General features: G+C 73.2%; 49 protein-coding genes and 5 tRNA genes (1 of these 54 cut by a window edge). 37 read left to right on the forward strand and 17 right to left on the reverse strand.

Going from position 1 to position 53,718, the window contains the following annotated elements; all coding sequences use genetic code 11:
* The 5 genes from pheS to AB0E05_RS05065 form a co-directional block, all read left to right on the forward strand.
* Positions 1-1,082 carry the 3' portion of a phenylalanine--tRNA ligase subunit alpha gene (gene pheS, locus AB0E05_RS05045; RefSeq protein ID WP_361958905.1) on the forward strand. It extends 46 nt beyond the left edge of the window, so only the last 1,082 of its 1,128 coding nucleotides appear in the window; its start codon lies off the left edge, out of view; it ends in the stop codon at positions 1,080-1,082.
* Positions 1,082-3,610, forward strand: coding sequence for a phenylalanine--tRNA ligase subunit beta (gene pheT, locus AB0E05_RS05050; protein WP_361958908.1), 2,529 nt, complete (start codon positions 1,082-1,084; stop codon positions 3,608-3,610). The genes pheS and pheT overlap by 1 nt, the downstream gene beginning before the upstream one ends.
* 440 nt (positions 3,611-4,050) lie before the next feature.
* On the forward strand, positions 4,051-5,052 hold the full coding sequence (locus tag AB0E05_RS05055) for a PP2C family protein-serine/threonine phosphatase (RefSeq protein ID WP_361958911.1): 1,002 nt from the start codon (positions 4,051-4,053) through the stop codon (positions 5,050-5,052).
* Between the two features lie 431 nt (positions 5,053-5,483).
* On the forward strand, positions 5,484-6,836 hold the full coding sequence (locus tag AB0E05_RS05060; RefSeq protein WP_361958914.1) for a transcriptional regulator: 1,353 nt from the start codon (positions 5,484-5,486) through the stop codon (positions 6,834-6,836).
* A 170-nt stretch (positions 6,837-7,006) separates the two neighbouring features.
* Positions 7,007-7,537, forward strand: a complete 531-nt coding sequence (locus AB0E05_RS05065) for an NUDIX hydrolase (RefSeq protein ID WP_361958917.1) — start codon at positions 7,007-7,009, stop codon at positions 7,535-7,537.
* An 83-nt stretch (positions 7,538-7,620) separates the two neighbouring features.
* On the opposite strand, the gene AB0E05_RS05070 is transcribed toward AB0E05_RS05065, so the two are convergent.
* Positions 7,621-8,481: a 3-hydroxybutyryl-CoA dehydrogenase gene (locus AB0E05_RS05070; protein WP_361958920.1), complete on the reverse strand. Its 861-nt coding sequence runs from the start codon at positions 8,479-8,481 to the stop codon at positions 7,621-7,623.
* Between the two features lie 179 nt (positions 8,482-8,660).
* Between AB0E05_RS05070 and AB0E05_RS05075 the strand changes: the two genes are divergently transcribed.
* Positions 8,661-9,917, forward strand: a complete 1,257-nt coding sequence (locus tag AB0E05_RS05075; protein ID WP_361958923.1) for a family 10 glycosylhydrolase — start codon at positions 8,661-8,663, stop codon at positions 9,915-9,917.
* Between the two features lie 24 nt (positions 9,918-9,941).
* On the opposite strand, the gene AB0E05_RS05080 is transcribed toward AB0E05_RS05075, so the two are convergent.
* Together AB0E05_RS05080 and AB0E05_RS05085 are read right to left on the reverse strand one after the other, a co-directional pair.
* Positions 9,942-10,139 carry a DUF1918 domain-containing protein gene (locus AB0E05_RS05080; protein WP_361958926.1) on the reverse strand — a complete coding sequence of 66 codons (198 nt, stop codon included), beginning with the start codon at positions 10,137-10,139 and terminating at the stop codon, positions 9,942-9,944.
* 94 nt (positions 10,140-10,233) lie between these two features.
* On the reverse strand, positions 10,234-11,175 hold the full coding sequence (locus AB0E05_RS05085; protein WP_361958929.1) for a DMT family transporter: 942 nt from the start codon (positions 11,173-11,175) through the stop codon (positions 10,234-10,236).
* Between AB0E05_RS05085 and AB0E05_RS05090 the strand changes: the two genes are divergently transcribed.
* Positions 11,174-12,610, forward strand: coding sequence for a PLP-dependent aminotransferase family protein (locus AB0E05_RS05090; protein WP_361958932.1), 1,437 nt, complete (start codon positions 11,174-11,176; stop codon positions 12,608-12,610). The genes AB0E05_RS05085 and AB0E05_RS05090 overlap by 2 nt on opposite strands.
* A 17-nt stretch (positions 12,611-12,627) precedes the next feature.
* Here the strand turns inward: AB0E05_RS05090 and AB0E05_RS05095 are convergent, their stop codons facing one another.
* Complete coding sequence (locus AB0E05_RS05095; RefSeq protein WP_361958935.1) at positions 12,628-13,188, reverse strand: CGNR zinc finger domain-containing protein; 561 nt, start codon at positions 13,186-13,188, stop codon at positions 12,628-12,630.
* A gap of 66 nt (positions 13,189-13,254) precedes the next feature.
* Here AB0E05_RS05095 and AB0E05_RS05100 point away from each other — a divergent pair, with 66 nt between their 5' ends.
* Both AB0E05_RS05100 and AB0E05_RS05105 read left to right on the forward strand, forming a co-directional pair.
* Positions 13,255-14,541, forward strand: a complete 1,287-nt coding sequence (locus tag AB0E05_RS05100) for an MFS transporter (RefSeq protein WP_361958938.1) — start codon at positions 13,255-13,257, stop codon at positions 14,539-14,541.
* Positions 14,531-15,796: a N,N-dimethylformamidase beta subunit family domain-containing protein gene (locus AB0E05_RS05105; RefSeq protein ID WP_361958941.1), complete on the forward strand. Its 1,266-nt coding sequence runs from the start codon at positions 14,531-14,533 to the stop codon at positions 15,794-15,796. Before AB0E05_RS05100 ends, AB0E05_RS05105 begins: the two co-directional genes overlap by 11 nt.
* 38 nt (positions 15,797-15,834) lie before the next feature.
* On the opposite strand, the gene AB0E05_RS05110 is transcribed toward AB0E05_RS05105, so the two are convergent.
* Positions 15,835-16,437, reverse strand: a complete 603-nt coding sequence (locus AB0E05_RS05110) for a beta-glucanase (RefSeq protein ID WP_361959111.1) — start codon at positions 16,435-16,437, stop codon at positions 15,835-15,837.
* Between the two features lie 442 nt (positions 16,438-16,879).
* On the reverse strand, positions 16,880-17,203 hold the full coding sequence (locus tag AB0E05_RS05115; RefSeq protein ID WP_361958944.1) for a hypothetical protein: 324 nt from the start codon (positions 17,201-17,203) through the stop codon (positions 16,880-16,882).
* A gap of 199 nt (positions 17,204-17,402) precedes the next feature.
* Here AB0E05_RS05115 and argC point away from each other — a divergent pair, with 199 nt between their 5' ends.
* From argC to AB0E05_RS05140, 5 genes are all read left to right on the forward strand, one after another.
* A complete protein-coding gene (argC, locus tag AB0E05_RS05120; RefSeq protein ID WP_361958947.1) occupies positions 17,403-18,443 on the forward strand; it encodes an N-acetyl-gamma-glutamyl-phosphate reductase in 1,041 nt (346 codons plus the stop codon).
* A 91-nt stretch (positions 18,444-18,534) separates the two neighbouring features.
* A complete protein-coding gene (gene argJ / locus AB0E05_RS05125; protein WP_361958950.1) occupies positions 18,535-19,689 on the forward strand; it encodes a bifunctional glutamate N-acetyltransferase/amino-acid acetyltransferase ArgJ in 1,155 nt (384 codons plus the stop codon).
* The gene (gene argB, locus AB0E05_RS05130; RefSeq protein ID WP_361958953.1) at positions 19,686-20,642 is read left to right on the forward strand and encodes an acetylglutamate kinase; all 957 of its coding nucleotides are present in this window, start codon (positions 19,686-19,688) and stop codon (positions 20,640-20,642) included. The genes argJ and argB overlap by 4 nt, the downstream gene beginning before the upstream one ends.
* A complete protein-coding gene (locus tag AB0E05_RS05135) occupies positions 20,639-21,826 on the forward strand; it encodes an acetylornithine transaminase (RefSeq protein WP_361958956.1) in 1,188 nt (395 codons plus the stop codon). The genes argB and AB0E05_RS05135 overlap by 4 nt, the downstream gene beginning before the upstream one ends.
* A 7-nt stretch (positions 21,827-21,833) precedes the next feature.
* On the forward strand, positions 21,834-22,427 hold the full coding sequence (locus AB0E05_RS05140; RefSeq protein ID WP_361958959.1) for an arginine repressor: 594 nt from the start codon (positions 21,834-21,836) through the stop codon (positions 22,425-22,427).
* Positions 22,428-22,464: 37 nt separating this feature from the next.
* On the opposite strand, the gene AB0E05_RS05145 is transcribed toward AB0E05_RS05140, so the two are convergent.
* The gene (locus AB0E05_RS05145; RefSeq protein ID WP_361958962.1) at positions 22,465-23,181 is read right to left on the reverse strand and encodes a L,D-transpeptidase family protein; all 717 of its coding nucleotides are present in this window, start codon (positions 23,179-23,181) and stop codon (positions 22,465-22,467) included.
* A gap of 194 nt (positions 23,182-23,375) precedes the next feature.
* On the opposite strand from AB0E05_RS05145, the gene AB0E05_RS05150 reads away from it, so the two are divergent.
* The 4 genes from AB0E05_RS05150 (at position 23,376) to AB0E05_RS05165 (ending at position 28,358) form a co-directional block, all read left to right on the forward strand.
* Positions 23,376-24,572, forward strand: a complete 1,197-nt coding sequence (locus AB0E05_RS05150; RefSeq protein WP_361958965.1) for an argininosuccinate synthase — start codon at positions 23,376-23,378, stop codon at positions 24,570-24,572.
* Positions 24,573-24,720: 148 nt separating this feature from the next.
* Positions 24,721-26,151 (forward strand): argininosuccinate lyase, encoded by a 1,431-nt coding sequence (gene argH / locus AB0E05_RS05155; RefSeq protein ID WP_361958968.1) that lies wholly within the window; start codon positions 24,721-24,723, stop codon positions 26,149-26,151.
* Between the two features lie 117 nt (positions 26,152-26,268).
* Entirely contained in the window at positions 26,269-26,820 is a 552-nt protein-coding gene (locus AB0E05_RS05160; RefSeq protein WP_361958971.1) for a helix-turn-helix domain-containing protein, read from the forward strand.
* Complete coding sequence (locus AB0E05_RS05165) at positions 26,817-28,358, forward strand: MFS transporter (protein ID WP_361958974.1); 1,542 nt, start codon at positions 26,817-26,819, stop codon at positions 28,356-28,358. Before AB0E05_RS05160 ends, AB0E05_RS05165 begins: the two co-directional genes overlap by 4 nt.
* Positions 28,359-28,438: 80 nt before the next feature.
* Here the strand turns inward: AB0E05_RS05165 and AB0E05_RS05170 are convergent, their stop codons facing one another.
* Positions 28,439-29,206 (reverse strand): lysophospholipid acyltransferase family protein, encoded by a 768-nt coding sequence (locus tag AB0E05_RS05170; protein WP_361959114.1) that lies wholly within the window; start codon positions 29,204-29,206, stop codon positions 28,439-28,441.
* 179 nt (positions 29,207-29,385) lie between these two features.
* Here AB0E05_RS05170 and AB0E05_RS05175 point away from each other — a divergent pair, with 179 nt between their 5' ends.
* The 3 genes from AB0E05_RS05175 to AB0E05_RS05185 all read left to right on the forward strand — a co-directional run bounded on the left by AB0E05_RS05175 (position 29,386) and on the right by AB0E05_RS05185 (position 31,800).
* The gene (locus tag AB0E05_RS05175; protein ID WP_361958977.1) at positions 29,386-30,564 is read left to right on the forward strand and encodes a glycerophosphodiester phosphodiesterase; all 1,179 of its coding nucleotides are present in this window, start codon (positions 29,386-29,388) and stop codon (positions 30,562-30,564) included.
* A 140-nt stretch (positions 30,565-30,704) separates the two neighbouring features.
* Positions 30,705-31,271, forward strand: coding sequence for a sigma-70 family RNA polymerase sigma factor (locus AB0E05_RS05180; protein WP_361958979.1), 567 nt, complete (start codon positions 30,705-30,707; stop codon positions 31,269-31,271).
* A 25-nt stretch (positions 31,272-31,296) separates the two neighbouring features.
* Positions 31,297-31,800 (forward strand): GNAT family N-acetyltransferase, encoded by a 504-nt coding sequence (locus AB0E05_RS05185; RefSeq protein ID WP_361958982.1) that lies wholly within the window; start codon positions 31,297-31,299, stop codon positions 31,798-31,800.
* A gap of 73 nt (positions 31,801-31,873) precedes the next feature.
* Here AB0E05_RS05185 and AB0E05_RS05190 read toward each other — a convergent pair whose 3' ends face one another.
* A complete protein-coding gene (locus AB0E05_RS05190) occupies positions 31,874-32,224 on the reverse strand; it encodes a hypothetical protein (RefSeq protein WP_361959117.1) in 351 nt (116 codons plus the stop codon).
* Between the two features lie 112 nt (positions 32,225-32,336).
* The gene (locus AB0E05_RS05195; protein WP_361958985.1) at positions 32,337-32,696 is read right to left on the reverse strand and encodes a hypothetical protein; all 360 of its coding nucleotides are present in this window, start codon (positions 32,694-32,696) and stop codon (positions 32,337-32,339) included.
* Positions 32,697-33,325: 629 nt separating this feature from the next.
* On the opposite strand from AB0E05_RS05195, the gene AB0E05_RS05200 reads away from it, so the two are divergent.
* The 8 genes from AB0E05_RS05200 to AB0E05_RS05235 all read left to right on the forward strand — a co-directional run bounded on the left by AB0E05_RS05200 (position 33,326) and on the right by AB0E05_RS05235 (position 44,847).
* On the forward strand, positions 33,326-34,393 hold the full coding sequence (locus AB0E05_RS05200; protein WP_361958988.1) for an ATP-binding cassette domain-containing protein: 1,068 nt from the start codon (positions 33,326-33,328) through the stop codon (positions 34,391-34,393).
* Complete coding sequence (locus tag AB0E05_RS05205) at positions 34,390-35,142, forward strand: methionine ABC transporter permease (RefSeq protein ID WP_361958991.1); 753 nt, start codon at positions 34,390-34,392, stop codon at positions 35,140-35,142. Before AB0E05_RS05200 ends, AB0E05_RS05205 begins: the two co-directional genes overlap by 4 nt.
* Before the next feature lie 90 nt (positions 35,143-35,232).
* On the forward strand, positions 35,233-36,069 hold the full coding sequence (locus AB0E05_RS05210; RefSeq protein WP_361958994.1) for a MetQ/NlpA family ABC transporter substrate-binding protein: 837 nt from the start codon (positions 35,233-35,235) through the stop codon (positions 36,067-36,069).
* Positions 36,070-36,397: 328 nt separating this feature from the next.
* Positions 36,398-37,033: a GNAT family N-acetyltransferase gene (locus AB0E05_RS05215; protein ID WP_361958997.1), complete on the forward strand. Its 636-nt coding sequence runs from the start codon at positions 36,398-36,400 to the stop codon at positions 37,031-37,033.
* Between the two features lie 202 nt (positions 37,034-37,235).
* Positions 37,236-38,477, forward strand: coding sequence for a precorrin-6y C5,15-methyltransferase (decarboxylating) subunit CbiE (gene cbiE, locus AB0E05_RS05220; protein WP_361959000.1), 1,242 nt, complete (start codon positions 37,236-37,238; stop codon positions 38,475-38,477).
* A 343-nt stretch (positions 38,478-38,820) separates the two neighbouring features.
* The gene (gene cobT, locus AB0E05_RS05225; protein WP_361959003.1) at positions 38,821-42,525 is read left to right on the forward strand and encodes a nicotinate-nucleotide--dimethylbenzimidazole phosphoribosyltransferase; all 3,705 of its coding nucleotides are present in this window, start codon (positions 38,821-38,823) and stop codon (positions 42,523-42,525) included.
* A gap of 179 nt (positions 42,526-42,704) precedes the next feature.
* Positions 42,705-43,964 (forward strand): uroporphyrinogen-III C-methyltransferase, encoded by a 1,260-nt coding sequence (gene cobA / locus AB0E05_RS05230; protein WP_361959006.1) that lies wholly within the window; start codon positions 42,705-42,707, stop codon positions 43,962-43,964.
* 64 nt (positions 43,965-44,028) lie between these two features.
* The gene (locus tag AB0E05_RS05235; RefSeq protein ID WP_361959009.1) at positions 44,029-44,847 is read left to right on the forward strand and encodes an RNA methyltransferase; all 819 of its coding nucleotides are present in this window, start codon (positions 44,029-44,031) and stop codon (positions 44,845-44,847) included.
* A gap of 16 nt (positions 44,848-44,863) precedes the next feature.
* Here AB0E05_RS05235 and AB0E05_RS05240 read toward each other — a convergent pair whose 3' ends face one another.
* Positions 44,864-46,174 (reverse strand): protein kinase, encoded by a 1,311-nt coding sequence (locus AB0E05_RS05240; RefSeq protein WP_361959012.1) that lies wholly within the window; start codon positions 46,172-46,174, stop codon positions 44,864-44,866.
* Positions 46,175-46,420: 246 nt separating this feature from the next.
* On the opposite strand from AB0E05_RS05240, the gene AB0E05_RS05245 reads away from it, so the two are divergent.
* From AB0E05_RS05245 to AB0E05_RS05260, 4 genes are all read left to right on the forward strand, one after another.
* Complete coding sequence (locus AB0E05_RS05245; protein WP_361959015.1) at positions 46,421-46,747, forward strand: hypothetical protein; 327 nt, start codon at positions 46,421-46,423, stop codon at positions 46,745-46,747.
* Positions 46,748-47,007: 260 nt separating this feature from the next.
* On the forward strand, positions 47,008-47,211 hold the full coding sequence (locus tag AB0E05_RS05250) for a hypothetical protein (RefSeq protein ID WP_361959018.1): 204 nt from the start codon (positions 47,008-47,010) through the stop codon (positions 47,209-47,211).
* A gap of 253 nt (positions 47,212-47,464) precedes the next feature.
* Positions 47,465-48,430 carry an aminoglycoside phosphotransferase family protein gene (locus AB0E05_RS05255; protein WP_361959021.1) on the forward strand — a complete coding sequence of 322 codons (966 nt, stop codon included), beginning with the start codon at positions 47,465-47,467 and terminating at the stop codon, positions 48,428-48,430.
* A gap of 77 nt (positions 48,431-48,507) precedes the next feature.
* Entirely contained in the window at positions 48,508-48,819 is a 312-nt protein-coding gene (locus tag AB0E05_RS05260) for a zf-TFIIB domain-containing protein (protein ID WP_361959024.1), read from the forward strand.
* Between the two features lie 61 nt (positions 48,820-48,880).
* On the opposite strand, the gene AB0E05_RS05265 is transcribed toward AB0E05_RS05260, so the two are convergent.
* The 5 genes from AB0E05_RS05265 to AB0E05_RS05285 form a co-directional block, all read right to left on the reverse strand.
* Positions 48,881-48,952: transfer RNA gene (locus tag AB0E05_RS05265), tRNA-Val, on the reverse strand.
* Positions 48,953-48,994: 42 nt separating this feature from the next.
* A tRNA-Val gene (locus AB0E05_RS05270) sits at positions 48,995-49,066 on the reverse strand.
* Positions 49,067-49,087: 21 nt separating this feature from the next.
* Positions 49,088-49,159 (reverse strand) — tRNA-Val (locus tag AB0E05_RS05275).
* 1 nt (position 49,160) lies between these two features.
* Positions 49,161-49,234, reverse strand: a tRNA-Cys gene (locus AB0E05_RS05280).
* Between the two features lie 33 nt (positions 49,235-49,267).
* Positions 49,268-49,340, reverse strand: a tRNA-Gly gene (locus AB0E05_RS05285).
* A 155-nt stretch (positions 49,341-49,495) separates the two neighbouring features.
* Between AB0E05_RS05285 and AB0E05_RS05290 the strand changes: the two genes are divergently transcribed.
* Genes AB0E05_RS05290 through AB0E05_RS05300 form a run of 3 tightly spaced genes read left to right on the forward strand, consistent with a single transcriptional unit; the run spans position 49,496 to position 52,354 of the window.
* Entirely contained in the window at positions 49,496-50,605 is a 1,110-nt protein-coding gene (locus tag AB0E05_RS05290; protein WP_361959027.1) for a chorismate-binding protein, read from the forward strand.
* Positions 50,602-51,432: an aminodeoxychorismate lyase gene (locus AB0E05_RS05295; RefSeq protein WP_361959030.1), complete on the forward strand. Its 831-nt coding sequence runs from the start codon at positions 50,602-50,604 to the stop codon at positions 51,430-51,432. Before AB0E05_RS05290 ends, AB0E05_RS05295 begins: the two co-directional genes overlap by 4 nt.
* Before the next feature lie 55 nt (positions 51,433-51,487).
* Positions 51,488-52,354, forward strand: a complete 867-nt coding sequence (locus tag AB0E05_RS05300) for a GNAT family N-acetyltransferase (RefSeq protein ID WP_361959033.1) — start codon at positions 51,488-51,490, stop codon at positions 52,352-52,354.
* Positions 52,355-52,402: 48 nt separating this feature from the next.
* Here the strand turns inward: AB0E05_RS05300 and AB0E05_RS05305 are convergent, their stop codons facing one another.
* Positions 52,403-52,936 (reverse strand): DsbA family protein, encoded by a 534-nt coding sequence (locus AB0E05_RS05305; RefSeq protein WP_361959036.1) that lies wholly within the window; start codon positions 52,934-52,936, stop codon positions 52,403-52,405.
* Between the two features lie 199 nt (positions 52,937-53,135).
* On the opposite strand from AB0E05_RS05305, the gene AB0E05_RS05310 reads away from it, so the two are divergent.
* Positions 53,136-53,591: a hypothetical protein gene (locus tag AB0E05_RS05310; RefSeq protein WP_361959039.1), complete on the forward strand. Its 456-nt coding sequence runs from the start codon at positions 53,136-53,138 to the stop codon at positions 53,589-53,591.
* The last annotated feature ends 127 nt before the right edge of the window (positions 53,592-53,718 follow it).

The following is a 53,718-nucleotide window of genomic DNA, read 5'->3' on the forward strand; positions in this document are numbered from 1 at the left end:
TGAAACCGGAAGAGATCGAGCGCATGCGCGACGAGGCGCTCGCCGCCTTCGCCGCCGCACCGGACCTCGACGCGCTCGCCCACGCGAAGGTCGCGCACACCGGGGGCACCTCGCCCCTCGCCCTCGCCAACCGTGAGATCGGCGCCCTGCCGCCGCAGGCGAAGGCCGAGGCAGGCAAGCGCGTCGGCCAGGCCCGCGGCGCGGTGAACAAGGCGCTCGCCGCCCGCCAGGGCGAACTGGAGGCCGAGCGCGACGCCCGGGTGCTGGTCGAGGAGGCGGTGGACGTCACCCTGCCGTACGACCGCGTACCGGCCGGCGCCCGCCACCCCATCACCACGCTCTCGGAGCGCATCGAGGACGTCTTCGTCGCCATGGGCTACGAGGTCGCCGAAGGACCCGAGGCGGAAGCCGAGTGGTTCAACTTCGACGCGCTGAACATCGGCCCCGACCACCCCGCGCGCGGCGAGCACGACACGTTCTTCGTCCGCGGCGAGGGCCGGGCGGCGGACGGCTCCGGCGTCGTGCTGCGCACCCACACCTCACCGGTGCAGATCCGCTCGCTGCTCCAGCGCGAGCTGCCGGTCTACGTGATCTGCCCCGGCCGCGTGTACCGCACCGACGAGCTGGACGCCACCCACACCCCCGTCTTCCACCAGGTCGAGCTGCTGGCCATCGACGAGGGCCTGACCATGGCCGACCTCAAGGGCACCCTGGACCACATGGTCCAGGCGCTCTTCGGCGGCGAGGGCATGAAGACCCGGCTGCGGCCGAACTTCTTCCCCTTCACCGAGCCGTCCGCCGAGATGGACATGGTCTGCTACGTCTGCCGCGGCCAGTCGGTCGGCAACCCCGACCGCCCCTGCCGCACCTGCTCCAGCGAGGGCTGGATCGAACTCGGCGGCTGCGGCATGGTCAACCCCAAGGTCCTGGTGGCCTGCGGGGTCGACCCCGAGAAGTACAGCGGATTCGCCTTCGGGTTCGGCATCGAGCGGATGCTGATGTTCCGCCACAACGTCGAAGACATGCGAGACATGGTCGAGGGTGACGTCCGGTTCACCCGGCCCTTCGGGATGGAGATCTGATGCGGGTCCCGCTTTCCTGGCTGCGGGAGTACGTCGACCTGCCGGCGACCGCGACCGGCCGTGACGTACAGGCCAAGCTCATCGCGGCCGGTCTGGAGGTCGAGAGCGTCGAGCAGCTCGGCGCCGGCCTCACCGGCCCCCTGGTCGTCGGCCGGGTCCTGTCGATCGAAGAGCTGACCGAGTTCAAGAAGCCGATCCGGTTCTGCCTGGTCGACGTCGCGGACGCCAACGGCACGGGCGAGCCGCAGGAGATCATCTGCGGCGCCCGCAACTTCGCCGTCGGCGACAAGGTCGTCGTCGTGCTGCCCGGTGCCGAGCTGCCCGGCGGCTTCAAGATCTCCGAGCGCAAGACGTACGGTCGGGTCTCCCGCGGCATGATCTGCTCGTCCGGCGAACTCGGCATGGGCGACGACGCCTCCGGCGGCATCATCGTGCTGCCGCCCGAGTACGAGGTCGGCACGGACGCCGTCCAGCTGCTGGAGCTGCGCGACGAGGTCCTGGACATCGCCGTCACCCCGGACCGCGGCTACGCCCTGTCCCTGCGCGGCGTCGCCCGCGAGGCCGCCACCGCGTACGGGCTGCCGCTGCGCGACCCGGCGCTGCTCGACGTCCCCGGCCCGAACGCCGACGGCTACCCGGTCGAGGTCGCCGACCCCGTCGGCTGCGACCGCTTCACCGCCCGCACCGTCGTCGGGCTGAACCCCGAGGCGCGCTCCCCGATCTGGCTCCAGCGCCGGCTCCAGAAGGCCGGCATGCGCCCCATCTCGCTCGCCGTCGACATCACGAACTACGTGATGCTGGAGCTGGGCCAGCCGCTGCACGCCTACGACCGCTCCCTGATCGAGGGACCGATCGGGGTGCGCCGCGCCCAGCCGGGGGAGAAGATCACCACCCTCGACGGCGTCCAGCGCGTCCTCGACCCCGAGGACCTGGTCATCACCGACGACCGCGGGCCCATCGGCCTCGCCGGCGTCATGGGCGGTGCCCACACCGAGATCGCCGACACCGTCGTCGACCCCGAGTCCGGCCAGGTCCGCGGCACGTCCGAGGTCGTCGTCGAAGCGGCGCACTTCGACCCCGTCGCCATCGCCAGGACCGCCCGGCGCCACAAGCTCTCGTCCGAGGCGTCCCGGCGCTTCGAGCGCGGCGTCGACCCGCTCGCCGGCGCCGCCGCGGCCCAGCGCACGGTCGACCTGCTGGTGCTGCTCGCCGGCGGCACCGCCGAGCCCGGCGTCACCCAGGTCATCACGCCCAGCGCCCCCCGCACGGTCACCATGCGCGCCGACCACCCGGACAAGGTCGCCGGCGTCGCCTACGGCCGGGAGACCGTCGTCCGCCGCCTCCAGGAGGTCGGCTGCGACGTCTACGGGCAGGACGAACTCGTCGTCACCGTCCCGTCGTGGCGCCCGGACCTCGCCGCGCCGAACGACCTCGCCGAAGAGGTCGTCCGGCTGGAGGGGTACGAGAACCTCCCGTCCCGGCTGCCCCGGCCCACCTCGGGCCGCGGGCTCACCGAGCGCCAGCGGCTGCACCGCCGCGTCGGGCGCGCGCTCGCGGGCGAAGGCTACGTCGAGGCGCTGAACTACCCGTTCGTCGGCGCCTCCGCGCTGGACCGCCTCGACCTGCCCGCGGACGATCCGAACCGCCGTCTGGTCACCCTCGTCAACCCGCTGTCCGACGAGGAGCCCGCGCTGCGCACCACGCTGCTGCCCGGACTCCTCGGCGCCCTGCGGCGCAACGACGGCCGCGGCAGCCACGACCTCGCGCTCTTCGAGACCGGGCTGGTCTTCCACCCGATCGCCGAGCCCCGTCGGGCCGCCGCGCTCGGCGTCGACCACCGCCCCTGTGACGAGGAGCTGGCCGGTCTCGACGCGGCCCTGCCCGACCAGCCCCGGCACGTCGCCGTGGTGCTGGCCGGCGCCCGCGAGCAGGCCGGCTGGTGGGGCAAGGGACGCCCGGCGGACTGGGCCGACGCGGTGCAGGCGGCCCGGACCGTCGCCCGCGAGGCCGGCGCCGAACTCGCCGTCGAGCAGGCCCAGTACGGCCCGTGGCACCCCGGACGCTGCGCCGAGCTGTTCGTCGTGATCGACGGGGTCAAGACCTCCGTGGGGCACGCCGGCGAGCTGCACCCGCGCGTCACCAAGGCGTTCGGGCTGCCCGCCCGCAGCAGCGCGATGGAGCTGGACCTGGACCTGGTGGCCCGGGCGGGCGAAGGCGCGCCGGTCGCGCCGCGCATCTCCACCTTCCCCGTCGCCACCCAGGACGTCGCCCTCGTGGTCGACGCCCACGTCCCCGCGGCCTTCGTGGAGCACGCGCTGCGGCTGGGCGCCGGTGAACTGCTGGAGTCCATCCGACTGTTCGACGTCTTCACCGGCGAGCAACTCGGCGAGGGCAAGAAGTCGCTGGCGTACGCCCTGCGCTTCCGCGCCCCCGACCGCACCCTCACCGTCGAGGAGGCGACCGCGGCGCGCGACGCCGCCGTCGCCAGCGCGGCCCAGCACGCGGGAGCGGCCCTGCGCGGCGCCTGACGCCGACGCCTGACGTGAGAAGGCCCCCGACCGCCCCTGCGCGGTCGGGGGCCGCGTCGCACCGCCCACCCCGGGTGCACCCCTCGGCCACGGAGCCGCACCGACGGCCCGGTACACCTCCGTGCTCCCCTGTGACGACTGTCACAACACACCGGCATACTCACTCATTTGAGTGAGAACGGTGGAGGCTGTTCCCTTCGCACCCGCACGCTCGACAGAATCGTCCCGGCCGTAGGGGCGGCCCGGAGCGCCTGACAGGTGCTGACGAGGGGACCATCCGCATGATCCGTAGCAGGTCTGTACGTCCCTTTCCGCTCGTGCGCCGGGACCAGCAGCCCCGCCCTGATCGGGGGCGCGCACCGGCGGACGAGCCGCGCGCCCGCCCGCCAGCGCACCGACGTTCCCGGCTGCGAAGGCTGTTACTGGCGCTCGGACTGCCCGTGGCCTGCGGCGCCGCGGCCATCGCCGGCCGCGTCGTCCTCCCGCACGACCATCCCGAGAGCCTGGGCGAACGGATCGTCGCGGGCCTCCTCTTCCTCGCCCTGGGCACCGGACTGGTTCTCGCCGTGCGCCGACGGCTCAGCCGCGAACTGCGCCGGGTGCGGGCCGTCGCCTATGCCACCCAGCGGGTGCTGCTCCGCCCGCCGCCCGCCCGCCTCGAAGGGCTCTCCATCGCGGCCAGCCAACTCTCCGCGAGCCGGGGCGCGTCCGTCGGCGGCGACCTGTACGAGGTCGTCGCCTCGCCGTACGGGGTGCGCGCCGTCATCGGGGACGTGCGCGGCCACGGACTGCCGGCCATAGGGGCGGTCGCCGCGGTCCTCGGCAGCTTCCGGGAGGCCGCCTACGACGAGCCCGAACTCGCCGGCGTGTTGCGGCGCTTGGACCGCGCCGTCCAGCGGCACCTGCGCGAGCGCGCCCGCGACGAGCACCCCGCCACCGGCGCGGACGACCCGGGCAGCCCGTCCGCCGAGGAGTTCGTCACCGTCCTGCTGCTCCAGATCGCCCCCGACGGCGGGATGATGGCGCTGAACTGCGGACACCCCTGGCCCTACCGGCTCGGCCCCGGCGCCCGGCCGCTCGCCGCCGTCGACCCCCTGCCCCCGCTGGGCCTCTTCCCGCTGCCCGCCGAACTCACCCCGTACCGCTGCCGTCGACTGCTGCCCGGCGAGGCGCTGGTGCTGCACACGGACGGCGCCGCGGACGCCCGGGACGCGGCGGGCCGGTTCTTCGGACTGGAGGCCGTGCTGCGGCAGACCGCGCCGGGCCCGCCGGCCGCGCCCGCGACGGTGATCTCCACGGTGCAGTCCGCCCTGCTGCGGCACACCGGCGGGCGGCTCACGGACGACGTGGCCCTGCTGGTGCTGCGCAACGACCGCCCCCGGCCGCCGGCCCGGTGCGGCCGGCCGCACCGCAGTCCCCGTCGGGAGCCCTCCCGCCAGTAGCGCGGCCCTGCGCGCTTGCCTGTGGCTCTGGCCGGAGCCGCGGTGGCCCCACCGGGCCGCAGGCGGGACAACAGGGCGCGCAGCACGGCGGGACCGCAGGCCGAAGGCCCGTCCTCGTGCGTGTGAGGACGGGCCCGGCCTGCCGCGCGCTGCGGAGGCAGGGACCTCCGAGGGCTGCCCGCGCGGCCGGCGCCGTCCGCCCTGCCGCGGAGTGTCGGGCAGATCAGCAGGGCGGACGGCGCAAGCGAGGACCGCCGTACTGTGCGAGGGGGAGCCGGCGGTCCGGCCGCCTCCTTGAGAGGCATTTCAGTCAAGCGGCAGGGAGCGCGCCGCGACAGCGCGCACGGGCCCGCACCGCTCGCGTTCCGTTCACACCCCGTGTGAACCGCCCGTCCACTACGCTGGGCGGACCACGTTCCCGGAGGGCCCGCATGCAGCCCAACACCCTGCCCAACACGCTGCTCGACGCCCTGCTCGACGAGGCGGGCATCTCCCACGCGGGCCTCGCCGTGCGGGTCAACCAGGCCGGCCGGGCGAGGGGTCTGTCCCTGCGGTACGAGCACACGGCCGTCGCCCGCTGGCTCAAGGGCCAGCGCCCGCGCGGCCAGGTCCCCGACCTGATCTGCGAGGTGCTCGCGCAGCGGCTGCAACGCGCCCTGACCCTCGGCGACATCGGCTTCGACGTGAACGGCTCGCACGGCACCGTGCCCGGCACGCCGCTCTCCGGCTTCGTCGACCGGGCCACCGCCCTGTGGCGCTCCGACGAGCAGCAGCGTCAACACGTCATCGACGCCCCCGCCGTCACCGGCACCCCCGCCGTGATGCCGGTGTGGGAGTGGGAGAACCCCCCGGAGGACGCCGACGTCTCGCGCTCCGGCCGGACCCGGGTCTCGATGGCCGACATCACCATGCTGCGGGCGGCCCGCGCGCACTACGAGTTGATGTACCGCAGGACCGGGGGAGTGGCCACCCGCGCCCGCATCGTCGGCTTCCTCAACGCCGAGACGGCGCCGCTGCTGCGCGGCTCGTACGACGACGCACTGGGGCGGCAGTTGCACCGCGCGACCGGCGGGCTGGTGGCCGTCGCCGGGATCTGCGCGTACGACTCCGACGCCCACGGGCTCGCCCAGCGCTACTTCCACCAGGCGCTGCGGCTCGCCAAGGCCAGCGGTGACCGGGGGCTCGGCGCGTACGTGATCGCCCTGCTGGTGAACCAGTCGCTGTTCCGGTCGGAGCACCGCCAGGCCGTGGCGTTCGCGGAGGCCGCGCTGCGGGCGGCGGACGGCCGGCTCACCCCGGCGCTCGCCGCCGACCTGTACGCGATGCAGGCCAAGGCGTACGCCCACCTCGGCGACAACGCCGCGGCGCTGCGCTGCATCCGGCTGGCCGAGCGGGAGGCGGAGCGCATCCACTTCGGCGACGAGCCCGACGAGACCGGCTACGTCCAGCCCGGGCTGGTCAACGTGCAGGTCGCCGAGGCCCTGCTGAGCCTGGGGGACCTGTCGGCGGCCCGGGTGAACGCCTCCGCCGCGGCCGACACGCCCGCCCACGACCGCGGGCGGATCCACCGCCTCGCGATGCTCTGTCAGATCGAGTTGTGCCACGGCGAGGCGGACCGGGCGGCGGCGACGGCCGTGGAGATGGCCGAGCGGGCGCTCGGCATGGAGTCGCGGCGGTTGCGGGACCGGCTGCGGGCGGTGCGCGAGCACCTCCTCGCGAGCGGCAGCGCCCGCGCGCAGGAGGCCGCCGGCCTGATCGACGAAGCGCTGCGCGTACCGCTGTGAGAGCCCCGGATCCCGGCTCCCCGACGGCCGTGGCCCACCCTTGGGTTCGCCGGCGAAAAGCGCTGTTCGTCTGGCATTGTCGGTTGGCCGGTCCGTAACTGCCGGCAATTCCTTGGGGAAAGCGTGACTGCTGCGATGTTGCCACCTACTGGCCGAAAGGTGGCAGAAAAGTGCAGTGGACGAACCTCAACGAGCACACTGTGTATGAAAACCCGTGGTTCCGAGTGAACCTCGCCGATGTGGTCCTCCCCGACGGCCGGCACCTGGACCACTTCCTCATCCGGCTGCGGGCCGTCGCGGTCGCGACCGCGGTCAACGAGGAGAACGAGGTGCTGATGCTCTGGCGCCACCGCTTCATCACCGACAGCTGGGGCTGGGAGCTGGCCGCGGGCGTCGTCGAGGACGGCGAGGACGTCGAGACGGCGGCGGCCCGCGAGATGGAGGAGGAGACCGGCTGGCGGCCGGGCCCCCTCCGCCACCTGCTGACCGTCGAACCGGCCAACGGCCTCATCGACGCCCGGCACCACCTGTACTGGGCGGAGGGCGCGACCTACATCGGCCACCCGGAGGACGACTTCGAGTCCTCGCGCCGGGAGTGGGTCCCGCTGAAGGTCATCCCGGACCTCATCGCCCAAGGACAGATCCCGGCCGCCAACATGGCGGCCGGACTGCTGATGCTGCACCACATGCGGCTGGGGTAGGTCCCCACGGGTGAGGCCCGAACCGAAGCGGCGCGCGTCCGGCACCTGCTGGGCGCGCGCTCACGGACGGGCGTACGGTCTTGTCAGGCGTACGGGTAGAAGCCCGCACCCGACTTCCGGCCGAGGCGCCCCGCGTCCACCATGCGCTGGAGCAGCGGCGGAGCGGCGTACAGCGGCTCCTTGAACTCCGCGTACATCGAGTCCGCCACCGAGGCGACCGTGTCGAGGCCGATCAGGTCCGAGAGCTTCAGCGGGCCCATCGGGTGGGCGCAGCCCAGCTCCATGCCGTTGTCGATGTCCTCGCGGCTGGCGATGCCCGACTCGAACATCCGGATCGCGGAGAGCAGATACGGAATCAGCAGCGCGTTCACCACGAAGCCCGAGCGGTCCTGGGCGCGGATCGCGTGCTTGCCGAGCAGCTGCTGCACGACGGCCTCGGCGCGCTTGATCGTCTCCTCGGACGTCGTCAGGGCCGGGATCAGCTCCACGAGCTTCTGCACCGGGGCCGGGTTGAAGAAGTGGATGCCGATGACCTGGTCCGGGCGCGAGGTGGCGACGGCCAGCTTGACCAGCGGGATGGAGGAGGTGTTGGAGGCGAGGATGGCGTCCGGCCGGGTCACCACCTGGTCGAGGACCTGGAAGATCTCCGTTTTGACCTGCTCGTTCTCCACCACGGCCTCGATCACGAGGTCGCGGTCCGCGAACTCCCCGAGATCGGTGGTGAAGCTCAGTCGGTCGAGCGTCGCGTCCCGCTCCTCCTCGCTGATCTTGCCGCGCTCGGCGGCCTTCGACAGGGAGTTCTGCAGTCGGGTGCGGCCGAGCTCCAGCGCCTCACCCGTCGTCTCGGCGACCTTCACCTCCAGGCCGCTGCGGGCGCACACCTCCGCGATGCCTGCGCCCATCTGGCCACAGCCCACCACTCCGACGCGTGCAATGTCGGCCATTGAGTCCGTCACCTCGTGCCTTTCGCTGTTTCCGTGCGGGATTCCCCGTAAGGTTCCGGCGCCCGCCTCGACCCCACGACGTTACTCCGGAACCAGGTGTGGGCGGCGGGCAGGGGCGGGCAGGCTTCGGATGCGGAGCGCAACGGGGCGCGACGGAGCGAGAGGGAAACGGGCAGCACATGGGGCGCATCAGCAGAAGAGGATTCATCGCGACGGCCGGCGCGCTGGCCGGACTGGCGACGGCCGGGGACGCGGTCGCCGCCCCCGAGGGCGCCCGCGGGAGCGGCGGCGCGGGAGGGCGTGCCGCAGCGCGCGCCTTCCGCGGGACGTGGTTGGCGACCGTCGCCAACCGCGACTGGCCGTCCAAGTCGGGGCTGAGCGCCGAGAAGCAGCGCGCGGAGCTGATCGCACACCTCGACACCGCCGTCGCCCGCCGGCTGAACGCGGTCGTGTTCCAGGTCAGGCCGACCGCGGACGCGCTGTGGCCCTCCCCGTACGAACCGTGGTCGCAGTACCTGACCGGGGTGCAGGGCAAGGACCCCGGCTGGGACCCGCTGGGCACGGCCGTCACGGAGGCCCACCGCCGCGGTCTGGAGCTGCACGCGTGGTTCAACCCCTACCGGGTCGCCACCCACACCGACCCCTCCCGGCTCGCCACGACCCATCCGGCCCGGCTGAACCCGAGCTGGGTGCTGCCGTACGGCGGGAAGCTGTACTACGACCCGGGCGTTCCGGCGGTCCGCTCCTTCGTGCAGGACGCCATGGTGGACGCGGTGCGCCGGTACGCCGTCGACGGCGTCCACTTCGACGACTACTTCTACCCGTACCCCGTGGCCGGGCAGAGCTTCGGCGACGACCCCACCTTCGCCCGGCACGGCGCCGGCTTCGCCGACAAGGCGGCCTGGCGGCGGAACAACATCGACCTGCTGGTGCGGGAGATGTCCGACCGGATCAAGGAGGTGCGGGACGGGGTGTCCTTCGGGATCAGCCCGTTCGCGGTCTGGCGCAACGCGAGCACCGACTCCCGCGGCTCCGACTCCCGCGCGGGCATCGAGACCTACGACGACCTGCACGCCGACACCCGGCGCTGGGTCAAGGAGGGCTGGATCGACTACGTCGTCCCGCAGGTGTACTGGAACATCGGCTACGCCGCCGCGGACTACGCGAAGCTGATCCCCTGGTGGAACTCCCTCGTCAGCGGCACGGACGTGCACCTCTACGTCGGCGAGGCGCTCTACAAGGCCGGTGACCCGGCACAGGGCGCGCCCTGGCAGGACCCGGCGGAACTCTCCCGCCACCTGACCTTCGCGAAGAAGTACCCGCAGGTCCGCGGCCACTGCTTCTTCTCGGCGAAGGAAGTGGGCGCCGACCGCATCGGGGCGATGGCGCGCGTGGTGGCCGACCACTATCCGACGAGGGTGCTGCCGCCGACGTGACGCCGGGGGCCCGGGCCGCCTGCGTCAGGCGGGTTGTTCGTGCGGCCGGACCACGGTGTCGGGGCCCGGTGACACCAGGCACTCGTGGCCGTCGTCGTCGAAGCGGACGCGGTACGGCGGCGCGCCGTCCTCGCCCAGCACGTCGACGACCTCGGCGGTCCGGTCGTGGTGGCCCACGGTCCTGCCGTGCACCACAAGCTTGTCGCCCACGTTCGCGTGCATCGGGAGTGACCTCCTCGAAGGCGGGTGGTCCGTGTGCTTCCGAGTTTACGGCGGAGGGTCCGGCGCGCACCTTCGCGGGCGCCGTGCGGGGTGCTCAGGCGCGGGTCCGCTGGGTGACCGCGATGCACACCAGCACCGCGACGGCGGCGAGCGGCGCGGCCGGCGCCAGCGTCTCGCCCAGCAGCGCCACCGACCACACGAGCGTGAGCAGCGGCTGCGCCAGTTGGAGCTGACTGGCGCGGGGGATGCCGATCGCGGCCATGCCGCGGTACCAGACGTACAGCCCGAAGAAGGTGGAGACCAGGGCCACCCACACCAGCCCCGTCACCCCCTGCGCGCTCCAGCGCACCGGCTCCTGCGCCAGCGCCAGCACGGAGCCGACCGCGGCGAGCGGCAGGCACAGCACCAGCGCCCAGCCGATGACCTGCCAGCCCGGCATCCAGCGGGCCAGCCGGCCACCCTCGGTGTACCCGGCCGCGCACACCAGCAGGGCGGCGAAGAGGTACAGGTCGGGGCCCTGCGGTTCACCGCCGCTCTCCGCGACGGTGAAGCCGATCACCACGGCCGCGCCGGCGAGCGCCGCGAGCCAGAACGTCCGGGAGGGGCGACGACCGGTGCGTACGGCCGCGAACACCGCGGTCGTCAGCGGCAGCAGTCCCACGACCACCGTGGCGTGCGAGGTGGACGAGGACCGCAGCGCCAGGGTCGTCAGCAGCGGGAAGCCCACGACGACGCCGCCCGCGACCACGGCGAGGGGACCCCAGTGGCGGCGCTCGGGCAGCGGGACGCGCAGCGCGAGGAGGAAGCCGCCCGCGACCAGGGCCGCCAGCACGCTGCGCAGACAGACGAGGGACCACGGGCCGAAGGATTCGAGCCCCCACACCGTGGACGGGAAGGTGAGGGAGAAGGCGACGACGCCGAGCGCGGCGAGGAGCACGCCGCCGCGGGCGGACCCGTCACCCGGCGCAGCCTCCGCGGTGGCGGGGACGGTGACCGTTATCGCCGTGGAGTGAGTAGCGCTATCCTGTGCTGTCATGCATGAGCGTAGCAGTGTGGCTGATCTAGCGGAGAAGCTGAAGAAGGAGCTTGACCGCTACTCACCCGGTGGAAAGCTGCCGTCGAGCAGGGCCCTCGTCGAGCGCTACCGGGTCTCTCCCGTGACGGTCTCCCGCGCCCTCGCCCAACTCACCGCGGAGGGCCTGGTCGTCACCCGCCCGGGCGCCGGCGCCTACCGGGCCGAGCCGCGGCCCGAACTGTCGCCGGCCGGCGACACCTCCTGGCAGGAGGTCACCCTCAGCGCCTCCGTCGCCGGCGAACTCGTCCCCCGTACCGTCGACGCCTCCGGCGTCCTCGCCACCCTCGCCGCGCCCCCGACCGGCGTCGTCGAGTTCAACGGCGGATATCTGCACCCCGCGCTCCAGCCCGAGCGGGCGATGGCCGCGGCCCTGGCCCGCGCCGGCCGCCGCCCCGGCGCCTGGAGCCGCCCGCCCACCGAAGGGCTGCACGAGCTGAGGGAGTGGTTCGCCCGCGGCGTCGGCGCCACCCACACCGCGGCGGACGCGCTGATCACGGCGGGCGGACAGTCCGCGCTCACCACCGCCCTGCGCGCCCTCGCCCCGCCCGGCGCCCCCGTCCTCGTCGAGTCGCCCACCTATCCCGGGCTGCTCGCCATCGCCCGCGCCGCCGGGCTGCGGCCCGTACCCGTCCCGGTGGACGCGGACGGCGTGCGGACCGAACTCCTCGCCGCCGCCTTCCGGGCCACCGGCGCCCGTGTCTTCGTCTGCCAGCCCCTGTTCCAGAACCCGACCGGTGGGGTGCTGGCCGCCGCCCGCCGCCCCGAGGTGCTGCGGATCGCCCGCGCCGCCGGCGCGTTCGTCGTCGAGGACGACTTCGCCCGGCGACTGGTCCACGAGGACGCCGGACTGCTGCCGCGCACCCTGGCCGCCGACGACCGCGACGGCGTCGTCGTCCACGTCGGCTCCCTGACGAAGGTCTGCTCGCCCAGCCTGCGCGTGGGCGTGCTCGCGGCCCGCGGCCCGGTCCTGGAGCGGCTGCGGGCCATCCACGTCGTCGACAGCTTCTTCGTCGCCCGCCCCCTCCAGGAAGCCGCACTCGAACTGGTCGGCTCACCCGCCTGGAGCCGCCACCTGCGCTCCCTCGCCGCCGAGTTGACGGCGCGCCGCTCCGTCCTGACCGGGGCGCTCGGCTCCGCCCTGCCGCAGCTCTCCCTGCCGTACGTGCCGGCGGGCGGCTTCCACCTCTGGCTGCGGCTGCCCGAAGGCGTCGAGGAGGCCGCCCTCCAGTCCGCCGCCCTGCGCGCGGGCGTCGCGGTCGCGGGCGGCCGGCCGTACTTCGGCGCCGAACCCCCGGCCGGCCATCTGCGCCTGAGCTTCGCCGGGGTGGCCGGCCCCGGCGAGATCGCCGAGGGGGTGCGCCGACTGCGGACCGCGTACGACGAGGTCCGGGGCTGACGGCCGCGCGAAGCGGCTCAGCCGCGGGCGCGCCGGTGCGCCGCCACCCGCTCACGGGTCGCGCACCGCCGCGAGCAGTAGCGGCGCTCCGGCCCGCTGCCCACGGTGAGGAAGACGTTCTCGCAGCTCGACGAGGTGCAGACGGCGCCCGGTGGACGCTGGCGGTCCCAGAGGAGGACGGTCAGCGCCAGACACGACGACGCCACCAGCCACTCGCCCCACGGTGCCTCGTCATGTCCGTCCAGATGGGGGTGCCAGGGCGACGCGCCGCCGTGGGAGGTCAGCCGCAGCAGTCCGGTGCTCCGCGGCAGCAGGGCGTTCAGGGACTCGGCCGCGGCGTCCACGTCCCGGGCGGAGAAGACCGTACGGAGCTGCTCCGCCGCCGCACGCATCTCCACCACGTCCCGCTGCGTCAACCGCTCTACGTCGGTGTCCGTCTCGCCGTGCGCCCGCAACACCCCAGCGATCGCGTCCGGAGTGGGATCGTCACAGCTCAGGGCATTGATCAGGGCGGCGGTGCGGTCCGCCATCGCCTGGACCGAGTGCCGCGCCGACCAGATTCCGCTCGTGGTGGCCATATGGTCGAACGTACCGCATGTAACGCAACTAGCGAATGATTGAGTTACCTCCGTAACGTGCTGGGCATGCTGAAGCGTTACGGAATCGGGCTGGCGGGCTACACCACGGGCGCGGCGGCGGCCCGCACCGGAGACGAGATGTCCGGCCCCGCCCTGCTGCTCGCCGGACTCGCTGCCACCGGATCGGCCGCCACTGCCTCCGCGCTCCTCGCCGGCGTCACCATCGCCGCCGCCGTCGGCGGCCCGCTCCTCGGCGCCCTCCTCGACCGCGCCACCCGCCCCGGCCGGCTGCTGTCGGCCGCGCTCGCCGGCTACGCCGCGGCGCTCCTCGTCGTCCTCGGCTGCCTCGGCCGCGTCCCGATCGCCCTCACCCTCGCCGTCGCCGTCCTCGCCGGACTCCTCGGGCCCGCCCTCGCCGGCGGCTGGACCTCCCAACTGCCCCGGGTCGTCAACCCGCGGACCCTGCCCCGGGCGAACGCGTACGACGCGATGACCTTCAACGCGGCCGGACTCGTCGGCCCCGCGCTCGCCGGCCTCACCGCACACCTCGCCGGCGCGAACGCCGCCGTCGTCGTCTCGGCCGCGCTGGTCGCCCTCGCCCTGCCCGTCGCGCTGGCACTGCCGCCGCGGACCGACCGGGCCGCCACCGACGGCGCGACCGGGCCCATCCGCGCGGACCTGGCGGCCGGGTTCCGCGCGATCGTACGGATCCCTCCGCTCGCCCGCGCGACCACGACCTCCGTCATCTCCTGCGCGGGACAGGGCATGCTCGTCGCCTGCGCCCCGCTCCTCGGGCACCAGGCGCTCGGCGGCACCGGCCAAGGCACCGTCCTGCTCTCCCTCGTCGCCTTCGCAGCGCTCGCCGCCAACGCCCTGCTCGCCCGGCGTCCCGCCCCCCTGAGCCCGGACGCGGTCGTCGGCTGGAGCACGGCCGTCCTCGCCCTCGCCCTCGCGCTCGCCGCCACCGTCCACCCCGTCGCGGTCCTCGCCGCCGCCGTCCTGCTCGGCGCCGCCGAAGGGCCGCAGCTCACCGCCGTGTTCGCGATCCGCCACCGCGAGGCGCCGCAGCGCCTGCGCGGCCAGATCTTCACCACCGGCGCGAGCGCGAAACTGAGCGGCTTCGCCGTCGGCGCCGCCGCGGCCGGCCCCCTCGCCACCCGCTCCCTGTCCCTCGCACTGCTGACCGCCGCGGCCGTCCAACTGCTCGCCCTCCTCTGCCACGCCGCCTGGCGCCGTCCCGACCCGTTCGGCCCTCATCGGTCGTCCGCCGACGCCCCCTCGCAGAGGTTCGACGCGCAGGGGGCAAGAGAGACAGGGGAGGGCGGGCGTACGGGAGTGGCCGGTGAACGCTGACGTGCCAGCTGGCGGACGGGGCGACGTCGCACAAGAGCGGGCCGGCCTCGACCGACGACGCTTCCTGGGCGCCGCCGGGGCCGCCGGCATCGCCGCAGCGACCGCCGCCTGCGACACCCCGGGCGACGGCCCGACCGGCACCGCCCGGCCGACGACCGCGCCCCCGTCAGCCGAAGCCGCCGAGCGCGGTCTTGCCGGCAACGCCGACTGGCGCCTGCGCTCCACCGGCCCGCCCGACGCCGTCGAGGGCTACCCGGACCAGATCAGCGTCCTGCCGGGGGAGCGGTTCGGCCTGCACGTGTCCACCACGGCACCCGGCTTCACCGTCTCCGCGTGCCGCATCGGCTGGTACGGCGGGGCCGGCGCCCGCCTCGACTGGCGCTCGCCCCGGACGGCCGGCCGGCGCCAGCCCCCGGGCCGCCTGACCGACGCCACCCGCACCGTGCGCGCGGACTGGGCGCGCACCACGGACGTGGCCACCGAAGGCTGGCCGCCGGGCGCGTACCTGCTACGACTGGACGCCGAGAACGGCCGCCAGCGCTACGTCCCCCTCGTCGTCCGCTCCCCGAGCGCCGCCGGCCGCACCGTCGTGATGCACGCCGTCGCCACCTGGCAGGCGTACAACACCTGGGGCGGCCACGACCTCGACCGGGGCGAGGACGGCGCCCCGGGGAACGTCCGCACCGTGGTCTGCTACAAGACCGCCCACCGGGACGATCCGCATCTCGCGACCCACCCGGCCCTGCCGACGAACGACTTCCGCCAACCGCCCGCGGCCGACCCCGAATCCCCGCCCACCGGAGTCCTCTACGAGGGCTACCCCACCGACGCCCCCTACGTCGTGCACGCCGCCGACCACTGGCTCTTCGCCGGGACCGGGGTGCGCGCCGGGGACCGCTTCGACCACCTGGTCGGCGTGGAGTACGACCGCGTCACCCCCGGCATGCCCACCCCGCGACCGCTGGAGATCATCAGCCACTCGCCCCTCGTCTGCAACGGTCGCACCAGCCATGCGGACTCCGCCTCCTACACGACGGCCAGCGGCGCCGGCGTCTTCGCCACCGGGACGATGCGCTGGGTCGAGGCCCTGATGGCGGGGACGCTGGAGAACGGCCGCAACCACGGCATGGACTCCCGCACCGGCGCCTTCGTCACCCGCACCACCGAGAACCTGCTGCGCGTCTTCGCCGAGGGCCCGGCGGCCACGCACCGCCCGCAGCCCCGGGACAACGTCACGGCGGTGTACGCGACCTGAGCCGGCGCCCCCGTCACGCCCGTGCCGGGGCCCGGGAGCTACGGCCGGCGCACCACCAGCCGGGACACCTCGTACGACATCTCCGAGACCCCCGGGTCCGGCGCCGGGTGGTAACGCCCGGCGCACACCGAGAGGTTCACGATCAGATACGCCCGCCAGCGCCGCCCCACGCCCCGGTGGTCGTCGTACACCCGCTGTCCGTTGACCCACCACACGACCGACCGCGACCCCAGCTCGACCGTCAGGTCCACCCAGGCGCCGGGCGCGATCGCCGGATCCCGGTGGTAGCGCTGGCCGCCGCGCACCCGGTTCGACAGCTCCAGCAGATCCGGATTGTCCGGGTGGTACTCGAAGACGTCGATCTCCTGACCCCCGTCCGCCCACGTCCAGATCGCCGGCCACGCCCCCGTCTCCGTCGGCAGCCGCACCCGCGCCTCCAGGACGTCGCCGGCGCGCAGCGCGAACCCCTCGTCGCTGCCCTCCGTGGTGAGCAACCCGGCGTCCCACAGGCCGTCCGGCCGCAGGGTGGCCCGGAAGACCCCGCCGCGGCTGTACGCAGGATCGGCCACCAGATGATCCAGCTTGTTGTCCCCCGGATTGACCGGGCCGCCGCCGGGGTACGCCCAGGAGCGCCCGGCCACCCACTGCGTGCTGGACCCGAAGTCCGCGGTGAAGACCGGATCCCCACCACCCGGTCCTGCCCCGCTCCTCCCGCTCGACTCGCTCCACCGCTTCCTGAGTCTGCTGAGTCCGTCGAGGAATCCCGTCAACACGTCCCACCTCCCGGCACGGGCGCTCTCGCACCGGGTTCTGCCCGTGCCCCGTGCACCCATGCCGGAACCTTCACTGCATGACACGAATTGGTGACACAAGGCCATGAATTCCGGGGTGCGTTCTGCAGCGGTGAGACCGAGTTGCCGATCTGGCCCTTCAACGCTGGAGTCGGCCCACAGGGTCGAGTCGAAGCGTGGTGGGTGTCATCTGCGGCATCGGCTGACCTGCATCTCGACCGGGCGAAGCAGGGCGGTCGTCACCGGGGCGGCGCGCTGCCCGTCACCAGCAGCGGGCGCAGCAGGATCGGTGTCACCGCAGACCGGCGGCGCCCCCGACCCTCTTCAGCGCGGAGTCGAGCGCGTCCACCACGGTGTTGTGCCGCTTCGCGCGCGCGGCCTGGTCCGCCGGCACCAGCCGCGCGGCGGTCTGCACGGCATGGGCGTCCGGGTCGCCGAAGGCGGTCCGCGGGTGCTCTCCCGTCTCCGAGCAGTGCGCCGTGACCTCCTTGACCGCCTGGAGTACGACGGCGCGGTCCACGCCCGGCTGCATGGCCAGCCGTACCTGGAAACGCGCCATCCACTTCTCGCGGTCCTTCTCCGCCGGCTCGTCCGCCTTCCGGTCCTTCTTCGCCACGTGCTCTCCCTGGTGGTCGGCGGCCGTCTGTCATGGAGGTGGACGCCGTGGCGCGGCAATGGGTTGCGGAGGTGGGGATTCCGGTGGGTTGCAGGCGGCGGCCGGGGGCCGCACTGGCTCCGCGGGGGCTTCTGCCGTGCGAGTGATTGCATAACACTGCGGTGCTGCGTATAGTCATGCCATGGTCGAGGAGGGTTCAATGGCGGGTTCGACAGTGGTGCGGGCGGCAGTGGCCGGCGCCAGTGGCTATGCGGGCGGGGAGCTGCTGAGGCTGCTGCTCGTGCATCCGGGCGTCGAGATAGGCGCGCTCACCGGCCATGCGAATGCGGGGCAGGCGCTGGGCGGTCTCCAGCCGCATCTGCTGCCGCTCGCCGGCCGGGTGCTCCAGCCGACGACGAGCGAGGTGCTCGCCGGGCACGACGTCGTGTTCCTCGCGCTGCCGCACGGCCAGTCCGCCGCGGTCGCCGAGCAGCTCGGTGACGCGGCCCTGGTGATCGACATGGGCGCCGACTTCCGGCTGGAGTCGGCCGCCGCATGGGAGAAGTTCTACGGATCGCCCCACGCCGGGACCTGGCCGTACGGGCTGCCGGAGCTGCCCGGCGGCCGGAGCGCGCTCACCGGCGCGCGGCGGATCGCGGTGCCCGGGTGCTACCCCACCGCGGTGTCCCTGGCTCTCTTCCCGGCGTACGCGGCGGGTCTCGCCGAGCCCGAGGCCGTGATCACCGCGGCCTCCGGCACCTCCGGAGCGGGCAAGGCGCCCAAGCCGCATCTGCTGGGGTCCGAGGTCATGGGCTCCATGAGTCCGTACGGGGTCGGCGGCGCCCACCGCCACACCCCCGAGATGGTGCAGAACCTGAGCGCGGTCGCGGGGGAGCCGGTCACGGTCTCCTTCACGCCGACGCTCGCCCCCATGCCCCGCGGCATCCTCGCCACCTGCTCGGCCAAGGCCAAGCCCGGCACCACGGCCCAGACCGTCCGCGCGGCGTACGAGAAGGCGCTGGCCGACGAGCCGTTCGTCCATCTGCTGCCCGAGGGCCAGTGGCCGGCGACCGGGTCCGTCCAGGGCTCCAACGCCGTCCACATCCAGGTCGCACACGACGCCGCCGCCGACCGGATCATCGCCATCAGCGCGATCGACAACCTCACCAAGGGCACCGCGGGCGCCGCGGTGCAGAGCATGAACATCGCCCTCGGACTCCCCGAGGAGACCGGGCTGTCCACCATCGGCGTGGCCCCGTGACCCTCCGCTCGCCCCGCTCCGTAGCCCGTCGGGCCACCGCGGCCACCCCCCAGACCGTCACCGAGACCACCACCGCGACAAAGGAGACCCAGTGAGCGTCACCGCAGCGCAAGGATTCACCGCCGCGGGCATCGCGGCCGGAATCAAGGAGAGCGGCGCCCCGGACCTGGCCCTCGTGGTCAACACCGGGCCCAGCCGCGCCGCCGCGGGCGTCTTCACCTCGAACCGCGTCAAGGCCGCCCCCGTCCTGTGGTCCGAGCAGGTGCTGAAGGGCGGCCAGGTCACCGCCGTCGTGCTCAACTCCGGCGGAGCCAACGCCTGCACCGGCCCCAAGGGCTTCCAGGACACCCACGCCACCGCCGAGAAGGTCGCCGAAGCCCTCGGCGGACACAACTCCGGCGAGGTCGCCGTCGCCTCCACCGGGCTGATCGGGACCCTGCTGCCGATGGAGAAGCTGCTCCCCGGCGTGGACACGGCCGTCGCCCAGCTCAGCGAACACGGCGGCGAGAAGGCGGCCATCGCCATCAAGACCACCGACACCGTCCACAAGACCTCCGTGCACCAGGGCGAGGGCTGGACCGTCGGCGGCATGGCCAAGGGCGCCGGCATGCTCGCCCCCGGCCTCGCCACCATGCTCGTCGTCCTCACCACCGACGCCGACGTGGACTCCGCCACCCTGGACCGCGCCCTGCGGGGCGCCACCCGCCTCACCTTCGACCGGATCGACTCCGACGGCTGCATGTCGACCAACGACACCGTGCTCCTGCTGGCCTCCGGCGCCGCCGGCACCACCCCGGAGTACGACGACTTCGCCGCCGGCGTCCGGGCCGTCTGCGACGACCTCGCCCGCCAGCTCATCGGCGACGCCGAAGGCGCCTCCAAGGACATCCGCATCGAGGTCGTCGGCGCCGCCACCGAGGCCGACGCGGTCGAGGTCGGCCGCTCCATCGCCCGTAACAACCTCCTGAAGTGCGCCATCCACGGCGAGGACCCGAACTGGGGCCGGGTGCTCTCCGCCATCGGCACCACCAGCGCCGCCTTCGAGCCCGACGAGCTCAATGTCGCGATCAACGGCATCTGGGTCTGCAAGAACGGCTCCGTCGGCGAGGACCGCGACCTCGTCGACATGCGCTTCCGCGAGGTCGCGATCACCGCCGACCTCGCCGCCGGCACCGAGTCCGCGGTGATCTGGGCCAACGACCTCACCGCCGACTACGTCCACGAGAACAGCGCGTACAGCTCATGAGCGACCACAAGAACCCGACCCGCAGCTCCGGCGCCGCCAGCGCCCGGAAGCACACCGCGCTACCCAAGGCGCAGACCCTCATCGAGGCTCTGCCCTGGCTGACCCGCCACTACGGCAAGACCGTCGTCATCAAGTTCGGCGGCAACGCCATGGTCGACGAGGACCTCAAGGCCGCCTTCGCCCAGGACGTCGTCTTCCTGCGGCACGCCGGCCTCCGGCCCGTCGTGGTCCACGGCGGTGGCCCGCAGATCACCGCCCAGCTCGACCGGCACGGTCTGGAGAGCGAGTTCAAGGCGGGCCTGCGCGTCACCTCGCCCGAGGCGATGGACGTCGTCCGCATGGTGCTGGCCGGCCAGGTGCAGCGCGAGCTCGTCGGCCTCCTCAACGAACACGGCCCGCTCGCCGTCGGCATCACCGGCGAGGACGGCCACACCATAACCGCCACCAAGCACCGGCCGACGATCGACGGACAGCCCGTCGACATCGGCCGCGTCGGAGAGATCAGCGCGATCGACACCGGGGTCATCACCGCACTCCTGGAGGACGGCCGGATCCCCGTCGTCTCCTCGATCGCCCGTGCGGAGGACGACGGGCATGTCTACAACGTCAATGCTGATACGGCGGCTGCGGCACTCGCTGCGGGCCTGGGGGCGGAGACGCTGATGGTCCTCACCGACGTCGAGGGCCTGTACGAGGACTGGCCGCACAGCGACGAGGTGATCAGCCGACTCACCGCCACCGAGCTGGAGAAGCTGCTTCCCGACCTCTCCAGCGGCATGGTCCCCAAGATGGAGGGCTGTCTGCACGCCGTGCGCAACGGCGTCACCACCGCGCGCGTCATCGACGGCCGGGTGCCGCACTCCATCCTGCTGGAGATCTTCACCGACTCGGGAATCGGCACGATGGTCGTGCCCGACGGACAGGCGCCGGCCGGCGCCCAGGGGGACCAATGACGAACGAGGAGCACGTCCAGCGCTGGCAGGACGTCATGACCGACAACTACGGCACTCCGGCCGTCGCCCTCACCGACGGCGCGGGCGCCACCCTCCGGGACGCCGACGGCACCACGTACACCGACTTCGTCGGCGGCATCGCGGTGAACGCCCTGGGCCACGCCCACCCCGCGGTCGTCGAGGCCGTCACCCGCCAGATCTCCTCCCTCGGCCATGTCTCCAACCTGTACGTCGCCGAGCCCGCCGTCGCCCTCGCCGAACGGCTCGTCCAGCTCGCCGGCCGCCCCGGCCGCGTCTTCTTCTGCAACTCCGGCGCCGAAGCCAACGAAGCTGCGTTCAAGATCGGCCGGCTGACGGGCCGTCGACACATGGTCGCCACCCAGGGCGGCTTCCACGGCCGGACCATGGGCGCCCTCGCCCTCACCGGACAGCCCGGCAAGCAGGAGCCGTTCCTGCCGCTGCCCGGCGACGTCACCCACGTGCCGTACGGAGACGTCGAAGCCCTGCGCGCCGCGGTCACCGAAGAGACCGCCTTCGTCATCATCGAGCCCATCCAGGGTGAGAACGGCGTGGTCACCCCGCCCAAGGGATATCTGACCGCAGCGCGGGAGATCACCCGGGCCACCGGCACCCTCCTCGTCCTCGACGAGGTCCAGACCGGCATCGGACGGACCGGCCACTGGTTCGCCGCCCAGGCCGAGGGCGTCGAAGCTGACGTCGTCACCCTCGCCAAGGCCCTCGGCGGCGGACTGCCCCTCGGCGCGACGCTCGTCTTCGGCCCGGCCGCCGACCTGTTGAAGCCCGGTCAGCACGGCACCACCTTCGGCGGGAACCCGGTCGCCTGCGCCGCCGGACTCGCCGTCCTCGACACCATCGCCGCCGAAGGGATCCTCGACGAGGTCAAGCGGCTCGGGGAGAAGATCCGCGACGGCGTCGAATCCCTCGGCCACCCGCTGGTCTCCCATGTCCGCGGTGCCGGACTGCTGCTGGGTATCGTGCTCAGGAAGCCGCTCGCGCCCCAGGTGCAGAAGGCGGCTCAGAGCGCCGGGTTCCTGGTCAACGTCCCCGCCCCCGATGTCGTACGGCTGATGCCGCCCCTGACGATCGGTGAGGAGGCTGTGGACGCGTTCCTCCAGGCACTGCCCGGCGTGCTGGACGACGCGGAAGGACGGAACGGGGAATGAGACGACGATGACCGAGGCGCGAGACACAGCGGCACAGCAGGCGCGCGACGAAGAGGCGGCCACCGTGGCGGCCGGACAGGCGGCCGACGCGGGTGGCCCCGCAGTTCCGCACACCCGAATGGCCCGCCACCGTCGGATCGTCGACATCCTCAACCGGCAGCCCGTCCGCTCCCAGAGCCAGCTCGCCAAGCTGCTCGCGGACAGCGGACTGAGCGTCACCCAGGCGACGCTCTCCCGGGACCTCGACGAGTTGGGCGCGGTCAAGATCCGCAACACCGGTGGCGAGCTGATCTACGCCGTGCCCAGCGAGGGCGGCTTCCGCACGCCGCAGGCCCCGCTCGGAGAGTCCGCCAAGGAGGAGCGGATGCGCAGACTCTCCGGCGAACTGCTGATCTCCGCGGAAGCCTCGGCGAACCTGGTCGTCCTGCGCACTCCGCCCGGTGCCGCCCAGTTCCTCGCCTCGGCCATCGACCAAGCAGAACTGCGCGCCATCCTCGGCACGATCGCCGGGGACGACACCCTGCTGCTGATCAGTCGGGACCCGCAGGGCGGTCAGGCGCTCGCCGACCACCTGCTGCGGCTCGCCCAGCGGGCCCGCTGACCGCAGCACCCCACGGCCCCACGGGCGCCTGGCCTCCTCAGTACTCCGTGAGGGCCGTGGGTCCCGACTCCGTACCGATCGCGATGTGCGGACGTCGTGCCGGATCCGCCCACGCCAGGATCCGGGCCATCGCGGCGGCCGGCACGGAGACACAGCCGGCCGTCGCTCCCGCACCGTTCACATGCAGAAAGATCCCGGCACCCCGGCCGCGCACCGGCCGGTCGTAGTTGAAGCCGATGACCAGCGCACGGGCGTACTGGGCGCCGTACTCCACGAGGTGCTCCGACTCGGCCGCCCGGCAGTCCGCCGGCAGGTCCTCCACCCAGCGGTTGTACGCCCGGGACTCGTTGTCCTGACACCACCAGGACCGATCCGTCACCGGGCGGTACGCGTACCGGGTGCCCGCAGGCGCCGGGGCGATGCCGAAGGCGTACGGCAGCGCGTACAGCCCGGTCGGCGTGGTGGACGTGCCCTGGATCCGGGCGGTGCCCTCGGCCAGCCCGTTCGCACCGAAGCGGGCCGGCGTCGACCCCACCGCCCGCCACCGACCGCGCCAGCCGCGCTCCCACCAGGTGACCCGCCCCGTGGTGGAGCCGATCCCGGGCGCCTCGGCGGTGATCAGCTGGCTGCCGCCGCCCGTGTCCGCCATCCGATGGGGCAGTGCCGGCACCGGGGGCGCGGGCGACGGCGCGACGCCGACGGTCCCGGCGGCGAGCAGCAGCAGGACGGAGCCCAGGGCGAGACGGTGGCGCATGACTGCGACCGTACGCACGCCGCGTCCCGCGCGCCCCCGGGAGTGCTCCGTACGCGCCCGTACACGCTGGTCCGCACCGCTTTCTCTGGCGTTCCCCGGCTTTTCGCTCCACGGCATCCCTGCGGGGCGTTGACGAAACATGCAGGGCGATGCATACTTATGCCATCGCCGGAATGCATCGTAAGGAGAAACTCGTGGCCGAGCGCGTCGTACTCGCCTACTCGGGCGGTCTGGACACCTCCGTCGCCATCGGTTGGATCGCCGAGGAGACGGGCGCCGAGGTCATCGCCGTCGCCGTGGACGTCGGCCAGGGCGGCGAGGACCTGGACGTCATCCGCAAGCGTGCGCTCGCCTGCGGTGCCGTCGAGGCGGAGGTCGCGGACGCCAAGGACGAGTTCGCCGAGGAGTACTGCCTCCCGGCGATCAAGGCGAACGCCCTCTACATGGACCGGTACCCGCTGGTGTCGGCCCTCTCCCGCCCCACCATCGTCAAGCACCTGGTCGCTGCCGCCCGCAAGCACGACGCCGGCATCGTGGCCCACGGCTGCACCGGCAAGGGCAATGACCAGGTCCGCTTCGAGGCCGGCATCACCGCGCTGGGCCCCGACCTGAAGTGCATCGCCCCCGTCCGGGACTACGCCATGACCCGTGACAAGGCGATCGCCTTCTGCGAGGCGAAGCAGCTCCCGATCGCCACGACGAAGAAGTCCCCCTACTCGATCGACCAGAACGTCTTCGGCCGGGCCATCGAGACCGGCTTCCTCGAAGACATCTGGAACGCCCCGATCGAGGACATCTACGAGTACACCTCCAACCCCGCCGAGGCCCGCGAGGCCGACGAGGTCGTCATCTCCTTCAAGGAGGGCGTCCCGGTCGCCATCGACGGCCGGCCGGTGACGGTCCTCCAGGCCATCCAGCAGTTGAACGAGCGGGCCGGTGCCCAGGGCGTCGGCCGGATCGACATGGTCGAGGACCGGCTCGTCGGCATCAAGTCCCGCGAGGTCTACGAGGCCCCGGGCGCGATCGCGCTGATCACGGCCCACCAGGAGCTGGAGAACGTCACGGTCGAGCGCGAGCTGGCGCGGTACAAGCGGCAGGTCGAGCAGCGCTGGGGCGAGATGGTCTACGACGGCCTGTGGTTCTCCCCGCTGAAGCGCGCCCTGGACGGCTTCATCAACGAGGCCAACGAGCACGTCACGGGCGACGTCCGGATGACCCTCCACGGCGGCCGGGCCGTCGTCACCGGCCGGAAGTCCGAGCAGTCGCTCTACGACTTCAACCTCGCCACCTACGACTCCGGCGACACCTTCGACCAGTCGAAGGCCCAGGGCTTCATCGAGATCTTCGGACTCTCGGCGAAGATCGCCGCTCGGCGGGACCTCCAGGGCTGATCGGGCTCCACGCGACACCGTCAAGACGCCCGGGGCACGGGTGCCCGGCGTGACCCGGGGCGCCCCGAGTCGTTCACCGGCCGTCTCCCCGCTTCCTGCGCGGCGGGGGGACGGCCGTACATCCATCTGCATGAGGAGCTTGAAAGCTGTGAGCAGCAACAACGGTGACGTCCGGCTCTGGGGTGCCCGGTTCGCAGACGGGCCGGCCGAGGCGCTGGCGAAGCTGTCCGCCTCCGTCCACTTCGACTGGCGGCTCGCGCCGTACGACATCGCCGGATCCCGTGCCCACGCCCGAGTGCTGCACAAGGCGGGGCTGCTCACCAGGGACGAACTCACCCGGATGATCGCCGGGCTCGACCAGCTCGCCGCGGACGTCGCCGACGGCTCCTTCACCGGCACCATCGCCGACGAGGACGTCCACACCGCGCTGGAGCGCGGCCTCCTGGAGCGCCTGGGGCCCGATCTCGGCGGCAAGCTGCGGGCCGGCCGCTCGCGCAACGACCAGGTGGCCACCCTCTTCCGGATGTACCTCCGGGACCACGCCAGGATCGTCGGCGGGCTGATCGCCGAACTCCAGGACGCCCTCGTCGGGCTCGCCGAGGCCCACCCGGACGTCGCCATGCCGGGCCGCACCCACCTCCAGCACGCCCAGCCGGTGCTCTTCGCCCACCACGTCCTCGCGCACGTCCAGGCGCTCTCCCGGGACGCCGAGCGCCTGCGGCAGTGGGACGACCGCACCGCGGTGTCGCCCTACGGTTCGGGGGCGCTGGCCGGCTCCTCCCTCGGTCTCGACCCGGAGGCCGTCGCCGCCGACCTCGGCTTCGAGCGGGGCTCCGCGGGCAACTCCATCGACGGCACGGCCTCCCGTGACTTCGTGGCGGAGTTCGCCTTCATCACCGCGATGATCGGGGTGAACCTCTCCCGGATCGCCGAAGAGGTCATCATCTGGAACACCAAGGAGTTCTCCTTCGTCACCCTCGACGACGCCTTCTCCACCGGCTCGTCGATCATGCCCCAGAAGAAGAACCCGGACATCGCCGAGCTGGCGCGCGGCAAGTCCGGCCGGCTCATCGGCAACCTCACGGGTCTGCTGGCGACGCTGAAGGCGCTGCCCCTCGCGTACAACCGCGACCTCCAGGAGGACAAGGAGCCCGTCTTCGACTCCTGCGACACGCTGGAGGTGCTGCTGCCCGCGTTCACCGGCATGATGGCCACCCTCACGATCCACCGGGAGCGCATGGAGGAGCTGGCCCCGGCCGGCTTCTCCCTGGCGACGGACATTGCGGAGTGGCTGGTCAAGCAGGGCGTGCCGTTCCGGGTCGCCCATGAGGTCGCTGGGGAGTGCGTCAAGGAGTGCGAGGCGCACGGCATCGAGCTGGACCAGCTCACCGACGAGCAGTTCGCCAAGATCTCCGAGCACCTGACGCCCGAGGTGCGCTCCGTGCTGAACGTGCCGGGGGCCCTGGCCGCCCGTAGCGGTCGGGGCGGCACCGCACCCTCCGCGGTGGCCGTGCAGCTCGCCGAGGTCAAGGCCGACCTGGTGACCCAGCACGCCTGGGCCACCGCCAAGCTCTCGTAACTCCCACAGCAGACCGCTCGGCACCCTCCTCGCCGCCGCCCGCACCAGCGGGCGGCGGCGAAGTGCTTTCCCGCCCGCGATGAGACATTCATGTCTCACGTGAGGTACTATCGTCTCATGACGGTCGATCGTGAACAGGTCCTGCGGGCTGCCGCCACCCTGCTCTCCCGGAAGCCCACCGCGACCATGGACGAGGTCGCCAAGGCCGCGGGCATGGGGCGGGCCACCCTGCACCGGCACTTCGCCGGGCGGGAGCCCCTGGTGCGGGCGCTGGAGGATTTCGGCCTGCGCGAGATCGAGGCGGCCATGGAGGCCGCCCGGCTCGACGAGGACAGTGCGGCGGAGGCGCTGCGGCGGCTCGTCGCCGAGTCCGAGCGCTGCGCCCCGCTCCTCTCCTTCTTGATCACTGAGCACCAGCTCTTCGAAGGAGAGGTCAACGAGGGCTGGGACAAGTCCGACGCCCGCATCTGCCGGCTCGTCCGGCGCGGCCAAGAAGAGGGCGTGTTCCGGATCGACCTCACGGCGGCCTGGATCACCGAGGCGCTGTACGGGCTGATGAGCACGTACGCCTGGTCGGTGCAGAGCGGCCGGGTCGCCGCCAAGGACTACTCGTACATGATCGCCGAGATGGTACTCGGCGGTATCACCCGACGGAGCGTGGAGAAATGACCAGTACCGACCAGTTGGCGACGGGGGCGACCGTCAAGGCGCCCGGCCGCTGGCTCGCGCTGGCGGTCCTGGTGCTGGCCGTGTTGCTGGTGGCGGTCGACGCCACCGTGCTCGGCCTCGCCACCCCCTTCCTGAGCGAGGACCTGAAGCCGTCCGGCACCCAGCTGCTGTGGATCGGCGACGTGTACTCGTTCGTCATTGCGGGTCTGCTGATCTCGATGGGCAGCCTCGGTGACCGGATCGGGCGCAAGAAGCTGCTGCTCACGGGTGCGGTCGCGTTCGGCGCGGTCTCCGTGATCAATGCCTATGCGTCCAGCCCCGAGATGATGATCGTCGCCCGGGCGCTGCTCGGTGTCGCGGGTGCCACCCTGATGCCGTCCACCCTCGCCCTGATCCGGAACATCTTCGACGACCCGAAGGAGCGCAGTCTCGCGGTCGGCATCTGGGCCGCCGCGGCGTCCGCCGGTGCCGCCGTCGGTCCCGTGGTCGGCGGCTTCCTGCTGGAGCACTTCTGGTGGGGCTCGGTCTTCATGATCAACCTCCCCGTGATGGCCCTGCTGGTGGTCGTCGGCAGCAAGCTGCTGCCGGAGTCGCGCAATCCGAATCCGGGCCCGTGGGACCTGACCAGCGTCGCGCTGTCGCTGATCGGCATGGTCGCCGTGGTGTACGCGATCAAGGAGCTGGCGATCCACGGCATCGGCGCGGTCGCCCTGCTGGTCGGCGCCCTCGGTGCGCTGGCCCTGACCTGGTTCGTACGCCGTCAGTTGACGCTGCCCTCGCCGCTGCTGGACGTGCGGCTGTTTCGGAACCGCGGCTTCTCCGGCGCGGTGCTGGCGGATCTGCTGACCATCCTCGGCCTGTCCGGCCTGGTCTTCTTCCTCTCGCAGTTCCTCCAGTTGGTGCAGGGCCGTACCCCGCTCCAGGCGGGTCTGATCGAACTGCCCGCGGCGATCGGCGCGGTGGTCGCCGGTCTGCTGGCGGGCCGGGTGGCCCGGCGCACGTCCGTGCGCGGCACGGTGGCCGTGGGGCTCACCGCCCTCGGCGCGGCGCTCGGCGCGGGCACCCTGCTCACGGCGGGCACCGGCGCTGCGGCGCTCGGCGTGGGGCTGCTCCTGGGCGGCCTCGGCGCGGGACTCGCGTTCACCGTGACGGCGGACGTGATCCTCTCCAGCGTGCCCAAGGAGCAGGCGGGTGCGGCGTCCGCGGTGTCCGAGACGGCGTACGAACTGGGCGCGGCGCTCGGCATCGCCGTCCTGGGCTCGGTCGTCACCAGCGCCTACCGCGACTTCACCGCCCCGCCCGGCGTGCCGTCGGACGCGGTGGAAGCGGCCCGTGACTCGCTCGGCGGCGCGGCCGAGGCGTCGGCGGCGCTGCCGCAGGAGCAGTCCGCGGCGCTGCTGGAGGCGGCGCGGGACGCCTTCACCGACGGTTTCCACATCGCCGGTGCGGTGGGTGCCACGGTGCTGATCGCCACGGCGGTCACGGCCTGGTTCCTGCTGCGGGGCCAGCGACTGGCGGACGGGGTCGAGCACCCCTGACGCCCCGCGCCCCTTCGAGTGCACGAAAGGCCGGGCCCGTGGAAGACGGGCCCGGCCTTTCGGCGCTCGCAGTCTGCGGGTTACGCCGCTTCCTTCGCCTTGGTGGCGTACATGTCGACGTACTCCTGCCCGGAGAGGACCATCACCTCGGCCATCACCGAGTCGGTGATGGCCCGCAGGACGTAGCGGTCGCGGTGCATGCCGTCGTAGCGGGAGAACTCCATCGCCGTGCCGAAGCGGATCGCCACCCGGCCCGGGCGCGGCAGGCCCGTGCCGCCCGGCTGGAGCTTGTCGGTGCCGATGACCGCGAACGGCACGACGGGCGCCCCGGTCATCAGGGTGAGCCGGGCGATGCCGGTGCGCCCCCGGTACAGCCGTCCGTCGGGGGAGCGGGTGCCCTCGGGGTAGATGCCGAAGATCTTGCCCTCCTCCAGCACCCGACGCCCGGTCATCAGCGCGGCGACGCCGCCGTTCGCGCCGTCCCGGTCGACCGGGACCATGCCGACGCCGGTGAAGAACCACGCCATCAGCCGGCCCTTGAGGCCCTTGCCCGTCACGTACTCGTCCTTGCCGATGAAGTACACCGGGCGCGGGCACACCAGCGGCAGCACCATCGAGTCGATGAAGGTGAGGTGGTTTCCGGCGAGGATGACCGGACCGGAACCGGGAATGTTCTCCACGCCCTCCACGCGCGGACGGAACATCAGGCGCAGGACCGGTCCTAGGACGGCCTTGATGAGCGACAAGCGGGACAACGGGGCCTCCGAAGGCGACCAGGTTCGGCGAGCGGTTTCGGTGCGGTCAGTGCAGGTGAGGACGATACTCGCGGGTCGACCTTCCCCGCACATCGGGTTCACACACCGGATGCACGGTGTTGATCCGTGTTCGCACGGCGTTCGCCCCGGGTCTTCCCAGCGGTACGCATCGCTTCCTAGCGTCGGCCCCGCCCCGGCGCGCCGCCGGGGAACGCACGCTCCGCCCGGGTCCGCACCCGGCGCGGAACCGGCCACGACCTGGAGGAATCGCGATGACACAGAGCCCGGAAGGACGACCCGGACGGCGCACGCTGCTCGGCGCGGCGGTGCTGGGGACGGCCGCGGTCGGCGCGGGCGCCGCCCCGGCCCACGCGGCGGGCCGCGGCAGCACGGAGCGGGGCCGCCCGCACGGCTCGTACCGGGACCTGCCGCACCCCACGGTCATCGCGCACCGGGGCGCCAGCGGCTACCGGCCCGAGCACACCATCGGCGCGTACCAGCTCGCCCTGGACATGGGCGCGCACGTCATCGAGCAGGACCTGGTGCCCACCAAGGACGGCCATCTCGTCTGCCGTCACGAGAACGACATCACCGGCACCACGGACGTGGCGGACCGCCCCGAGTTCGCCGCCCGGCGCGCCACGAAGTCGATCGACGGCACCGCCGTCACGGGGTGGTTCACCGAGGACTTCACCCTCGCCGAGTTGAAGACGCTGCGCGCCAAGGAGCGCATCCCGGGCACCCGCCGCGACAACACGCTGTACGACGGACGCTGGACGGTCCCCAGCTTCGAGGAGGTGCTGCGCTGGGCGGAGCGGGAGGGGCGCCGTCGGCGGCAGCCGGTGTGGCTGCACGTGGAGACCAAGCACCCCAGCTACTTCCGGGGGATCGGCCTCGGCCTGGAGGAGCCGCTGGCGAAGCTGCTGCGGCGCTACGGCCGTGACCGCAGGGACGCGCCCGTCTTCCTCCAGTCGTTCGAGCCGAGCAGCATGCAGCGGATGGCCCGGCTGGTGTCCGCGCCGCGCGTGGTGCTGCTGTCCGGCGCCAGGACCCGGCCGTGGGACTTCGTCGAGGCGGGGGATCCGCGCACGGTGGCGGACCTGGTCACGCCCCGAGGGCTGGCGTGGATCGCGTCGTACGCGCAGGGCATCGGTCCGACGTTGGAGCTGGTGATACCGAAGGGGGCGGACGGCCGTCTCGGGGAGCCGACCGCGCTGGTCGAGGACGCCCACCGGCAGAAGCTGATCGTCCACCCGTACACCCTGCGGAACGAGAACGCCTTCCTGCCGGCCGACTTCCAGCGCGACCACGACGCGGCGCCGGGGGTGGACCCGAACGTGTACGGGGACGTCTTCGGCGCGTACCGCCGCTACTTCGCGACGGGCATCGACGGGATCTTCACCGACCACCCGGACACCGGGCTGCTGGCCGCGGCCGACGTCCGCGACTGACGCAGACGCAGACAGACGCAGGCGACCGGCGCACGGTCGTGCGGGCGCCGGTACGGCGGTCGATGGACCCGGCTTCCCCGTACGGGTGAGTCGGCCGCCGTGCGGCAACCCCGGCCGGCGCCGGGTGCGTCCCGCCGGGCATGACGCCGATGGAAGCGGGGCGAGCGGTGGAGGCCGCGGTGGGCGCACTGCGCCCGCTGGTGGTGGCGGAGGTGCGGGCCGAGGCGCCCGGCGCGGAGGTCGAGCCGGGGGATCTGGAACAAGCCGTGTGGGTGCGGCTGTTGGAGCGGCTCGGCGGGGAGGGGCCGCCGCCGGACCCCGGTCGCTGGGTGCGTTCCGCGGTGCGGGCCGAGGCGCGCCGGGCCCGGCGCAGGGCCGCTCGGGAGCGCCCCCTCGGCCTCGGCGCCGCCCCTGACGGGCCGTGGGATCCCCGCGGCGGCCCGGAGGCCGCGGTGCTCAGAGCGGAACGCGTCCGCGCGGTGCGGGCGGCCGTCGCCCGTACGCCCGGTGGTTGTCCGCGCCTCTTGGCTGCGATGTTGTCGCCGAAAGACCCCACTTACCGGGAAATCGCAGGAGAGTTGGGTATCTCACAGGGAAGTCTAGGACCCATGCGTTCCCGTTGCCTGGGATGTCTGCGCAGAATGCTCGCGGCGGGGGTTGCGGCTCCTGAACATGGGGGAATGCACAGCGGTAGACAACCGGAATGAACAGTTGAGCGGGAGGCGTGCGCACATGGGCATGAGCGTGACCATCTCAGCGGCGCGAGCGGAGGACGCGGAGCGGATCCTCAAGCTCCAGTACCTGTGCTACCAGTCCGAGGCGGAGTTGTACGGCGACTACGCCATCGAACCGCTCACCCAGTCGCTGGACGAGCTGCGCGCGGAGATCGCGCAGGGGCACGCGCTGGTGGCCCGCCTCGGCGACGAGGTGGTGGCGTCCGTGCGCGGTCGGCTGGACGAGACCGGCACCGCCCGGATCGCCAAGCTGATCGTGCACCCGCGGATGCAGCGCCACGGCCTCGGCGGCAGGCTGCTCGCCGCGATCGAGGCGCACTTCGCCGACGCGGCAGCCGCCCGCAAGTTCCAGCTCTTCACCGGCCACCGCAGCGACGGGAACCTCCGGCTGTACCGCAACCACGGCTACGTGCCGGTGGCCCGTGAGGAGGTCGGCCCCGAGCTGACCGTGGTCACGCTGGAGAAGGACTCCGCAAGCACGGCCTTCGTGACCAGCGCCTGAACCACGCCCCGCTCCCGTGTGCCGCTGGACGAAGCTGCCGTTTCCCTGCGGAAGCTTCGTCCTGGGACAGCTCCTACGCGGCCGCCGCGGACTGCGCGCGGGCGCGCCGCAGCCAGACCATTCCGGTCACCGGCAGCAGTACCGGGATGAAGACGTAGCCCCAGCCGTAGCCGGACCAGACCGTGGAGTCGGGGAAGGCGCCGGGGTCCAGCACCGTCCAGGTGCCCACGATCAGCACGCCGGCGAGTTCGGCGGCGCAGCACACCAGCGCCGCCCTGCGGGCCGTCTCCCCGCCGCGGACCAGGGTGTACGTGATGAACGCGTACACCACGGCGGCGACCGCGGAGAGGCTGTGGGCGAGCGGGGCGCTGTCGAAGTCGGTGAGGATGTGGAAGAGGGAGCGGGAGACCGCGCCCACCGACATCACCCCGTACAGCCAGACCAGCAGCAGGCCGGGGCCCTGCACCAGCTTGCCGCTCCCGCCGTCGGACGCGGCGCGGTCGGCGCGGGTGGGAGCGGGGGTGGGTTCGGTCATCTCAGCCTCCCCAGATGTCGATGAGCCGTACTTCGAGGACGGCGAGGAGGACCCCGCCGGCCGCGACGGTCGCGGAGCCCCAGCGGGTCCGCTCGCCCAGCGAGAGCACGCCCGCCGCCGGCACGGTCGCGAACGAGCCGATCAGATACGCGACGAAGATCGTCGACCCCTGGCTCGGCTCCTCGCCCTGTGCGAGCTGCACACTGCCCACCACCAGCTGCACCAGCGCCAACAGCGACACCACGGCCATGCCGATGAAGTGCCAGTCCTTGGTGGGTTGGTCGCGGTAGGCGGCGTGACCGCACCAGGCGGCGAGGGCGAGCGCGGTCACGCAGATCGCGATCGTGAGGGCGTCGAGCATGGCCCCGAGCGTATTACGGCCCGAAGGGCCGACGGCCGGCGACCCCGCGGCCCGTGCCGCCGTACGGGCCCTCCGTGGCCTTGGCCACAACCCGCCACCGTGCCCAGAGGCGCCCGTGCCCGGCCCTCGGTCCGCCCGGCGGTGCATCGATGCAGGTCAGCGCGGGGGAGTACGGGCGAGAGGGCGCACCGGGCCGGCTGACTGCGGCAGCCACGTGCCGTGGGCACCCTGTCCGCTATTCGGACGGAGGGGTTTTCTCCCACGGGCCGTCTGCTTTACTTACCGCCATGACCACGACGAGCAGCCGCATCCTTGCGACCGAGGCGAACATGACGCCCGGTGCTCGTTGTATGTGTCGAATGTGCGACCACTGAGGGCCCCCGAACCGTACCTCGCGCCCCGAAGTGAGAACCGCGCAGCCACTCCGCCCCGATCGGGGCCACAGCTGCCAGCGCACCTGTCGTCCCCGCCGCCCCGGACCTTCGGACCCGGGCGGCCGGCCCACATCCCTCCGCCCGGCGAGAGCGTGTGTGCGCGGCCCCCGGCAGTGCAGCCACTGACGGTGTGACGACCAAAGCCCGTGCCCGGCGACGACCTTGCCGCGCACTCGACAGTGACGGACTTACCCAGTGATCACCACAACGGGCCTGACCAAGGTCTACCGCTCGCGAGGACGCGAGGTCACCGCCCTGGACGGCGTCGACCTCCACGTCAAGGAAGGCGAGGTGTACGGAGTCATCGGCCAGAGCGGCGCCGGCAAGTCCTCGCTGATCCGCTGCGTGAACCTGCTGGAACGACCCACGTCCGGCACGGTCACCGTGGACGGCCGGGACCTCACCGCGCTCGCCGGCAAGGGGCCGCGGGCCGGCAGGGAACTGCGCGAGGCCCGCAGCCGCATCGGCATGGTCTTCCAGCACTTCAACCTGCTGTCCTCGCGGACCGTGCAGGAGAACGTGGAACTGCCGCTGGAGATCCTCGGCCTGAGCCGCCGAGAGCGGGGCCGCAAGGCGCTCGAACTCCTCGACCTGGTCGGCCTGGACGACAAGGCCCGGTCCTACCCCAGCCAGCTCTCCGGCGGTCAGAAGCAGCGCGTCGGCATCGCCCGCGCCCTCGCCGGCGACCCGAAGGTGCTGCTCTCCGACGAGGCGACCAGCGCCCTCGACCCGGAGACCACCCGCTCCATCCTCCACCTGCTGCGCGACCTCAACCGCCGCCTCGGCCTCACGGTCCTGCTCATCACGCACGAGATGGACGTCGTGAAGTCGGTCTGCGACTCCGCCGCGCTGATGGAGCACGGGCGCGTCGTGGAGTCCGGCACCGTCGGCGAACTGCTGGCCACCCCCGGGTCCGAGCTGGCCACCGCGCTCTTCCCGGTCAGCGGCCGGGCCTCCGGCGCCGACCGCACCGTCGTCGACGTCACCTTCCACGGGGACGCCGCCACCCAGCCGGTGATCTCCCAGCTCTCCCGTACGTACAACATCGACATCTCGATCCTGGGCGCCGCGATGGACACCGTCGGCGGCAAGCAGGTCGGCCGGATGCGCATCGAGCTGCCCGGCCGCTTCGACGAGAACGTCGTCCCCGTCGGCTTCCTGCGCGAACAGGGGCTCCAGGTCGACGTCGTGACGGAGACCGACGCCGCTGCCGCGGGCGCCGCGCCCGCCGCCGTGGCCCTGTCGAAGGGAGGTGCCCAGTGACCTGGTCCGAGATGCAGCCGCTGCTGGAACAGGCGTGTTGGGACACGCTGTACATGGTCGGCTGGTCCACCCTCATCGCCGTCGTCGTGGGGCTCCCGCTGGGCATCGTCCTCGTCCTCACCGACAAGGGCGGGATGGCCGCGAACGCCTTCGCCAACAAGGTGATCGGCCAGATCGTCAACGTGACCCGGTCGATGCCGTTCATCGTTCTCATGGTCGCCCTGATGCCCTTCACCAAGGCGATCACCGGCACCACCATCGGCCGCGAGGGCGCGATCGTACCGCTGGCGATCGGCGCCATCCCCTTCTTCGCCCGGCTCGTGGAGACCGCGGTGCGCGAGGTGGACGGCGGGCTCGTCGAGGCCGTGCAGTCCATGGGCGGCAGCACCTGGACCGTGGTCCGCAAGGTGCTGGTGCCCGAGTCGCTGCCCTCGCTGATCTCCAGCGCCACCACCACCGTCATCGCGCTGATCGGCTACTCCGCCATGGCGGGCACCGTCGGCGCCGGCGGACTCGGCGACATCGCCATCCGCTACGGCTACCAGCGCTTCGAGACCGAAATGATGTGGATCACGGTCGGCGTGCTCGCCGTCGTCATCTCCGTCATCCAACTCGCCGGCGACTACACGGCGCTCAGGCTGCACCGCCGCGGCCGGGGCAACGGCCCCGCGCCCAAGCTGCGCTTCCTCAAGAACCGCGCGGACCACCGCGCCGAGCTCGACCTGGAGCTCTCGAAGAGCAGCAACTGATCCAGCCTGATCCGTAAGACCGGCCCAAGACCCACCCCCGACCCGCACGGGTCCGCATCACCGCACCACCCATGGAGAAAGGCACTTTTCGTGCGTAACACCGCCAAGATCACCACCACCGTCCTCGCCGTCGGAGCACTCGCCCTCGGCCTGACCGCCTGCGGCAACGACGACGCCAAGACGGGCGCCGACGCCGATCCCTCGAAGCCGATCGTGATCGCCGCCAACTCCGTCCCGCACGCCGAGATCCTCGGCTTCGTCAAGGACAACCTGGCCGCCAAGGAAGACCTCAAGCTGGAGGTCAAGGAGTTCGCCGACTACGTCACCCCCAACACCGCCACCCAGAGCGGCGAGGTGGCCGGCAACTTCTTCCAGCACAAGCCGTACCTGGACGACTTCAACAAGAAGAACGGCACGACCATCGTGCCGGTCGTCACCGTCCACCTGGAGCCGCTGGGCCTGTACTCCAACAAGGTCGACAAGCTCGCCGACCTCAAGGACGGCGCCACCGTCGCCCTGCCCAACGACACCACCAACGAGGCCCGCGCCCTCAAGCTCCTGGAGCAGAACGGCCTCATCAAGCTGAAGCCGGACGCCGGCAACGCCGCGACTCCGAAGGACATCGCCGCCAACCCCAAGAAGCTCACCTTCAAGGAGTTGGAGGCCGCCGCGGTGCCCCGGGCGCTCGACGACGTCGACGCCGCCGTGATCAACGGCAACTACGCGGTGCAGACCAAGCTCAGCCCCAAGAACGACTCGCTGGCCCTGGAGTCCGCGGAGAACAACCCGTACGGCAACTTCCTCGCGGTGAAGGAGGGTGGCGAGAAGGACCCGCGCATCGAGAAGCTCGCGAAGCTGCTGAAGTCGCCCGAGGTGAAGAAGTTCATCGAGGACAAGTACGACGGGTCGGTCATCCCCGCGTTCTGATCACGGCCCGCACGTAGGCCCCGCGCCCCTGAAACCCCTGCCCCAGCCCGCAGACGAAGTGGCGGGGCAAGGAAACAGGGGCGCGGGGAACTGCGCGATCAACCACGATGTGCCCGCAGGGGCCAACACACCCCCAGGGAAACGGCGCGTGTGTCCAGGGCGCCGGGGGCGGAACTGCACGAGCGACCCGTCGCCGGGCCGCGGGGGCGCGAAGGAGCGCGTGACCGCACCACCCTGTGGTGCGGTTCGCGGAGGGCATGCTGCATGCTGGGCCTTTCGGCAGGCCACTGGTCGCCTGGTCCCACCGGCCCTGGATACGGAGCGGCGCATGACAACCACCTTTCCGGACGTGTCGATCAGTACGGAACGACTGGTGCTGCGCCCCTTCGAGGACGCCGACGTCCCCGCGCACACCGAGATGATGAACGACGAGATGGTGACCGCCTGGACGACGGCGCCCCACCCCTTCACCACCGCGGACGCCGCGCTGTGGGTCCGGGCGATAGCGCCGGCCCAGCGCACCGAAGGCCGGGGCGTCGCGCTCGCCGTCACCGAGTTCCTGACCCAGCGGCTGGTGGGGGCCGTGACGCTGACCCACACCGACTGGCGCGTACGGGCCACCGAGATCTCCTACGTCACCGCCCCCTGGGCCCGCGGCGAGGGCTACGCGACCGAGTCCGTGCTCGCCGTCGCCAAGTGGCTCTTCCGCGACCAGGGTTTCGAACGCCTGGAACTGCGCACCGCCGCGGACAACACCGCGGCCCAGCAGGTCGCCCAGAAGATCGGCTGCATCAGCGAGGGCGTGCTGCGGAACGCCTGGATCGCCCGCAGCCAGGTCGACGACGGCACCTGGGCCGAGTTCCGCACCGACCTGATCGTGTGGAGCCTGCTGCCGGAGGACCTGGACGGGGTGGCCGAGCCGGCCGGCGACTCCGGGTACGCCTCCTTCCCCGACTGGGGCTGATCGCACGCCCCCCGGGCCGACGGACGCCCGGCGCCGCGGCTCGAATCGTTCGGTCCGGTAGCAGCGGCCGACCCGCACCTGATTCGATGTCCCCGTCGGTTCCCGAACGGTTCTGGCCGATGCCCTCCTACCGGTACCCTCTGCCTGCCCGTGTCTGTACCGGGCGCCTCCACCTGCGACGACACCAGGGAGACTGACGAGCATGGCCGACCGCGTCACGGTGATCGGCTGGGACGGTTCCCCCCTCACCGCCGCGGCCAGGTCCGCACTCGGCGCCGCCACCCTCGTGGCCGGCGCGGCCCACCACCTCGCCCTCCCCGAAGTGCCCCACGGAGCCGAGCGCATCCGCCTCGGCAGCGTCGACCTCGCCGCCCGTCGGATCGCGGGGCACCGCGGCAGCGCCGTCGTCCTGGCCGACGGCGACCCCGGCTTCTTCGGCGTCGTCCGCACCCTGCGCGCCCCCGAGCACGGCCTGGAGGTGGAGGTCGTGCCCGCGGTCTCCTCCGTCGCCGCCGCCTTCGCCCGCGCCGGCATGCCCTGGGACGACGCCCAGGTCGTCGTCGCGCACCCCAGGACGCTGCGCCGCGCCGTGAACGTGTGCCGTGCGCACCCCAAGGTCGCCGTCCTCACCGCCCCGGGCGCCGGCCCCGCCGAATTGGCCCTGCTGCTCGACGGGATCCACCGCACCTTCGTGATCTGCGAGGAGCTCGGCACCGACCGGGAGGAGGTCACCGTCGTCACCTCCGACAAGGCCGCCGACCACATGTGGCGCGATCCGAACGTGGTGATCGTGGTCGGCGGTGCGGTCAGCGGACCGGCCCCCGGCGGCAGTTGGATCGCGGGCCGCGAGCCCGCCTTCCCGCACTCCGTACGCGGCTGGGCACTGCCGTCGCAGGCGTACGCCGACGGCGCGGACGGCGCGACCGGCCGGCGCGGGGAGGGCGGCTCACCGCCGCTCAGGGCCCTGCAACTGGCCCGGCTGGGCCCGCGCGTCGGCGACCTCGTCTGGGACATCGGCTGCGGCGACGGCGCGCTGACGGTCGAGGCGGCGCGCTTCGGCGCCGCCGTGATCGCCGTCGACGCCGACCCGGCAGCCTGCGCCCGCACCGACGCCGCCGCCCGGCGCGCGGGCGTCCAGGCGCAGGTGGTCAACGGGCGGGCGCCGCACGTCCTGGAGCGGCTGCCCGAACCGGACGTCGTACGCATCGGCGGCGGGGGAGCGGCGGTCGTCACCGCCTGCGTCGAGCGGCGCCCCGAACGCATCGTCACGCACGCCGCCACCCGCGGCGAGGCGGAGGCGCTGTGCACCGCCCTCGCGGCCGGGGGTTACGTCGTCGACTGCGCCTTCGTGCAGGCTGTCGACGTCGATCCGCAGGGCTGGTCCGAGCGGGAACGATCCGTCGTTTTCGTGGTCGGCGGAAGCCAGCCGGAACGTGCCCGGTGACCATGGTTGTCAGCGGCGCGAGGTAGGCTGATCGACCGTTGTGCCGCACTGGATGTCGATCGCTTGTTCGGTGATGATGTCCGGGACTACCGGAAATGGAGTGTCGCTTTGCATCCGGTATGTGGTACGTCGTAACCGGGGTCGCGCAACGTGGCGCAGCCCACAGCGGACCGTGGCGGATCTGACTGCCAGGTCCGCGAACGGCCGCGAGAATGCTGGGAGTCCGTGGGGCCATCGTGCCGCGTGGCGCACAAGCTCGTTCTTGTAGACGGGCGTCAGGCGTGCCGCGATCGGGCGTTCGGCGACGGGCGAAGGATCACAAGCGATGGGGCGAGGGGTACGCATGACTGACACCGGTCAGATCCCGGGCGAGGGGCTGCCGGAGAACGCAGGCGTGGTGGAGCGGCAGCCGGGGGTCCCCGGTCCTGACGCGTACGCCTTCGCGGCCCCCTCCGAGCACCCCCCGACGGAAGAGGACGACCTGTTGCTGATGCCGGGCGCGCAGGGCGCCTGGAGCGATCCGCAGGCCACCCAGCCGGGGGTGCCCGTCCCGCAGATGCAGCCGGCGCCTCAGGTGCAGCCCGTACAGCCGATCCAGCCCGTCCAACCGGTGCAGCCGGTGCAGGCCGTTCAGCCCGTGCAGCCGGTGCCCGTGGCGCAGGCTCCGCGCGCGGCCGTGCCGGCTCAGCCCGTTCAGCCCGAGGCTGTCGTTGCGCCGGAGCAGCCCGAGGCCGTGGGTGGCGTACCGGCCGCGCCCGTGGCCGCTGCCGTTCCGCAGCAGCAGGCCCCTGTCGTGACCGGTCCCCAGCCCGCCGCCGAGCCGGCGGCTCCGGCAGCACAGGCTCCGGTCGTCGAGGCCGGGGCACAGCTCGTCGAGGCGCCGCAGGGCCCGCTGCCGGTGGCGCCGGAGGCCACGGCCCCCACGGACCTCGGCTCCCCCGAGCAGGCCGCGGCCCCCGTCGTGACGCCCGGTCAGGAGGCGGTCGCCGCCACGGACGTGGTGCCCGCTCCCGAGCTCGCCGCGCCCACGGACCTGGGTTCCCCGGAGTCCGTCGCCCAGCCCGTTCCGCAGGGGGCCGCGCCCGCGCCGGGCATACAGCAGGTGGCGGAGGTCCCCGGCGCGCCGCAGCAGCAGGCCGCGCAGGTCCCCGCCGCCGAGCCGAACACCGCGGAGCAGCTTCCGGCTGAAGCGCTCCCCGTCGACCCTTCCCAGGTCGAGCAGGTCGAGCAGGTCGAGCAGGCCCAGCCCGAGGCCGTCGTTGCGCCCGAGCAGGCCGCCGCCCCTGAGCAGCAGGCGCAGCCGGGCGAGCAGGTGCCCGTCGAGCAGCCCGTCCCCGCGTTCGCCGCCGCTGCTGCCGCGCCGTCGCCTCAGCCGTCTCACCGTCCCCTCCACATGGGTCCGCCCGTACCGAACCCGTCCGCTGGCGTGGTCCGTTCGCTGGCCGACCGCGGGCCGGCCGGCGTGGCCCCCCACCCGCTGACCGTGCAGAGCCATCCCGGTCCGCCCACCCTCGGTCCCGAGTACCTGGACGTCCCGGGGGACGGGACCGGTTCCGTCTCCGTCGGCCCGCAGCTCGGCGAGATTCCGCCGCAGGCCGGAGCACCCTGGGACGCCCAGCCGCCGCAGACCGAGGCCCCTGCCCAGGCTCCCGCTCCGGCTCCCGTTCCGGCAGTGCAGGCACCCGTACCGGCAGAAACGGTCGTCCCGGAGGACGCGGCGACCGCCCCCGCGCCGACGGCGGAGCCCGCTGCTGCGCAGGAGCCGGCGCCGCAGGCCGTCGCCGCGCCCGAAGCGGTGACGGAGCCGGAGTCCGACGCCGGTACGGAGCAGCCCGCCGAGCAGCAGCCGCAGCAGCCGCAGGCTGAGGCACCCGTGGTGGAGCAGCCGGAGCCGCTGTCGGCCGAGGCGACGCAGCACGCCGAAGGCGCCGAGCCGGAAGCCGTACCGGAGTCCGAGGCCGCGCCGGCCGCAGAAGCGACGCCGGAAGCCGCGCCTGAGCCGGCCGCGCAGGTCGCAGACCCGGCCCAGGAAGGCCCGGCACCCGAGGCGGCTGAAGCATCCGAAACCCCTGAGGCCCCCGAGGCCCCTGAGGCCCCCGAAGCCCCTGAGACGTCTGAGGCCCCTGAGGCCCCTGAGGCTGCGGACGCACCCGAAGCGACCGAGCAGCCCGCCGAGACGGCGCAGCCCGCCGAGAGCGCCGAGCCGGACGCGGCGCCCCAGCCCATGGCCACGGCCGAGCCGGAGCCCGCGCCCGAGGCCGAGTCCGCACCTGAGCCCGAGGCCGCCGCGGAGCAGGGCCAGCAGGCCCCGCAGACCCCGCCCGCCCCCGCGTTCGACGACGCGGAGCGCGAGGCCGTGCTGCGCGTGATGCGCGAACGCCGCGACATCCGCAACGGCTTCCGCAGCGACCCCATCCCGCACGACGTCCTGCTGCGCGTCCTGGAAGCGGCCCACACCGCCCCCAGCGTCGGCCACTCCCAGCCCTGGGACTTCGTCGTCATCCGCTCCGCCGAGACGCGCACCGCGATGCACGAGCTGGCGCAGCGCCAGCGCGAGGCGTACGCCAAGTCGCTTCCGAAGGGCCGCGCCAAGCAGTTCAAGGAACTCAAGGTCGAGGCCATCCTGGAGACGCCGGTCAACATCGTCGTCACCGCCGACCCGACCCGCGGTGGCCGCCACACCCTCGGCCGACACACCCAGCCGCAGATGGCGCCGTACTCCGCCGCCCTGGCCGTGGAGAACCTGTGGCTCGCCGCCCGCGCCGAGGGTCTGGGCGTCGGCTGGGTCAGCTTCTTCGACGAGCGCGAGATGGTCCGCGCCCTCGACCTGCCCGAGCACCTGGAGGTCGTGGCGTACCTCTGCGTCGGTTACGTCGACGAGTTCCCCGAGGAGCCCGAGCTGGCGCAGGCCGGCTGGTCCAAGCGCCGCCCGCTGTCGTGGGTCGTCCACGAGGAGACGTACGGTCGACGCGCCCTGCCCGGCGCCCAGCCGCAGGACCTCCTCCAGGAGACCGTCGCCGGCATCCGCCCGCTGGACGCCAAGGCGCTCGGCGAGGCGTGGGAGCGGCAGAAGCGGATGACCAAGCCCGCGGGCGCCCTCGGCATGCTGGAGATCATCTCCGCCCAGCTCAGCGGGCTTTCCCGGATGTGCCCGCCGCCCGTCCCGGAGCCCGCGGCCGTCGCCGTCTTCGCCGGCGACCACGGGGTGCACGCCCAGGGCGTCACCGCCTGGCCCCAGGAGGTCACCAGCCAGATGGTCGCCAACTTCCTCGGTGGCGGGGCGGTCTGCAACGCCTTCGCCACCCAGGTCGGCGCCGAAGTGTGCGTGATCGACGTCGGCGTCGCCGCCGAACTGCCGGCGACGACCGGTCTGCTGCCGCGCAAGGTCCGCGCGGGCACGGCCGACTTCACCACCGGCCCCGCGCTCACCCGCGAGGAGGTGCTCGCCGCCATCGAGGTCGGCATCGAGACCGCCCGCGACCTGGTGGCCGCCGGCAACAAGGCGCTCCTGACCGGTGAGATGGGCATCGCCAACACCACCGTCTCCGCCGCGCTGATCTGCGTCTACACCGGCAGCGACCCGGCCGAGATCACCGGCCGCGGCACTGGCATCAACGACGAGATGCACGCCCGCAAGGTCGACGTCGTCCGCCGCGCCCTCGAACTCCACGCGCCCGACCCCACGGACCCGGTCGGCGTCCTCGCGGCCGTCGGCGGCCTGGAGCACGCCGCCCTCGTCGGCTTCATCCTCGGCGGCGCGTCGCTGCGCACGCCGGTCGTGCTCGACGGGGTGTCCGCCGGCGCGGCGGCCCTGGTCGCCCGGGCCGTGGCACCGGAGGCGCTGGCCGCGTGCATCGCGGGTCACCGCAGCGCCGAACCCGGCCACGTGGCGGCCCTGAACAAGCTGGGCCTGCGCCCGCTCGTCGACCTCGACCTCCGCCTCGGCGAGGGCACTGGAGCGCTCCTCGCGCTGCCGATCATCCAGAGCGCGGCCCGCGCCATGCACGAGGTCGCCACCTTCGACTCGGCGGGCGTCACCGAGAAGTAGCCGTAGGCGCCGCCACCACCGCCCCGGAGCACCCCGCTCCGGGGCGGACGGCGCTCCCGCGCGGCGCAGCGCGTCGAACGCCCCGTAAGGTGCCCTGTAAAAACACCGTCCCACCAGCCGCTTCAACGTCGACGCGGCCCGGCGCCAGCCACCCGTACCGCCCGAGGAGTCGCACCCACATGCCCGAGCAAGCCTCCGCGCACCCCCATCCGGCCTACCCCGTGGGACTGCGGCTCTCGGGCCGACGGGTCGTGGTGGTGGGCGGCGGCCAGGTCGCCCAGCGCAGGCTGCCCGCGCTCGTCGCCGCCGGCGCCGACGTCCTGCTCGTCTCCCCGTCGGCGACCCCCTCCGTCGAGGCGATGGTGACCTCCGGTGAGATCCGCTGGGAGCGACGGCGCTACGAGGACGGCGACCTCGCCGATGCCTGGTACGTCCTCGTCGCCACCTCCGACCCGGCGGCCAACGACCGGGCCTCCGCCGAGGCCGAGCGCCACCGCATCTGGTGCGTGCGCTCCGACGACGCCGAAGCCGCCACCGCGTGGACCCCCGCCACCGGCCGCAGCGCCGGCGTGACCGTCGCCGTCCTCACCACCGACGTGCACGACCGGGACCCCCGGCGCACCGCGGCCGTCCGGGACGCCCTCGTCGAGGGGCTGCGGGACGGCACCATCGCCGCGCGCCACGAGCGCACCCGGGCCGCTGGGGCCGCCGCCGTCGCCCTCGTCGGCGGCGGCCCCGGCGACCCCGACCTGATCACCGTCAAGGGCCGGCGGCTGCTCGCCGAGGCGGACGTCGTCATCGCCGACCGCCTCGGCCCCCGCGACCTCCTCGACGAACTCCCGCCGCACGTCGAGGTGATCGACGCCGCGAAGATCCCGTACGGCCGCTTCATGGCGCAGGAGGCCATCAACCAGGCCCTGATCGAGCACGCCAGGGCCGGCAAGGCCGTCGTACGGCTCAAGGGCGGCGACCCCTTCGTCTTCGGCCGCGGCATGGAGGAGGTCGAAGCCCTCGCCGAAGCCGGCATCGCCTGCACCGTCGTCCCCGGCATCTCCAGCTCCATCAGCGTCCCCGGCGCGGTCGGCATCCCCGTCACCCACCGCGGCGTCGCCCACGAGTTCACCGTCGTCAGCGGGCACGTCGCCCCCGACGACCCGCGCTCCCTGGTCGACTGGGCCGCGCTCGCCCGGCTCCGCGGCACCCTCGTCGTGCTGATGGGCGTCGACAAGATCGGCGCGATCGCCCGTACGCTGGTGGAACACGGCCGCGACGGCGCCACGCCCGTGGCACTGGTCCAGGAGGGCACCACCGCCGCCCAGCGCCGGGTGGACGCCACGCTCGCCACGGTCGCGGACGAAGTCGTCGCCCAGGACGTACGCCCCCCGGCGGTCATCGTCATCGGCGAGGTCGTCCCCGTCGGCCGCCCGCTGTCGGCGTAACCACCAGTAACCGACCTCTGCCCAGGCGTTGGCACCACACCCCGGAGAAGGCAGTATCACCCCCGTGGCTGAACTCATCACCGTCGAGGACCCCGACGACCCCCGGCTGAGCGACTACACCGGTCTGACCGACGTGGAGCTGCGCCGCCGACGGGAGCCGGCCGAGGGGCTGTTCATCGCCGAGGGCGAGAAGGTCATCCGACGCGCCAAGGACGCCGGTTACGAGATGCGCTCCATGCTGCTTTCGGCCAAGTGGGTCGACGTGATGAAGGACGTCATCGACGAGATCCCGGCACCGGTGTACGCGGTCAGCCCCGAACTCGCCGAACGCGTCACCGGCTACCACGTCCACCGCGGCGCGCTCGCCTCCATGCAGCGCAAGCCGCTGCCGAGCGCCGCCGACCTGCTCACGGCCACCCGCAAGGTCGTCGTCATGGAATCCGTGAACGACCACACCAACATCGGCGCGATCTTCCGCAGCGCCGCGGCCCTCGGCATGGACGCCGTCCTGCTCTCCCCGGACTGTGCGGACCCGCTGTACCGCCGCTCGGTGAAGGTCTCCATGGGCGCCGTCTTCTCCGTGCCGTACGCCCGGCTCGACGCCTGGCCGCGGGGGCTTGAGACGGTACGGGAAGCAGGGTTCACGCTGCTGGCGCTCACCCCCGACGAGAAGGCCACCGCCATCGACGAGGCCGCGCCGCACCGCCTCGACCGGGTCGCCCTGATGCTGGGCGCCGAAGGCGACGGGCTGTCCACGCAGGCACTGGTCGCCGCCGACGAATGGGTCCGCATCCCCATGGCGCACGGGGTGGACTCGCTCAACGTGGGGGCCGCCGCCGCGGTCGCCTTCTACGCCGTGGCCACCGGGCGCCCCGGAGCCTGAGCCCGCGGCGGCGGCCCTACAACTGCTGGGCCGCCGCGATGCCCAGCGCCACGATCAGCGTGACGACGAAGAAGACGATGATCCGCTGACGTAGCAGCTTCGGATTGGCGGGGCGCCGACCGGTCGACGTGCCACGGGCCCCGGGGCGCTGCCCCTGCCGCCCGGTGTTCCGGGACGGGGCGCCGCCGCGCGAGGGGCGGGGGCGCTCGGAGCCGCGGGACGGATCGCCGGCCCGCGCCGAACCGACCTGCGACGAACCCGTACGGGACGGACCCGTGCGCGCACCACCCGTTCTGGGGTCGCCCGTGCGCGAACCGCCCGTGCGGGGCGGCTGTTGCGGACGCGGGCCCGAACCGCCCGCCGTGCGCCGCTCGCCCCGTCCGCGCTCGGGCCGCTCCATCCGCTCCGTGCGCTGGAGCTGGTCCGGCCGCTCCGCGTACCGCGACGTGGGACGGTCCGCGTCGGAGCGCTCCCGCAGCAGCGGACCCCGCGCCTCCGAAGGCCCCTGCGCCTCCCGGGCCGCGATCTCTTTGAGCCGCATCGAGAGCTGGAGCGTGCTCGGGCGCTCCTCCGGGTCCTTCGCCAGACAGGCCCGCAGCAGCGGGGCCAGCGCGTCCGGTACGCCGTGCAGGTGCGGCTCCTCGTGGACGACCCGGTACAGCATCACCTCGGAGCCGCCGAGCCCGAACGGGGAGTCGCCGGTCGCCGCGTACACCAGCGTCGCACCGAGCGAGAAGACGTCCGTCGCCGGCGTCACCGCCACGCCCCGGACCTGCTCGGGCGCGAGGAAACCGGGGGAGCCCACGGCGGTGCCCACGTGGGTGAGGGTGCTCGCGCCCGTCGCCCACGCGATGCCGAAGTCGATGATCCGGGGGCCCTTGGGGGAGAGCAGGATGTTCGACGGCTTCAGGTCCCGGTGCACCACACCGGCCTCGTGCACCGCGACCAGTCCCTCGGAGAGCGCGGCGCCGATCGCGGCGACCTCGGCGGCCGGCAGCACGCCCTCCTCGTTCACCTTGTCGTGCAGCGAGGGGCCGGGGACGTACTGCGTGGCGAACCACGGCCGCTCGGCCTCCAGGTCCGCCGCCACCAGCCGGGCCGTGCACCCGCCGCGGATGCGCCGGGCGGCCGACACCTCGCGGGCGAAGCGCGCCAGGAACTCCCGGTCCTCCGCGAGGTCCGGCCGGATCACCTTCAGCGCGACGCGCTGCCCCCGCCGGTCCGAGCCGAGATAGACGACGCCCATCCCGCCCGCGCCCAGCCGCCGGTGGATACGGAACGACCCGACGACACGCGGGTCCTCGCGCCGGAGCCGCATCATCGCCATGGTCCGTCCCCTTGCCATGGTGGGGAGCCCCACCCCGTTCGCCGACCGGCCGGTCTCCGATCGTCCGTGTTGACGTGGCACAGCTTACGGACCCCCGCCCCGGTGCGCTCAGAGGCCGCGCCCTCGCGGCCAGATCGATTGTCAGTGCCCGGTGGGAGACTTGAAGAGTGGTCAGGGGAGCCGGGTGCGAAGGCCCCCGGCCCGCGCGGGATCTCAACGAACCGTCGCCGAAGGGGGATTGGCTCAGTGAAAGGTGATCGCGTCGAGATAGTGGTGGACGCGGGCGACAGCACGCGTACGTACGAAGTCGTGGCAAGCCGGGCAGGCCGTCGTGTGGAGACCGCGGTCCGCCGGGGGGTGGTGGAAGTGAGCGAAGTCACCCGCACCGGCGCCGTGGTGCGCACCGCCCGTTTCATGGCCACCCGGGTGCTGGCCCTGGTGGAGCAGCCCGTCCCGCGGGACGAGGTCGACCCGTCGAGGGAGGCGCCGGAGTCGAAGGGAGCAAGGGAGCCGAGGGATACGAGGGGGACGCAGCCGCAGAAGGAGCCCCAAGGCCGTGGTGGGACCCCGTGAGGGTCCCCGTGAGCGCAGCGAGCCACCCGGACCGGACGGAGCGACCCTTCCGGGAAACCCCGGGGTCCCGGACCTCCGTCTCCACCCAGGGGAGTACGCCGAAGACACCCGGATCATCCTCTCGGAGGCCCGGCAATCGATACGCGGGCATGACGTCCGCCCCCGTCCGGAAACCTAAAGTTGAGGTCAAGCGGCGGGTGCAGCACTCGTCCCCCGAGGTCAGACGCCCGCCGCTGCCATCTCACGACAGGAGAGGACCCATGGCGGACACGGCAACGCGGACCATGATCCGCACGCAGGAGCGCAGGGTTTCCGCTGCGTTCCGCCGCCGCCCCGGCCAGCGCCACCCCCTGGTGGCGACGGCCATGGCCCTTCCCCTGGCGGCACTGCTGCTCTACGTCTTCGGAGGCTGGGAAGCAGTAGTGACACAAGCGTCGTCCGTGGGCGTGATGCTGGGGCGCTGAGCGGCGCCCCGGGCCCGGAAGAGCGGTCCGGGCCGGGGACATCCGGCCATAACCCCGTGGGGACGGGGGTGCGGCGGACGGCAGCGGTGGCCGGTCAGCTGGGGAGCTGACCGGCCTTCGCGTTGTCCCCCTTCTTTCCTGTTGCCGCCCGTGTTGGTCCGGGCCTCGTCGCCATCGCCCCCGAGCCCGGCGCGTACCCTCGCACGCACAGCCGCGCCGTCCCGCGCGACGGCGCAGCACCCCGGGGGAGACCGTGACCACTGCCGTCGTCGACGCACTGGCCGAGGCCGCACAGCGTGCGGCCCACGCGTCGGACCCGCCCGCCCCTTGCCGCGGCTGCACCGGCGGCCCCCAACTGCTCGCACGGCGGGACGACGGCGTCGTCGTGCGCCACGGACGCGCGGTGGCCAAGGCCCACGACGTACGCACCGACCCGGTGGCGCACCGGGCCCGGCTCGCCGTCGCCGCCCATCCCCGGCTCGACCGGGTCCTGCTCGCCCCGCTCCCGCTGCCCGCCGACGTACGACCCGTGGGGGAGCGGCCCGTCAGCGTCTGGCCGTACGGCACCCCCGTCGACCCCGAGGACCCGCTCTCCGCGCCCTGGGAGGAGACCGCCGCCCTGCTCGCCCGGCTGCACTCGGCCGCCCCCGGCGACCTCCCCGGACCGCTGCCCGCCATGCGCGGCCCCGCGAAGGCGGCCCGCGCCGTCGCCCGGATGCGGCGGACCGTGCGCCACCCGGGCGCCGTCGCCGTCGAACGGGCCTGGGCACGGCTGCCCGCCTGGGCCAGGGACGAGGAGCCCGCGCCCGGCCCCGGCGGGCTCTGCCACGGCGATCTGCACCTGGGCCAACTCGTGCGCCACCCCGAGCCGGACGGCCCCTGGCTGCTGATCGACGTCGACGACCTCGGCGTCGGCGACCGGGCCTGGGACCTGGCCCGTCCCGCGGCCTGGTTCGCCGCCGGGCTGCTCGCCCCCGAGGTGTGGCAGCGGTTCATCGGCGCCTATCTCGCGGCCGGCGGCCCCGCGGTCGACGCGGCGGACCCCTGGGTCGCGCTCGACGTGCCCGCCCGCGCCCTCACCGTGCAGACCGCCGCCCTGGCGCTGGCGAAGGCGGTCGACCAACGGCGCGAACCGGACGACGTCGACACGGCGGTGATCGACGCCTGCGCCCGAATCGCCGCTCTCCCGCCCGAGTTGGAATCCGCCGGGACGTCGTAGGCTTCTGCCGTCACCTAGCGCCCGGCCTGGGCGCCTTCCGGTGACGAAGGAACGACGGCGAGGAGCTGAGCCCGACGATGCAGTGTCCCAAGTGCCATGCGGTGATGCACACGTACAACCGCAACGGTGTCCAGATCGAGCAGTGCAGCGGCTGCCGGGGGATATTCCTCGACTACGGCGAGTTGGAGGCCCTGACCCGGCTGGAGGCCCAGTGGTCCCAGCCGGCCCCGCCGCCCGCCCCGCCCGCCGCCTACCCGGGCCAGGCCGCACCGGCAGCGCCGGCCCCCGCCTGGGGCGCCCCGCACCACGGCTCCCACGGTCACCACGGCTCGCACGGCCACCACGGTCGCCACCAGCGCGGCTTCGGCCGGATGCTCTTCTCCTCCTGACCCACCGCGGCTGAGCACGAGAAGACCCCCGGCCGCCGAGGCGACCGGGGGTCTTCGTCAGTGCGCGATACTGGGATTGAACCAGTGACCTCTTCCGTGTCAGGGAAGCGCTCTCCCGCTGAGCTAATCGCGCGGGAACCGACCGCGGCCGAACCGCGGGGCAGTGCAGGATGCGTGCGCGATACTGGGATTGAACCAGTGACCTCTTCCGTGTCAGGGAAGCGCTCTCCCGCTGAGCTAATCGCGCGGGGAATCCATCAGGATCCAGTGGACGATACTGGGATTGAACCAGTGACCTCTTCCGTGTCAGGGAAGCGCTCTCCCGCTGAGCTAATCGTCCTTGGAGGTGGAGACGGGATTTGAACCCGTGTAGACGGCTTTGCAGGCCGTTGCCTCGCCTCTCGGCCACTCCACCCGGAGTGCGGGGGTCGGGAAGATCCCCACGTCGAGCGGACGACGAGATTCGAACTCGCGACCCTCACCTTGGCAAGGTGATGCTCTACCAACTGAGCCACGTCCGCCTGTCGATTCCGGGGCGCTTGCGCGTCCCGGCGACGTGTTGAACTCTAGCGGATTCCCGGGCCAGCACAAAAACGCGTTTCCGCAGCGTGCTGACCTGTGTTCGGGCCGCAGCCGCCCGGCGGACCCCGTTCCCGCCGGTCATAGACTCGACAGCGTGCACCACCTCCCTCCCCTCGCCCGCTTCGGGCACCTGATCGCCACCGGCCTCCGGGACGTCACGAGCGACCCCGAAGCCCTCGACTCGCAGGGCTTCTGGGCCGTCGCCGCGGACTTCGAGGGCGGCCTGACCTGCGCCCGCTTCCAGGAGGTGCGCACCGCGCCGGTGCCCGCGCCCGTGCCGGGACGCTGGCGCGGCCCCGCCCCCGAGGACTGGACGTCCTCGCTGGATCGGGACGCGTACGTCGCCGGCGTGCGCCGCATCCGCGAGCACATCGCGGCCGGCGAGGTGTACCAGGCGAACCTGTGCCGGGTGCTGTCGGCGCCGCTGCCGGACCCCGGGCCCCTGGAGGCGCCGGCCGACGTCGACGAACTGACGGCGCTGCTGGCGCGCGGCAACCCGGCACCCTTCGCCGGAACGATTCGCCTGCCCGAGCACGGCGTGGAGATCGCCACCGCTTCCCCCGAGCTGTTCCTGCGCCGCACCGGCGGCACGGTCGAGTCGGGACCGATCAAGGGCACCGGGCGCACGGCGGCGGACCTGCTGGAGAAGGACCACGCCGAGAACGTCATGATCGTCGACCTGGTCCGCAACGACCTGGGCCGCGTCTGCGCCACGGGCTCCGTGACCGTGCCCGAGCTGTGCGCCGTCGAGCCCCACCCCGGCCTCGTCCACCTGGTGTCGACCGTACGCGGCGAACTGCGCCCCCGAGCCGGCTGGCGCCACCTCCTCGACGCCACCTTCCCGCCCGGCTCGGTCACCGGCGCCCCCAAGTCCAGCGCGCTGCGGATCATCGACGCGCTGGAGACCGCGCCGAGGGGCCCGTACTGCGGCGGCATCGGCTGGGTCGACGCCGACCGGGGCCGCGGCGAGCTGGCCGTCGGCATACGCACCTTCTGGATCAACCGGACCGGCGGCGCCCCCGTGCTGCGGTTCGGCACCGGGGCCGGGATCACCTGGGGATCCGACCCCGAGCGCGAGTGGGACGAGACCGAACTGAAGGCTTCCCGGCTGCTCGCGATAGCGTCGGACCGGGGCAGCGGGACCCCGCACGGGGGCCGACCCCGGCCCGGTACGGCGATCAGCGTGGAAGGACCAGTCAGATGAAGGTGTGGGTCAACGGAGGGCTCAGGGACGCCGAGGACGCCCGGGTGTCCGTGCTCGACCACGGCCTGACCGTCGGCGACGGCGTCTTCGAGACCGCCAAGGCCGAGCACGGCCGGGCCTTCGCCCTCACGCTCCACCTGGAGCGGCTGACCCGCTCGGCGCGCGGCCTCGGGCTGCCCGACCCCGACCACGACGAGGTCCGGCGCGCCTGCGCCGAGGTCCTGGCGGCCAACCCCGTCGAGCGCGGCCGGCTGCGCATCACGTACACCGGCGGTCTCTCCCCGCTCGGCTCCGACCGCGGCACGGACGGGCCGACGCTGGTCGTCGCCGTCGGCGCGAGTGCCGAACGCCCCGACACGACGGCTGCGATCACCGTGCCCTGGGTGCGCAACGAACGCGGCGCGCTGACCGGGCTGAAGACCACCTCGTACGCCGAGAACGTCGTCGCCCTCGCCCGGGCCGCCGAGCAGGGCGCGTCCGAGGCGCTGTTCGCCAACACCGTCGGACAGCTCTGCGAGGGCACCGGCTCCAACGTCTTCGTGGTCGTCGACGGCGAACTGCTCACCCCGCCGGTCTCCTCCGGTTGCCTCGCCGGCATCACCCGGGCCCTGACGGTCCACTGGGCCGGCGCCACCGAGACCGACCTGCCGTTCGACGTGCTGGAGCGGGCCGAGGAGGTCTTCCTGACCTCCAGCCTGCGCGACGTGCAGGCGGTCAGCCGCGTCGACGGCCGTACGCTGCCGGGCGCGCCCGGCCCGGTGACCACCAAGACCATGCGGCTCTTCGCGGAGCGCGCGGCGGCCGACCCCGACCCGCGGCTGCCCTGACGTCGCCGCGGCCGCGGGGCGTGCGGAGGGGCGGAGCAGGGGTAGGACTCCTGCGATGACCACCACCCTGCGGCCGGTGACGCCGCTCATCGACGAGGCGGACGGCACCCGGTCGCGCCGCTACGACATCTGCGTCAACGGCCGTTCCGTCGGTCGCGTCGAGATCGCCGCCCAGCCGCCCCCGGGCCCGCGCACCGGGGTCGTCCGCTCGCTCCACGTCGACGAGGTCGACCGGCGGCGGGGCCGGGGGACCGTTGCCGCGCTCGCCGCCGAGGAAGTGCTGCGCGGCTGGGGCTGCGACCGGATCCAGGTGTGGGTGCCCTCGGACGCAGCGGCGGCGACCCGGCTGGTGGCGGCGCTCGGCTATGCGGAGCGCGGACGCAGCATGGTCAAAGACCTCAGGAGCGACGACGGGGGCGCACCGCCGGCCCTCGCGCCCGGGCTGCGGGCCCGGCCGATGACCGAGGCGGAGATCCGCCAGTGGCGGCCCGTGGCCGTCGCGTCGCACGCCCGGATCCTGACGGAACACGATGGTTTCGCCCCCGCCGACGCCCTCGCCCGCTCCGAGGCCGCCCACGAGTCCCTGCTCGCCGAGCCGGGGCTGGTGCTGGACGTGCTGGAAGCGGACGGCGAAGCGGGGGCAGCGGGGGACACGGGCGTCGTCGGGCACCTGCTGCTCGGCCGGCGCGAGGTGCTGCCCGACCGGGACGGGGCGTACGTGTACGACGTGGAGGTCGCGGCCGACCGCCGCGGCCGGGGCTACGGACGCGCCCTGATGCTGCACGCCGAGCACGTCGCGCGGGCGGCCGGGGCGTCCGCGCTCGGGCTGTACGTCCACGTGGACAACGCACCGGCGCGGGCCCTGTACACCTCGCTCGGCTGTCAATCGACCGTCGTGCGCTGGGCGAAGCAACTGTGGTGACGGGCTTCGAACACCGGGCTTGCGGCGCCGGGCGTCAGCCGCCCGGCTTCAGGCGCCGGCGAGCAGCCGGTCGGCGATCTCCTCGATGCGGGCGCGCAGGCCGTCCTGGCTCTTGCCGCCGTCCAGCCGCTCCCCGCCGATGACGTACGTGGGGGTGCCGGTGACCCCGATCGCCTTGCCCTCCGCGTGGTCGGCGTCGACGACGAGGATGTGCCGGCCGTCGATGAGCGCGGTCTCGAACTCGTCGACGTCCAGGCCCAGTTCCCGGGCGACCTCCAGCAGGACCGGCTCACCGCTGCGGTCCAGGTCCCGCACCCGTGCCAGGACCGCCTCCGGGTACGCCTGCCCCGCGCCCTGAGCCACGGCCTCCTCGGCGGCCTGGGCCGCGGCGAAGGAGTGTCGGTGCTTCTCCAGCGGGAAGTGCCGCAGGCGTACGTCGAGTCGGTCGCCGTAGCGCTCCCGCAGCGCCCGTACGTCGTCGAGGGCGCTCAGACAGTCCGGGCACTGGAGCTCGCACCAGAAGTCGAGGACCACGGGGACTTGGGAGCCGGCGGGGTCGGTGGAGGGGGTCAGGTCGCTCATGCGACCAGTTTCCCAGCTCGGGGGCGGTGCCGCGGCATCGGGCCGCGGCTCTACGGCGGCGGTGTCGGACCGGGACCTGGGGATGAGCGCGTCCCGGAGATCTCCCTGAGACCGGGGCCCACCGTGGCCGGTTGTGCCCGGGTCGGTGCAGGATGGAAGGGACGCAACCGCGCATGCCCCGCCCAGCAGGAGGAACCGGATGATTGCCGAGACCATTTGTTCCGCGGTGTCCGCGGCGGGCCTGGGCATCGCCGCCGTCACCGCGTACCGCAGGCGCTTCCTGAGCGCCGCCAGGATCGCCGCGTACTCCCTGGTCCCCCTCGGCCTGGTCCTCACCGGTGCCGTGGGCTGGGCGGTCGACACCGCCTTCAGCCCCACGGCGTGGCTGGGCTTCGGGCTGCTGGGCGGCGCATGGCTGATGTTCCTGGGCATCCGGGCCGTGGAGCGGCGCAAGGGCATCGTGGGACGCAAGGAGCGCAAGGCCGCGAAGGCGGCCGGCAGGGATGCCGTGGCTCCGGCCGCGTCCGCGCCGTCGCTCGGTACTGCCCCGCGCCCCGCCGGCCGCTCCACCGCCAAGCCGGCGTCCGCGCCGAAGGCGGGCGCCGCGGACGACTTCAGCGACATCGAGGCGATCTTGAAGAAGCACGGCATCTAGGGCCTGTCTTATGGATCAGGCTGGGTGAATAAGGGTCCCCCCACGCCCTCTGGGCGTAGGGGGAGGGGTCTGGTGCCGTGGATCGCAAGGCGGAGGATGGGGGTACTCCCCCACGGCTACGCGTGGG

It is taken from the genome of Streptomyces sp. NPDC048057 (assembly GCF_040653095.1).
GTDB lineage: Bacteria > Actinomycetota > Actinomycetes > Streptomycetales > Streptomycetaceae > Streptomyces.

Excerpts from the sequence above, each read along its gene's own strand:
- AB0E05_RS05085 (WP_361958929.1), bottom strand. The coding sequence starts at position 11,175 with ATGACAGCACAGGATAGCGCTACTCACTCCACGGCGATAACGGTCACC.
- AB0E05_RS05260 (WP_361959024.1), top strand. The coding sequence starts at position 48,508 with ATGCAGTGTCCCAAGTGCCATGCGGTGATGCACACGTACAACCGCAAC.
- AB0E05_RS05300 (WP_361959033.1), top strand. The coding sequence starts at position 51,488 with ATGACCACCACCCTGCGGCCGGTGACGCCGCTCATCGACGAGGCGGAC.
- AB0E05_RS05180 (WP_361958979.1), top strand. The coding sequence starts at position 30,705 with ATGACGCCGATGGAAGCGGGGCGAGCGGTGGAGGCCGCGGTGGGCGCA.
- cobA (WP_361959006.1), top strand. The coding sequence starts at position 42,705 with ATGCCCGAGCAAGCCTCCGCGCACCCCCATCCGGCCTACCCCGTGGGA.
- AB0E05_RS05250 (WP_361959018.1), top strand. The coding sequence starts at position 47,008 with ATGGCGGACACGGCAACGCGGACCATGATCCGCACGCAGGAGCGCAGG.
- AB0E05_RS05145 (WP_361958962.1), bottom strand. The coding sequence starts at position 23,181 with ATGCGCCACCGTCTCGCCCTGGGCTCCGTCCTGCTGCTGCTCGCCGCC.
- AB0E05_RS05195 (WP_361958985.1), bottom strand. The coding sequence starts at position 32,696 with ATGCTCGACGCCCTCACGATCGCGATCTGCGTGACCGCGCTCGCCCTC.
- AB0E05_RS05060 (WP_361958914.1), top strand. The coding sequence starts at position 5,484 with ATGCAGCCCAACACCCTGCCCAACACGCTGCTCGACGCCCTGCTCGAC.
- AB0E05_RS05165 (WP_361958974.1), top strand. The coding sequence starts at position 26,817 with ATGACCAGTACCGACCAGTTGGCGACGGGGGCGACCGTCAAGGCGCCC.
- AB0E05_RS05095 (WP_361958935.1), bottom strand. The coding sequence starts at position 13,188 with ATGGCCACCACGAGCGGAATCTGGTCGGCGCGGCACTCGGTCCAGGCG.
- AB0E05_RS05070 (WP_361958920.1), bottom strand. The coding sequence starts at position 8,481 with ATGGCCGACATTGCACGCGTCGGAGTGGTGGGCTGTGGCCAGATGGGC.
- AB0E05_RS05160 (WP_361958971.1), top strand. The coding sequence starts at position 26,269 with ATGACGGTCGATCGTGAACAGGTCCTGCGGGCTGCCGCCACCCTGCTC.
- argB (WP_361958953.1), top strand. The coding sequence starts at position 19,686 with ATGAGCGACCACAAGAACCCGACCCGCAGCTCCGGCGCCGCCAGCGCC.
- AB0E05_RS05135 (WP_361958956.1), top strand. The coding sequence starts at position 20,639 with ATGACGAACGAGGAGCACGTCCAGCGCTGGCAGGACGTCATGACCGAC.
- cbiE (WP_361959000.1), top strand. The coding sequence starts at position 37,236 with ATGGCCGACCGCGTCACGGTGATCGGCTGGGACGGTTCCCCCCTCACC.
- AB0E05_RS05090 (WP_361958932.1), top strand. The coding sequence starts at position 11,174 with ATGCATGAGCGTAGCAGTGTGGCTGATCTAGCGGAGAAGCTGAAGAAG.
- AB0E05_RS05310 (WP_361959039.1), top strand. The coding sequence starts at position 53,136 with ATGATTGCCGAGACCATTTGTTCCGCGGTGTCCGCGGCGGGCCTGGGC.
- argC (WP_361958947.1), top strand. The coding sequence starts at position 17,403 with ATGGCGGGTTCGACAGTGGTGCGGGCGGCAGTGGCCGGCGCCAGTGGC.
- AB0E05_RS05215 (WP_361958997.1), top strand. The coding sequence starts at position 36,398 with ATGACAACCACCTTTCCGGACGTGTCGATCAGTACGGAACGACTGGTG.
- cobT (WP_361959003.1), top strand. The coding sequence starts at position 38,821 with ATGACTGACACCGGTCAGATCCCGGGCGAGGGGCTGCCGGAGAACGCA.
- AB0E05_RS05295 (WP_361959030.1), top strand. The coding sequence starts at position 50,602 with ATGAAGGTGTGGGTCAACGGAGGGCTCAGGGACGCCGAGGACGCCCGG.
- AB0E05_RS05100 (WP_361958938.1), top strand. The coding sequence starts at position 13,255 with ATGCTGAAGCGTTACGGAATCGGGCTGGCGGGCTACACCACGGGCGCG.
- AB0E05_RS05190 (WP_361959117.1), bottom strand. The coding sequence starts at position 32,224 with ATGTCGGTGGGCGCGGTCTCCCGCTCCCTCTTCCACATCCTCACCGAC.
- pheT (WP_361958908.1), top strand. The coding sequence starts at position 1,082 with ATGCGGGTCCCGCTTTCCTGGCTGCGGGAGTACGTCGACCTGCCGGCG.
- AB0E05_RS05170 (WP_361959114.1), bottom strand. The coding sequence starts at position 29,206 with ATGTGCGGGGAAGGTCGACCCGCGAGTATCGTCCTCACCTGCACTGAC.
- AB0E05_RS05075 (WP_361958923.1), top strand. The coding sequence starts at position 8,661 with ATGGGGCGCATCAGCAGAAGAGGATTCATCGCGACGGCCGGCGCGCTG.
- AB0E05_RS05305 (WP_361959036.1), bottom strand. The coding sequence starts at position 52,936 with ATGAGCGACCTGACCCCCTCCACCGACCCCGCCGGCTCCCAAGTCCCC.
- AB0E05_RS05140 (WP_361958959.1), top strand. The coding sequence starts at position 21,834 with ATGACCGAGGCGCGAGACACAGCGGCACAGCAGGCGCGCGACGAAGAG.
- AB0E05_RS05175 (WP_361958977.1), top strand. The coding sequence starts at position 29,386 with ATGACACAGAGCCCGGAAGGACGACCCGGACGGCGCACGCTGCTCGGC.
- AB0E05_RS05080 (WP_361958926.1), bottom strand. The coding sequence starts at position 10,139 with ATGCACGCGAACGTGGGCGACAAGCTTGTGGTGCACGGCAGGACCGTG.
- AB0E05_RS05240 (WP_361959012.1), bottom strand. The coding sequence starts at position 46,174 with ATGGCGATGATGCGGCTCCGGCGCGAGGACCCGCGTGTCGTCGGGTCG.
- AB0E05_RS05185 (WP_361958982.1), top strand. The coding sequence starts at position 31,297 with ATGGGCATGAGCGTGACCATCTCAGCGGCGCGAGCGGAGGACGCGGAG.